The following is a 56,623-nucleotide window of genomic DNA, read 5'->3' on the forward strand; positions in this document are numbered from 1 at the left end:
GTGCGGACGATTCGATGCCGAGGCCGCGGAGCAGGGCGGTGAGTGCGGGCAGGGCGCCGAGTGGGGTGAGGCCGGGGGTGGCGCCGCGCAGGTTCAGGAACAGTTGTCCGTCGGGGAATTCTTCGCGCAGCGCGTTGGCGCAGGTCAGGGCGAGGGCGGATTTGCCTACGCCGGCCATGCCGCTCAGTACGGCCGTGGCGGGCCGGTCGGTGCGGGTCAGCAGGGCGGTGCGCAGGGTGTCGAGCTGGTCCTCGCGGCCGAGGAAGTGGGCGGGCGGGGAGGGGAGTTGGGCCGGTCTGGGGCGGGTGTTGGAGGTTTCGGCGGCGGGGGTCTGCGGGTCGGCGAGAATGCGCCGGTGCACTTCCTGGACGGCGGGGCCGGGTTCGATGCCGAGTTCGTCGACCAGGGTGCGGCGCAGTCGCTGGTACACGGCGAGGGCCTGGGCGCGGCGCCCGGTCAGGTCGAGGGCCTGCATGAGCTGGCCGTGGAAGGCCTCGCGCAGGGGGAGTTCGCCGACCAGGCCGGTGAGTTCGGCGATCAGGCCGTGCGGGCGGCCCTGGCGCAGTTCGGCGTCGAAGCGCCATTCCAGGGCCTGCAGCCGCTTCTCGCGCCACTGTTCGAGTTGGGCGGCGTGGTCGGCGGCCGGTTCGGGGACGTCGGCGAGCGGTTCGCCGCGCCAGAGTTCGAGAGCGGCGGCGGTTTCGGCCAGTACCTGCGGGAGGTCCCCGGCCTGGTGGGCGGCGTGGGCCCGGTGCACGGCCTGTTCGAAGCGGAGGGTGTCCAGCTCGTCGTCGGCGACGTCAAGCCGGTAGCCGCCGGGGACGGCCCGCAGGCGCTGGCCGGGTTCGTCGCGGAGTGCGCGGCGCAGCCGGGCGACCAGGTTGCGCAGTGAGGCTTCGGCGGTGGCGGGGGCGTGGGCGCCCCACAGAGTGTCGATCAGGCGGTCGAGCGAGACCGGCCGGTTGGCGTGCAGCAGCAGGACGGCGAGCAGGGCGCGGGCCTTCGGGCCGCGGACCGGGCAGTCCTGCCCGCCGTCCTGCGCCAGCAGACTGCCGAGCAATCCGAACCGCACCCGTGTGCTCCCCGTGCCGCGTGCAGGTCTCCGCCGGCTCCCACCGGTGCACGTGAGGGAGATGTTAGCTGCCGGTTATCGGCCCACCGCAGGCTGTGCTCATCGGAACGCGACCGGGTCGAGGTACTCGGACCGACGACCGAGTCGTGGACCGTCCACCCGCCGGCGGCCGGCCCACGGGCCCGCCGTTTCCCCGGCTGTACCGAGCTGCTCCGGTACCGCAGGGGGTCGACGGAGGGGGGTAGCGCACGGCGGCGACGGGGGGATCGCCGTGCTGGGGGGCGCTGGAGTGGTACCCGCGGGGGGCGGGTACCACTCCGAAGCGCGTTGCCGGTGCTCAGCTTTGCCGGCGTTCAGCGTTGGTCGGCGCTCAGCTTTGCCGGCGTTCAGCGTTGGCCGGCGCTCAGCCTTGTCGGCGTTCAGGAGAGCAGCAGCGGCATGTCCCAGTCGTGCGGGGTGCCGCCGGACGCGTAGGAGTCCAGGGCGAGCGCGACGCCGGCGGCGCCGTCCAGGTAGCCGGAGACGTCGGACGCGAACGGCTTGGCGGTCATGCTGAAGCGCAGGCCGAACGGGGCGTCCGGGTCGAACGAGTCGATCAGCCGGGCGGCGATCAGGTCGCGCCGCTGCTCGATCCGCGGATCGGCGAAGTGTTCGTTCAGGCGGCCCAGTTGGTGCAGGGCGCCGGCCCAGCCGTGGCAGAGCGCGTGGTCGGTCATGCCCCAGTCGTCGAGCGGCCGGGTGAGCAGCCGCTCGACCGAGTCGCGGGCCGTCGCGGTCCAGTCGGGGCGGTCGAGGACCGCGCCGGCGACCTGCAGGGCGCGGGAGACGCCGGGCGCCCCGTAGCACCAGGACGGCCAGCTGGGGGGCTTCCGGTAGGCGTCGGGGCCGGCCAGGTACTCGGTGAGGTCCAGGAAGCCCGGCCAGTACGGGCCGTGTTCGTCGCGCACCGCCCAGCGGACCATCAGCTCGGCGGCGCTCTCCAGCGCCTCCTGGTGGCCGGGCAGCCGGATGCCGTCCCGCCAGGCCAGCGCGAGCAGCATCAGCGGGCCCGGGACGCCGTGCGACAGGCCGAGGTTGAGGTGGCCGTCGGGCAGTAGGTGTTCGGAGCCGATCCGCGGCGCGTCCAGTGCCCACCAGCGCGGGACGCGTACGCCGCGGTGCTCGGTCTCGCCGCGGGCCAGTTCGATCAGGTAGCCGAGGACGGTCTCCAGTTCCTCGCCGCAGGTCTCGGCGCGGGCCAGCAGGTACCGGCCGACGCCGGTCATGCCGCGCACCACCTCGTAGTGGCCGATGGTGGCGAGCGGCCCGTCCGGTACGGCGGGCATCGCGGTGTGCACCAACTGCCGCTGGTAGGCGTCGAGTCGGTGCAGGGCGGTGGTGTAGCCGCCGGTGGCCCGGTTGGCGATCAGTACGGCGAACGCCAGTGCCCCGGGGCCCTTGAAGATCCCGCTGGGGGTGGTCTTCCCGTCGGCGGCGGCCCGGGTGGCGACGGCGAGCCAGCCGTGCGCCCGCGCCGTCCGGTCGGTGCCGGGCCGGGCGCCGCCGCTGAACGCCAGCGACAGGCCCGGGCTGCCGCTGCCGAGCGTCAGTTCCGCCCACACGCCCTCCGCGACCCCGTCGTCGGCGGCCTCGGCGGGGATCCGGGTGGCGGCCATGGTGGCGGCGGGGTCGGCGAGCCTGTCGAGGATCCGGTCGGACATCACCCCGGCCGCTTCGCGCAGTTCGGCCCGGTGTGAGGGCGCGGCGGTGGGTTCGGTGACGGTCATGAGGAGCTCCGGGTGGCGAAGAGAACGGTGGCAGAGCAGAGGCGGCGTGCCGTCATGAGCGGCTCCGGGGACGTCCGGGCGAGGCAGGCCGAAGGCGCGTCGCCGGGCGGCGCAACGGGCCGGCGCCGCTTCTGGCCCCGCGCAACTCCGCCGGCTCCGTGTACAACGCCGCCGAATCCCGGTGGCTGGCGCCATGTCACTGCGCGCCGCCCGCGTGGGCCCGGCGGCCGAGCAGGGAGCGCGCCGCGCCGCGCAGGACGGCGTAGCCGCGGGCCTCGGCGGCCGGGTCGCTGCCGAACAGCCGGTTGTGACGCATGTGCAGCAGCGACATCAGGGCCTCGTCGCGGTCGGCCTCGGGCGCGGCCAGCAGCAGCCGGCCGAAGGCGCGCGGCGCGGGGGAGTCCGTCCAGAGGGTGGCCAGGGCGGGGACGCCGAGCAGTTCGGCGGCGTGCCGGGCGGCGTCGCCGGGGCGGATCAGCCGGTCGGTGAGGGCGCGGTGGCGCTGGTAGACCTGGTGGTCGGGGCCCTTGCTGAACAGGTGGTCGGCCCAGCCGCACCAGTCCCAGTCGCCGAGCGAGTCCAGCAGCACGGCGTGGCCGACGGCGGCCAGCACCTCGTCCGGCACAGCGGCCGCCCCGGCGCGGCGGGCCTGCAACTGGAGGACCGCGGACTGGCTGTCCGTCAGGAACAGTTCCTCGGCGGCCTGCTGGGCGTCCGGACCGAGGTAGCGGTCGGTCTCCGGCCGGTACACGTCGAGCGCCATGGTGCGCAACGCGCCGGTGCCGATCAGCTGCCGGACGCGCGCGCCGAGCGCGGGCAGCACCCGGGCGTTCAGGACGGCGGGGTCGCCGTGCAGGCGCAGCCGCAGGTGCGGTTCGGGGTCGCGGTAGCGGAGGAAGAACCAGCGGTCGATGTCGTCGCCGAGGTCGGTGAGCAGCGCGGGCAGGTGGTCGGCGAGCAGCGTCTCGTGCGCGGACGGGTCGGCGTACAGCTTGACGAACAGCCAGTCCTCGCCGGGCAGATGGACGGCGGTCGGGGCGATGCGCAGCGCCGACCTGGCGAGCGGTGGGCGGCCGTCGGCGGCGGGCTCCGGCGTGGGGGCGCGGAACAGCGGGACGACGATCTCGGTGCTGTGGCCGTGGTTCCAGCCGAGGCCGGCGCCGTCCGCGGTGAGGTCCTGGTAGAGCTGGAACCGCGGTTCGGGGGCGGTGAGTTCGGCGCGCAGCAGGTCGGTGTCCCAGGTTTCGCGCAGGTCGATCGGGAACATCCGGTCGTTGCTGGCGATCTGCAGCCGGTCGGGCACCCGGAAGCGTTCGCGCCACTCGCGCAGGCCCTCCGCCCAGGCGGCCGGCCCGGCGGTGCGGGCGGCGTCGCGCAGGCGGCGGCCGGGCAGCCAGCGGCGCGGGGTGGTGAGGACCCGGCCGTAGCGGACGGCGGGCAGGTAGGGCAGCGTGTCCAGGCCCGCCCAGTCCCAGCCGGACCACACCCGGGGGCGGGCGGCGGCCAGCTCGGACAGGAAGCGGGCGACCGGCGGGGCCTGCGCGTCCAGGGCGAGCATGTGCGGGAAGACCGGGACGATCTGGCGGCCGGTCTCCGGGTGCAGCAGGCGCAGCCCGTCCTCGCCGGCGGCGACCAGCAGGGTGCGCCAGTCCAGGCAGTGCGGGTCGCCGCGGTCGGCGGGCACCCCGATCGGCAGGCGGTGCGGCAGCAGCTGCGGCACCTGGACGATGTTCAGCGAGCGCGGGTCGCGCGGGGCCAGCTCGACCTGGACGGGCAGTGCAGCGTTCTCGGTGGACTCGTCCGGCCCGGCGGCGAGCGCGGCGAGGCCGTCGGTCAGGCCGGCCAGGTCGGCGAACCGGCCGGCGGTGGCGCCGGCCGTCCAGGAGCCGATGTGCGGGCTGCCGAGCAGCAGGAACTCGCCGCGGTCGAGGGCGGCGGTGGAGTCGGCGAGCAGCTGGAAGCAGAGTTCCAGGGTGCGCGGCGGGCGGCTGCTGCCCGGGGTGTGGCCGGCGGCGTCGGCGAGCCGGGCGATGTCGGCGTCGTCCAGTTCCAGGTCGCGGCCGGACATGACGGCCTGCTGGACGAGCTCGGCGACGGCGTTGCGACGGGAGCGGTCGGCGTCGTCGCCGGGCCCGGAGCGCGCGTGCGTGGGCAGTGCGCCGCCGTACTCGGCGGGCAGGCCGAGGCCGCGGTGCGGGTCGGCGAGGTCTCCCAGCGGGACGGCGCTCGCGGTGCCGTAGCGCTCGACGAACCGCTCCCGGTAGTCGCGCAGGTGCTCGAGCGTGGTCCACTCGGGCGTGATCGCCCAGATCGCGGCGGCGTACCGGCGCACCTCCTCGCCGATCGCCTCGGGCAGCACCAGGTCGGCGGGCATCCGCAGGTCGACCTGGACGGGCGGCCGCTCCCCGGCCCGGTCGGCCGGGTCGAGCGCCCGGACCTCGTCCAGCAGGGCCCGCCAGGACTCCAGCCCCTCGCCGGGCCGGTCGCGTTCGTGGGCGGCCGCGGCGGCGCGGACGGCGCGCAGCCCCTCGGCCGCGCCCGGCACCACGCCGTCGACGGCGGACTCGATCCGGGTCAGCAGCGCGTCGTCGATCCGGTGCGGGGTCAGCGAGGTGAGCAGGAAACCGTGCTGGACGAGGCCGGCCAGCAGCGCGTCGATCCGCTCGGCGGGCAGCTGCGGGAAGCGCCCGGCCAGGTCGTCCAGCAGCGCCGCGTACCCGACCGGCCGGGCCGCCAGCTCGCGCACCCGGGCCACCAGCGCGTTGTCGCGCACCGAGAGCTCGCGCTCGCCGGTGTGCCGCAGCAGGCGGCCGTCGCGCAGCACGGACAGATCGTCCAGCACCACCTCGACCCGGCGGCGGACCGCCGGCACGGCCAGCCAGGCCAGCACCCGGCGGTGCAGCCAGCCGCCGTCCAGGCGCACCCGGACCTGGCCGGCCCCGGCGGGCGAGGACTTCGCGGCGGCCCCGAAGCTCGCCCGGCCGACACCCGCGAACAGGCCGAACGGCGTGGGCCGGCCGCCCGAACGGCGGGCGTAGCGGGTCAGTGTGCGGGCGGCGCTGACGGTCCGCTTCCGGCCGAGCGCGGCCGCGCCGTCGGGCTCGCCGAGACGCTGCAGGCTGAGCGCGAGGCTGCCGCTGGCGACCTCGACGGCCTGCCGCAGCAGCGGGTTCGCGGCCAGCCGGCGCACCCCCGGGACAGGGTCGTCCGGGTCGATCCGGGCCTCGGCACCGGTCCGGGGCGTGCTGGCCATCCGCACCAGCACCGGCTCGCGGATCTCGAACAGGTCCTGCTCAGGTCGCACGTTCGTGGTGTCCCTCACGGTCGGAAACGGCGGGCAACTGCGGCTGCGGGAGACTGCGGAGAACGAAGAACGCGGGGCGGGCCGCAGCCCGCCCCGCGCACGTGGTCTACCGACGTGACGTCAGCAGCACTTCGGGCAGCGGGTGCCGATGGCGTAGCTGCTCGGAGAGGTGAAGGTGCCCTGGCCGAACGCCTGGGTCTCGTCCGAGACCTCCGCGATGCGAAGGTCGAGGTCGAGGTCGCTGTCCTGCTGCACGAGGATCTCGTTACGCATGTTCCCCTCCAGAGGGCTCGTCGGTTCGGCCGCAACGGTGTCCCGGCCGGAGCGCCGGCTGCGAACGGGGGTTCGCTTTCGGCGCCGAGGTCAACTTTTCCCGGCTTCCCACCATGTGGTGAGTGCTCTCCTGGCCAACCTGCCGGCGCCTGCCCGCCGGGCGGCCGCCGACTGCCCCGACGGCCCCTGCCACCTGCGGTTCCTCGGTGATCGCCAGGTCGGCCGGGCCCGACCGGGTGGGTGCGCACCCTGTCCAGTTCCGACTTGTCCGCGAGCGGTCAGGTTTCAGTAGTGAAAACGATGAACACTCCTGCTCCCGGGTGGTGGGAAGGGGAGTGGTGTGGCCGGTGCGACAGGAGTCCACGACCGGTTCAACGGAGGTTCACCGTTTTGACTCAAACTTTGCCGGCCGACGGCTGGCAACCGATCAGTCGGCCGCCCCGCCGGCCGCCCGCGACGAGTCCGACCGCCCGTGCGAAGCGTCCGCCGCCACCCGGTGCACGAACGTCGCGGTGAGGAACGACACCACCACGCAGACGATCACCAACGGCAGCGAATCCGCCGCCTGATCACCCAGCAGCGCCGCCGCCAGCACCGTGCTCGTCACCGGCAACCGGGTCACCGCCGCAGTGCTCGCCGCCAACCCCGCCGCCAGGCCCGCCGCCACCCCCAGCCCCGGCAACCCGCCCACCGCCACCCCGAGCGCCGCACCCAGCAGCACCGCCGGAAAGATCGGCCCACCCCGCAGCGACCCCAGCGCCACCCCCCAGCCCAACCCCTTGAACACCACCAGCGCCAGCAACGCCCCCACCGACCACGCCTGCGGATCCGCCGCCAACTGCCCCAGCGTCGCCTGCCCCGACAGCGCCGCCTCCTCCGGCGACCGGCCCGTCGTCACCGCGTACCCCGTCACACACAGACCCACCAGCACCGCACAGATCACCGTCCGCACCGCCGTGCGCTGCGCCGTGAACGCCGCGAACCGCTGGCCCAGCGTCTGCCCCGCGACCATCAGCACCGCGATCACCATCGCCAGCGGCACCCCCCACAGGAAGTCCGCCGCATCCGGCAGCGCCGCCTTCGGTACCTCCGGCAGCCGCAACGCCCCGATCGTCAGCCCCGTCCAGTGCCCGAATCCGGTGAACACCAGCGCGCCCACCCCCGACGACAGCAGACACGGCAACAGCAGCAAGGTCAGCTGCGGCCCGCCCAGACCCGCCGCCTCGATCATCAGCACCGCCGCCACCAGCGGACTTCCGAAGATCGTCGAGATCGCCGCGGTTGATCCGGCCGCACCCAGCATCGGCACCAGCAACGGACTGGCCTCCGGCCGCGCCCGGCCCACCGCCAGCAGCGCCAGGCCACTGCCCAGCGCCATCAACGGCGCCTCCGGACCCAGCACCGCGCCCAGCGGCAGCGCCGCCAGCGCCGCCAGCACCACCGAGGGCACCTCCACCGGCAGCGTCGGCGGCCCGCCCAGCCCGTGCACCGGCACGTGCCCGCCCCGCCCCGGCATCCGGGTCACGATCGGTGCCAGCAACAGACCCGCCAACGCCAACGCCGGCAACGGCCACCACCACGGCGCCCGCCCGTACCCCAAGGCCTCCGGCGCCGACTCCCACACCCAGTGCTGCAACTCGTGCTCCAGGCTCACGAACCCGAAGGCCGCCAGCGAGACCGGCACACCCACCAGCGCGGACACCAGCAGCAACCGCAGGTAACCGGGACTGTGGAGCAACTCACGAATCCCGGGCGCCGCCTGCTCTGCCATCTGCGCTCCCCTGCTCACCCGCTCGCCCGCACACACCTCCTCCGACCGTCCTGCCGCCCGCCACCCCCGGCCATCCGGGCGCGCCGAACGGGCGAGCGGCGCTCGCGCGGGCCCACCGCACCGGTCGTACCGTGGACAAAAGGGGGCCCAGCCACCCGGGGGGACCGACCCGACCCGGGGGGACCGACCCGAGGAGAACCCGATGCCCGGCTCCATGACCATCGGCCACACCGACGCACTCGTGATGCTCAGCCACACCGACGCCGAACGGCTCGCCGGCGTCCTCTCCGGCCTCTCCCGCCTCGCCGCGACCGGCCAGCTCCCCGCCGCCGCGACCGCCGCCCTCTCCGGCGGCGACCCCCCGGACCGCGCCGAGCTCGCCACCTGGTGCCACCACCTGTCGGACTACCTCCGCGACCACCTCTGAGCGACAGCAGGCGGGCGCGAGAACAGGGGCGCTGGGGGTACCCCCAGCGAAGCGAGGGGGCGGAACTGCGCGAAGCGGAAGGCACTCGCCGGAAAGATCGCGACGCAGGACAACGACTTGCACGTGCTCGCGACCTCACGGACCGGTGTGCGCTTGTCGCGCAGTTCCCCGCACCCGCCCTCCCCCGAAGCCGCTAGGTTGAAGGCATGGAGCTGTCGTGGGTGACCGTGGCCACGCCGCTGCCCAGTGGCCCGATGAAGTTCGGCGTGACGGCGGACGGGGTGGCGGCGGCGACGTACGCGGGGGAGACGTTCGCGGGACGGCCGGTGGGCGTGCCGGAGTGCGGGGACGCGCGCAAGCGGTCGCTGGTGGAGGCCCGGGTCGGCGAGTACTTCGCCGGGCGGCGAACGGAGTTGGAGCTGCCGATCGACTGGCGCTTCACGACCGGACCCCAACTGGCGGTGCTGCGCTGCCTGTTGACCGAGGTGCCGTACGGCCGCACCACCACCTACGGCGAACTCGCCACCCGCAGCGGAGTGTTCGACGACCTGCCCGAGCCGGGGCTGCCGGCCCGGACGGTCGGGCAGATGATGGGGGCCAATCCGCTGCCGTTGCTGGTGCCGTGCCATCGGGTGGTGGCGGCCGACGGGCTGGGCGGGTTCGGTGGCGCCTGGCACGGGGTGGAGGTCAAGCGCTGGCTGCTCACCCTGGAAGGCGTACTGCCGCCGACCCTGGACTGGTCCGGGCCGACGGACTGACCGCAAGGGGGGAGCTACAGCAGCGCCCCGTCCAGCCGCTCCAGCGCGGGGGCCGCGGCCTGGCGCGGCAGGACTGCCTGGACGCCGGACACCAAGGTGTATTCGCCGAGCGCGAGTTCGTCCACCTCGGGCAGCAACGGCCGTGCGCCGAGCGCCAGGTCAAGAGCAGCGACAGGCAAGTTGAGCCCGCAGAGCCGGAGTTGGTGCAGTCCGCCGGACGGCCGGGTGTTGATGTCGAGCACGACGGGACGGCCGTCCGCCTCGTGCCGGAACTGGACGTTGGAGAGGTGCCCGACGCCGAACTGCTCGACCAGCCGGCGGGCGGGTTCCAGGTAGCGGGGGTCGACGGTGAAGCTGCGGCGGCGGCCCTGCTTGGTGCGGCCGACGGCGGCGAGCAGTCGCCCGTCCTGGTCGGCGAGGCAGTCCACCGACACCTCGGGGCCGTTCAGGTAGGGCATCACCAGCAGGTCGGCGGGCGCGGTGGAGGACCTCAACGCGCCCATTACCTGGTCGAGTTGGACCCGCGCGTCGACGTACCCGGCGAGCCGGCGGAGGCTGAACGGTTCGCGGGTGAGGATCCGGAAGCCCTCGCCGCCGGCGCCGCTCGCGGGCTTCAGGCAGGCGGGGGCGCCGGTGGCCTCGATCTCCTCGACAGCGACCAGCAGTTGGGCCGCGGTGTCGGCGTGCCGCCACAGCGGGGTGGGCAGGCCGGCGGCGTCGAGGGCGCGGTAGCCCTCCGCCTTGCTGGTGAACAGCGCGATCGCGGGCGCGGGCGGGCAGATCAGCGCGGTGCCGAGTACCTCGAATTCGCGGCGGCGCAGCGATATCGCCAACTGGTGCAGGCGGGGCAGGAATACGTCGATCCGGTGGCGGGCGCAGAATTCCAGCGCGAATTCCACGTAACTCTCGGCGGAGAGCCGGTCCGGTTCCAGAAACCCGAGGTCGGCGGCGGCGAGCACCGGCGAGTCCGGGTCGACGTGGGTGGCCAGGACGTGCACCGGGCGCGGCGCGGACCGCAGCAGCTCGATGAAGAAGACGTTCTCGGCGTAGGTGCGGTTCAGCCAGACGCGGACGGGCGCGGTCACGGAAGTCTCCCCGGAGGAGGGCGTGCCAATGGGAGGTCATCACCGACCGGTTCGCCTGCGCTGTGGCGGCGGTCACCATGCGGTGTGGGGGCCACCTTAGCGCTGTTCCGGAGCGATTCGAACAACGGGCCGGTGAGCTGTGCGGACGCTTCGAAATCCGCTGTCCGGCAGGGCCTTTCGGGGCGTGCGGGAAGGCGTCGGGGGGCTCGCGCGGATCGAACGATGATCGATCCAGTGCGCTGGTCGCACCATTCGCCTCGCACACCTGATTCACTCGCACGAGTGATTGCCGCGCTACCTGGCCGGGCGTCAGCATGGTTGCCGAAAACCGCCGTCGACGCGATCACGAGGCCCTCGGACATGACGACCGAAACCACCGCCGGAACCGCCCAGTCGAGGCCGCAGAGCAGCCTCTCGGTGGCGGCGGCCAAGAACCTCGCGTCGACCACCAAGTCGGCCCCGCAGATGCAGGAGATCAGCAACCGCTGGCTGCTGCGCGCGCTGCCCTGGGTGGAGGTCTCCGGCGGCACCTACCGGGTGAACCGGCGGCTGTCGTACGCGGTGGGCCGGGGCCGGGTCGGCTTCGCGCAGACCGGCCGACAGGTCTCCGTCGTGCCGCCCACGCTCCGCGAGGTGCCGGTGCTGCGCGGCTTCGAGGACGACGAGCTGCTCGTCGAGCTGGCCGGCCGGTTCGTCCAACGGGACTTCGCGGCAGGCGAGTTGCTGATCGAGCAGGGCCGCGAGATCGACGAGGTCTACCTGGTCGCGCACGGCAAGGTCGACAAGATCGGCACCGGCCGGTACGGCGACGCCACCGTGCTCGGCACCTTCGCCGACGGCGACCACATCGGCGACGAGGCACTCACCGTCGCCGACCGCCGCTGGCCCTACAGCGTCAAGGCGACCACCGCCGGAACGGTGATGGTGCTGTCCTGGCCGGCCTTCCAGGAGCTCGCGGACCGCTCCGAGGCGCTGCGTGACCAGATCCTCGCCTTCGTCGCGGACTCCCAGCTGCCGCAGAACCGCAAGGGCGAGGCGGAGATCGGCATGTCGGCCGGCCACGAGGGCGAGTACGGCCTGCCCACCGCCTTCGTCGACTACGAACTCACGCCCCGCGAGTACGAGTTGAGCGTCGCCCAGACGGTCCTGCGGGTGCACAGCCGGGTCGCCGACCTCTACAACAAGCCGATGGACCAGACCGAGCACCAGCTGCGGCTGACCATCGAGGCGCTGCGCGAACGCCAGGAGCACGAGCTGGTCAACAACCCGGAGTTCGGCCTGCTGGCCAACGCCGAGTACAGCCAGCGGATCCAGACCCACTCCGGCCCGCCCACCCCCGACGACATGGACGAACTGCTCTGCCGTCGCCGCAGCACCAAGTTCTACCTCGCCCACCCGAAGGCCATCGCCGCCTTCGGCCGGGAGTGCAACCGCCGCGGCCTGTACCCGGAGACCGTGCAGGTGGACGGCAAGACGGTCCCCACCTGGCGCGGCGTCCCGATCTACACCTGCAACAAGATCCCGGTGGTGAACGGCTCCACCTCGATCCTGGCGATGCGCGTCGGCGCCGACAACCAGGGCGTGGTCGGCCTGCACCCCGGCAAGCTGCCCGACGAGGTCGAGCCCGGGCTGAACGTCCGCTTCATGGGGATCGACGAGAAGGCGGTCATCTCCTACCTGGTCAGCGCCTACTACTCCGCCGCGATCCTCGTCCCGGACGCCATCGGCGTGCTGGAGAACGTGGACGTCGCCAACTGGCACGACTGACCGGCACGACCGACCGCGCGGCGGGCCCGCCGTCCCGGGCCCGCCCGCCGACCGCGCCGGCACTCGGCCGACGCGGAGATCCGCCGCGCCCCGCACCCGGGGCGGGCCCAGGGGGAGGACTCACCATGGCCATCACCGTGTCCGAACGCGGACAGCACAGCGAGAACACCACCCCCGTCGAGGGCGCCCGCGACACCGCCGAGGCGCTCGCCCTGCTCGGCCGGGCCCGCACCGTGGTCGACCCGGCGCTGCGCGCCGCCGTGGACACCCTCCCGGACTCGATGCGGCAGATCGCCGGCTACCACTTCGGCTGGCTGGAGTCCGACGGCACCCCGAGCGCGGCCGGCGCCGGCAAGGCGATCCGCCCCGCCCTGGTGCTCGCCGCGACCCAGGCCGTCGGCGGCCGCCCGCAGGACGCCGTCCGGGCCGCCGCCGCCGTCGAACTCGTCCACAACTTCACCCTGCTGCACGACGACGTCCTCGACCGCGACCACACCCGCCGCCACCGCCCCACCGCCTGGCGGGTGTTCGGCACCACTGGCGCGATCCTGGCCGGCGACGCCATGCACTCCCTCGCCCTCCGGGTACTCGCCGAGGACCCCCACCCCGCCGCCGCGGCCGCCGTTCGTCGCCTCGCCGACTGCGTGGTCGAACTCTGCGCCGGCCAGCAGGCCGACTGCTCCTTCGAACAGCGCTCCGACGTCACCCTCGCCGAGTGCCTCGCCATGGCGGAGAGCAAGACCGGCGCCCTCCTCGGCTGCGCGTGCGCCCTCGGCGCGCTGTACGCCGGCGCGGACGCCGCCACCGCCGACGCGATGGACGCCTTCGGCCGCGAGATCGGCCTCGCCTTCCAGCTGATCGACGACCTGATCGGCATCTGGGGCGACCCCGCGGTCACCGGCAAGCCGGTCGGCGCGGACCTCGCCGCCCGCAAGAAGTCCCTCCCGGTCGTCCACGCGCTCTCCTCCACCACCCCCGCCGGCGCGGAACTCGCCACGCTCTACGCCTCCGGCCGCCCCCTCAGCCCCGCAGACCTCGCCGCCGCCGCCACCGCGGTCGACCGCGCCGGCGGCCGCGCCTGGGCCCAGGGCGAGAGCTGCGAACGCATGGCCACCGCCATCAGCCACCTCGCGGTGGCAGTCCCGGACCCGACCCGCACCGACGAACTGCTCGCCCTGGCGGAGCTGGTCACCCGCCGCAGCTACTGATTGGGGAAGCACAAACAGGGGCGCGGGGAACTGCCCCGCGCCCCCGGTTTCGCCCCGCCTGCCGTCACCCCCCGAGCAGCGCCTCTTCCTTCTCCGGCTCGATCCCCAACGGAGTGTCCAGCTGCCGGTAGCTGACCTCCGCACGCCCACCCGACTCCAGCCACTCCCACGTGTCCCGGACGGTCTCCGCGAGCGGCCGGATCCGCAGCCCGGCCGCCAGCGCGGGCGCACTGTCCGCGTGCCAGGTCCCGTGCCACCCCTCCACGACCGGTGCCCAGAGCGGGAGTTCGACCCAGGGCGCGACCTCGGCGGCGAGCAGCGTCGCGTCGGGGGTCCAGACGAACTCCGCGTCGGACCCGGTCGCGGAGCGACACGCCTCCAGGAACTCGCCCATCGTCGCCGACCGGATCGGCGAGGTGGTGACGAACCGCCCGGTCGCGCGCTGTTCGGCGAGGTCGAGGCCGAACGCGGCGAAGTCCCGGGCGTCGATCAGACTGAGCGGGTTCTCGGGGGCGCCGGGTGCGAGCACGCGGCCGCCGCGGGCGATCCGGTCGAGCCACCAGGGGAGGCGGCCGATCGGTTCGTGGGGGCCGATCAGCAGGCCGCAGTTGAGGATCGTCGCGGGGCCGAAGTTGTCGAGCAGGGCGCGTTCGCAGCCGGCCTTGAGGGCGTTGGCGAACGGCTGGTCCGGCCCGACGTCGCCGGCGCATTCGAGGGTGGGGGAGTCGGCGTCGACCGGGAGGGCGGGCCAGTCGGCGAAGGCGTGGACGGAGGAGACGAAGCCGTAGTGGCCGGCCCGGTCGCGGAGCAGCCGGGCGGTGGTGGCGACGTCGTGCGGCTGCTGTCCGGAGGTGTCGATCACGGCGTCCCACTGCCGGCCGTCGACGAGCCGGTGCAGGTCGTCGAGCGAGGTGCGGTCGCCGTGGACGGCCTCCACGCCGGGCAGGTCGGTGCGGCTGACACCGCGGTTGAAGGTGGTGACGCGGTGGCCGCGGGCGAGTGCCTCGGCGGCGTAGGCGCGCCCGAGGAACTTGGAGCCGCCGAGCAGAAGGATGTCCATGGCCTCAGGGTGTCCGTTCCGGCGGCCGGTCATCCGCACTCTTAGCTACGGGCAGAGCGGGAACGTCCGCCGACGGGGGAGGTCCCCTGACGGCCGGTCGGAGGGTCGGGGCGCCGGACGGGCCGTGGGCGGCATAGCATCCCCGGTGTACCGGTATGTCTGAATGATCCCTTTCGTGGGGAGATGGGTGGACGGCATGGGCGGCCCGGCCAGGGTGGATCCGGCGGCGGTCCGGCGGACGGCGGCGCAGGCGTGGATCCGGGGCTACCCGATGCTGGCGAACTACGGGACGCTGCACCCGCAGGCGATCGACGACGCGGACCCCCGGTACATCGGGGGTTTCGGGGTGTTCCGGCACTTCTCGCGCCCGTTCACCCCCGCCGACACGGACGTGGTGACGCCGAACAACGACACGCCGTACTCGTGGGCATGGCTCGACCTGCGGGCCGAACCCTGGGTGCTGGAGGTGCCCGCCACCGACCGGTACCACGTGCTGCCGGTGCACGATCTGGACACCGCGTACGCGGGCTTCGTCGGCACCCGGACCACCGGCAACGGCGGCGGCCGCTACCTGATCGCCGGCCCCGGCCACCGGGCCGATCCGCCGGCCGGCTTCGACGGCGTGGTGCGGACGGACACCAACCTGGCGGGCATCGTCGGCCGGACGTACCTGGCCGGGCCGGCCGACGAGCCGGAGCTGCGACGGGTGCAGGCCGGGTACCGGCTGATGCCGCTCAGCGAGCACCTGGGCACCCCGCGGCCGGTGGCGTCCGAGCCGGTGTGGCCGGTGTGGCGCGGCGAAGAGGTGCTCGGAACGCTGGAGTTCTTCACCTTCCTGGACTTCCTGCTGGGCTTCGTCCCGGTGCTGCCCGCCGACGCCGAACTGCGCGAGCAGCTGGCCGAACTCGGCGTGGGATCAGGGGACTTCGAGCCCGCCGCGCTGTCCGCCGAGGCCCGGGCGGCGATGCTGGAGGGAGTGGCGGACGGCCGCGGGCAACTGGCCGGGGCGGCGCGGGGCGCGGCCGACGGCACCGCGCTGTTCGGCACCCGGGAGCAGCTCGGCACCCGGTACCTGGACCGTGCGTGCGGCGCGCTTACCGGCCTGTACGGGCTGCCCACCGATGAGGCCTGGTATGGGGGTTGGGAGTCCGAGGCGGGCGGCCGGCTGCCGGCCGTGCTGCGCTTCGGGCCCGGGCAGCTCCCGCCGGCCCGGTACTTCTGGTCGGCGACCATGTACCGCTTCCCGGAACGGCAGTTGGCGCCCAACGAGATCGACCGGTACTCGATCGGCGACCGCACCCCCGGCCTGGTGTACGGCCCCGACGGCTCGCTGACGCTCTACCTCCAGCACGAACGCCCCACCGACCCCGCCGAGTTGGCGAACTGGCTACCCGCCCCGGCCGGCCCGTACCAGGTCGTGGTGCGCGCGTACGGGCCGGAACCCGCGCTGCTGAACGGCAGCTGGCAGCTGCCGACGCCCACCCCCCGCTGAACCCGCCGAGCAGAAAAGGACGTTCGCCATGGTTGACGCCACGCCCGAGATGCTGGCCGCCGAGGCCTTCGTGTACGGCTACCCGCTGGTCGCCGACCTGACCATGGTGGACACCATCCACCGGCGGGGCATGGGTTCGATCCCCCCGACCGCCTGGAACACCTTCGGGCACGGCACCGAACTGGCCACCCCCGACTCGCACTTCGTGTCGGTCAACAACGACACGGTGTACTCGGTGGCCCCGCTCGACCTGTCCGGCGGCCCGCTGCTGCTGCACGTCCCGGACTCCGCCGGGGCCTACTACGTGCTCCAGTTCATCGACGCCTGGACCAACAACTTCGCCTACCTGGGCCGCCGTTCGTCCGGCACCGCCGAGCAGACCTGGCTGATCGCCCCGCCGCACTGGCGCGGCACCCCGCCCGAAGGCGTACCGGTGATCACCGCACCGACCACCGTCGCGGCCGTCGCGGCGCGCCACGCCTGCGCCGGACCCGAGGATCTGCCCCGAGTGCGGGCGCTGCAGCGGGAGTTGACGCTCACCCCGCTCGAAACGGGCGCGGAACTTGCCGGGCTGCCCGAGCCGACCGCCGGCATCCCCGAGGAACTGGGGTTCCTGGAACGGCTGCGGGTGTGGGCGGCGGCGTTCCCGCCCGCCCCCGCCGACGTCGAGTTCCAGCACCGCTTCGCCCCGATCGGAATTCTCGACCGGGGCCGCTCCCCGTACCTCGACGGCCCCGCCGAGTGGGCGCAGGCGCTCGCCAAGGGCCTGGCCGCAGGCCGCGAACGAGTGGAGGCGGCGAGCACCGGCACCGTCGAACCCACCGGCGAATGGACCGTCAACCTCCACCTGTTCGACTACAACCTCGACCACCTCGGCCCCGGCACCCGTGACGAACCACAGTGGAAGGTCGCCGACCGCCGCGCCACCTACCTCACCCGCGCCGTCGCCGCCCGCACCGCCCTGTGGGGCAACCACGCCTACGAAGCCGCCTACGCCACCACCTACCACGACTCCGACGGCCACCCACTGGACGGCGCCCGCTCCTACACCCTGCGCTTCGAACAGCCGCCGCCGGTAAGCGCGTTCTGGTCGGTCACCATGTACGACACCCCCGAATACCTGCTGGTCCCCAACGACATCGACCGCTTCTCCATCGGCGACCGCACCCCCGGCCTGGTCCACGCCCCCGACGGCTCACTCACCCTCTACCTCCAGCACCGCCAGCCCACCGACCCCGACGAGTTCGCCAACTGGCTGCCCACCCCGTCCTCCGGCTTCCGCCCGATGGTGCGGATGTACCAGCCACAGGACGCCATCCTCGACGGCACCTACCGCCTCCCGCCGATCCACCCACGCTGACAACCAGGGGCGCGAGCGGGTGCGAAAACAGGGGCGCTGGGGGTACCCCCAGCGAAGCGAGGGGGCGGAACTGCGCGAAGGGGAACGCATTCGTGGGCAAGATCGCGGCGCAGGACAGTGACTTGCACGTGATTGCGACCTGGCGGACAGGGCTTGCGCTTGTCGCGCAGTCCCCCGCGCCCGCCCGCGCCGTCAGGACGGCGACGCGCTGGGTGTTGCCGACGGACTCGGGCTCTCCGTGGGAGACGGCGTGGCGTCGGGCGAAGGCGTCGGCGTCGGCGTCGGCACCCCACGATGCTCGGTGCCGCCGCCTTCCAGGGTGACCACGGCAGTGGACGGCGGCAACGCCAGTCGCGCCGTCCACCGGGTCTGCGGGGCGCGCGTCTCGTCCACCGTCACGGTGACGGTGATCCGCTGGCCCGGCGCGAGGGTGCCGTCGTCCCGGCTGAGCCGCAGCCAGTCGACGTCCAGCACGGCATGCCAGGTCAGCGCGGTGTCGCCGGAGTTGGTCAGCGTGAGCACCGTGCGGCTGCCGTACGCGCGGGCCTCGACGGTCAGCTGCTCCCGGGTGGCGTCCGGCGTGGGCGCAGGTGTCGGCGTCGGGCCGGACAGCCGGGACGCGCCGTGCGCGGGCATCGTCACCGCCGGACTTGGAGCCGTAGGCAGGGACGTTTCTGCGGCCACCGCGCCGGCCAACTGCAGGGAACTCATCGCGGGCGGCAGCACCACGGCCGGCTGCGCCTCCTGAACCGGCGCGTCCACCCGCACCGAGGACACCGCCGCCGCCCGTCCCTCCCGGTCGCCGCCCTGGTGCGCGCTCCACAGCGCCACCACCGGCGCGGCCAGCACCGCCGCCAGCACACCCGTGGTCACCACCCGCTGGCGCACCGCCGAGCCGCGCGACGGCACCACCACCCGGTGGCGGGGGAAGCCGCGCCGGTCGAACTGCGGCTCGCCGCCGGCCAGCCCCCGCACGGCCCGCCGACCGGCCGCCGCGCCGGACAGGAACGCGGTGCCGCCCGTCGCCGGAGCGGGGCGCAGGCGGGCCGGCGCCGTCAGCAGCGGCAGGCCGGGCAGCCCGGCCAGGCCCTGCCCGAGCTGCCCGGCCACCCGCTCGGCGGTGCCGCGGCAGGTCGGGCACTCCTCCAGGTGCAGCACCAGCTCCCGGCGCAGCGCCGCGCCGAGCACCCAGCCCGGCCCGGACTCCGCACCGACCCCGCCGACCCCGCCGAGCTGCGCCAGTTGCGGGCAGGAGCCCACGCCGAGCACCAGCAGTGCCGTCCTGGTCCTGCCGGTCTCGGCGCCCGCGGCGTCCAGCAGCGCGGCCGCGGCCTCGGGGGTGAGTCCGAGCACCGCCGCGACCTCCCCGGCGTCCAGCCGGTGCCGGACCGCCAGTTCCAGTGCCTCGCGCTGCTCCGGGTCGGTGCCGGCCGCCTCCGGCCAGGCCAGCGAGGCGAGTTCGCGGCGCCGCTCGCGGAGGACGTCGGGTGCGGGCGCCGCCTCCGCGGCGGGGGTGCTGGTGCCGCTCAGCCGGGTCAGGCAGCGGTTCCGGGCCAGCGCGTACAGCCAGGCGCGCAGCAGCGCCGGTTCGGTGAGCCGGTCGCCGTGGCGGCGGGCCAGGTCGCGGACCTCCAGCACGGCTGCGGTGGCGGCGTCGTGGTCGCAGAGTACGGACAGGCAGTAGGTGAACAGCCCGTCGACGCAGGCGCCGTACGCCCGCAGGGCCGGGGACGGGTCGACGGGGTGGAGCTGGCCGGTGGTCACGTCATCGACCGTAGGCAGGCCAAACCCTCCGCCCGGTGGGTTTGGACCGCTTGTCCTTCTTTCGGGTAACACCACCGCTCCCGTGTTCGCCCGGTTGACGCCGGCCGTTGACACCCCACGTTGACACCCCGGCGGGTTGACGCCCGGCCCGCCGTCCACCCGCCTTCCGACCGCCGTCCACCCGCCGTCCGATCGCCGTCCTCCGCCGCCCGCCGGGCACTGTCGGTGCGAGGCGCTACCGTGGCGCGCATGGCTGCCCGTACCAAGACCTCCGCCAAGCCGCGCCCGGCGTACCGCTGCACCGAGTGCGGCCACCAGCTGCCCAAGTGGGTCGGCCGCTGCCCCGAGTGCAACGCGTGGGGGACGGTCGAGGAGTACGGCGCGGTGCCGATCCGCACCACGGCGGCGGGGCCGGTCTCCGCGCCCGCCAAGCCGATCGCGCAGGTCGACGGCCAGGTGGCTACCGCCCGCTCCACCGGCGTCCCGGAGCTGGACCGGGTGCTCGGCGGCGGCCTGGTGCCGGGCGCGGTGGTGCTGCTCGCGGGCGAGCCGGGCGTCGGCAAGTCCACCCTGCTGCTGGACGTCGCGGCGAAGGCCGCCACCGACCGGCACCGCACCCTGTACGTCACCGGCGAGGAGTCCGCCGGGCAGGTCCGGCTGCGCGCCGACCGGATCAACGCGCTCTCCGAGCACCTGTACCTGGCCGCCGAGCAGGATCTCGGCGCGGTGCTGGGCCACATCGAGGCGGTCAACCCGGGCCTGCTGATCCTGGACTCGGTGCAGACCATCGCCTCCGCCGAACTCGACGGCGCTCCAGGCGGTCCCGCGCAGGTCCGAGAGGTGGCGGGCGCGCTGATCCGGGAGTCCAAGCAGCGCGGCATGGCGACGCTGCTGGTCGGCCACGTCACCAAGGACGGCCAGATCGCCGGCCCCCGCCTGCTGGAGCACCTGGTGGACGTGGTGCTGTCCTTCGAGGGCGACCGGCACGCCCGGCTGCGGCTGATCCGCGGTGTGAAGAACCGCTACGGGGCGACCGACGAGGTCGGCTGCTTCGAGCTGCACGACGAGGGCATCGTCGGCCTCGCCGACCCGTCCGGCCTGTTCCTGACCCGCCGTGACAAGCCGGTGGCCGGCACTTGCCTGACCGTCACCCTGGAGGGCAAGCGCCCGCTGGTGGCGGAGGTGCAGGCGCTGATGGTCGACTCGCAGATCCCGTCGCCGCGGCGCACCACCTCGGGCCTGGAGTCGCCGCGGATCGCGATGATCCTGGCGGTGGTGGAGCGGCACGGCGGTGTGAAGCTCGGCAAGCAGGACATCTACACCGCCACCGTCGGCGGCGTGAAGCTCACCGAGCCGTCGGCGGACCTGGCGATCGCCCTCGCGGTGGCGTCCTCCTCGACCGACACGCCGCTGCCGAACAACCTGGTGGCGATCGGCGAGGTCGGCCTGGCCGGCGAGGTGCGCCGGGTGACGGGCGTTCAGCGTCGGCTCGCCGAGGCGCACCGGCTCGGGTTCACGCACGCCCTGGTGCCGCCGGACCCGGGCAAGGTGCCGCCGGGCATGAAGGTGGTGGAGGTCTCCGACATCGGCGAGGCACTGCGCGCGATCCCCGGCCGCCGCTCCCGTTCGAAGCCCCGTCAGGATGCCGCGCCGCAGGGCGTTCCGGCCGGCCGGGCCCCCGCCCGGGAGCGCGCCGCCGCACCGGTTCCGGCGTACGCGGACGAGATGATGGCGGGCTGGGAGCCGCTCGACTCGGACGAACTGGCCTGACCCTCGTCCCGCCGCTGCCGCACGCAGTTAGACTGCACCTGCTAATTGCCGTCAAGTGCAGTAATAACAGACAGACCGTCGGGCATCGTGGCCACACGGTCCGGGTCGGCCCAAGGAGTCACGTGGCAGCCATCGACCGGGCGGACAAGTCCCCCCGCGAGGAGGCCCTGCTGCGGGCTTCCCTGAGTGCGGTCGCGCCGGGCACGGCGCTGCGGGACGGCTTGGAGCGGGTGCTCCGGGCCAACACCGGAGGCCTGATCGTCCTCGGCTTCGACAAGAGCGTCGACGCGCTGTGCACCGGCGGTTTCGTGCTGGACGTCGAGTTCACCGCCACCCGGCTGCGCGAACTGTGCAAGCTGGACGGCGCGGTGATCCTCGACAAGGACATCACCAAGATCCTGCGGGCCGGCGTGCACCTGATGCCGGACGCCAACATCCCCACCGACGAGACCGGCACCCGCCACCGCACCGCCGAGCGGGTCAACCGGCAGACCGGCTTCCCGGTGGTCGCGGTCTCGCACTCGATGCGGCTGATCGCGATGTACGTGAACGGCACCCGCCGGGTGCTGGAGGACTCCACCACCGTGCTGTCCCGCGCCAACCAGGCGCTGGCCACCCTGGAGCGCTACAAGCTGCGCCTCGACGAGGTGGCCGGCACGCTGTCCGCGCTGGAGATCGAGGACCTGGTCACCGTCCGGGACGTCTCCGCCGTGGTGCAGCGCCTGGAGATGGTCCGGCTGATCGCCGGCGAGATCGCCGGCTACGTGCTGGAGCTCGGCACCGACGGCCGCCTGCTGTCGCTCCAGCTGGACGAGCTGATCGCCGGCGTCGAGCCGGAGCGCGAACTCGTGGTCCGCGACTACTTCCCGGACCGCGCCGCCAAGAAGGGCCGCACCGTCGCCGAGGTGCTGGACGACCTGGAGGCGCTCACCCACGCCGAGCTGCTGGACCTGCAGACCGTCGCCAAGGCGCTCGGCTACACCGGCACCCCCGAGTCGCTGGACTCCGCGGTCTCCCCGCGCGGCTACCGGCTGCTCGCCAAGGTGCCGCGGCTGCCGAACACCGTCATCGAGCGGCTGGTCGACCACTTCGGCGGCCTGCAGAAGCTGCTGGCCGCGTCCATCGACGACCTGCAGACCGTGGAGGGCGTCGGCGAGACCCGGGCCCGCTCGGTGCGCGAGGGGCTGTCCCGGCTCGCCGAGTCCTCCATCCTGGAACGCTACGTCTGAGCGGCCGTCAGCCCTCGTCGGGCGGCTGCACCGCGTACATCAGCGCGAACAGGGTCACCTCGACGGCGTCCGGCCCGGTGGACTCCGGCTCCGAGAACAGCTCGTCCAGTACCTCGTCCAGCCGGCCGCGCAGCTTCCGCAGCCGCTCCGGGGTGAGCCGGGTCGTGGTGTGCGCGAACTTGCTCGGCAGCTGGTTGCCCTGCGCCGCCGGGGTCAGGTCGATCCGGCCGGCCAGGAAGTTGCGCCGGAAGTCGGTCCGCACCAGGTCCATCGCTGCCAGCATCGCGTCCAGCGCGGCCGGCGGCTGGTCGCCCTCCGCGTAGACCTGCGGCGACAGCCGCAGTGACTGCTGGGCGCAGCGGTAGCGGCTCTCCACGATCCCGGACACCAGCCGGGTCTCCGCGACGAACACCAGCCCGGTCTGCTCCAGCTGCTTGACGTGCCGGTACAGCTTGGTCGGCGCCTCTTCGAGCTCGGCCGCGATCTCCTTCACCGACATCGGCTCCGGATCCCGCTTCATCAGCGCGCCGAGCACCGCCAGCCGGAGCGGATCGGCCAGTGCCTTCAGCGTCGCGACGTCCGTGACCTCGCGTTCCTTCATCTGATCAACCACGTTCACATTCAGCCACAGCGTTCATCCCTTGTGCAATCATTCGCGCCCGTGCAACCATTCACGCAAGCGTGAATGGTTGCACGATGCGTGAACGGGGTGGAGAGATGACGGTGGCCGAGAGCCCGACGAAGACCGTGTCCGAGGCGGTGCCGCTGCGCCGCAACCGGCGGTTCCAGACGCTGTGGGCCGGATCCGCGGCCGCGATGCTCGGCACCTGCGTCGCCGACACCGCGTACCCGCTGCTGCTGCTCGCCATGACCGGATCGCCCACCCTCGCCGGGGCGTTCGGCGCCGTCCAGTTCGGCGCGTCCGTGGTGTTCGGCCTGCACGGCGGCGCGGTCGCCGACCGGCACGACAAGCGGCGGGTGCTGATCGTCGCCGACACCGTCCGCCTGCTCACCGCGCTCAGCGTCGCCGTCGCCCTGTTCGCCCACCGGCTGACCGTCCCGCACACCCTGCTGGCCGCCGCCGCCATTGGCGCCACCATGGCCTACGGCGGCCCCGCCCGGATGCTCGCGCTGCGCGCCGTCGTTCCGCCCGAGCAGCTGCGCCAGGCGCTGTCCCAGGACGAACTGCGGGTCAACGGCGCGGCGCTGGCCGGACCGCCGCTGGCGGGCTTCCTGCTCGGCCTCGGCCGGGCCGTCCCGTTCCTCGCCACCGTGCTGGCCTCCGCGGCCGCGCTCGGCGCGTCGATGGCCGTCCGGTTCGACACCGAGCCGGCCGACGGGCAGGCGGCGGACGGGGCGAAGGAGAAGGGCGCGGTCTTCGCCGGGCTGCGGTACCTGTTCGGCGACCCGACGCTGCGCGCCACCGTGCTGGTCACCGTCGCACTCAACCTGGCCGGCTCCGCGATGCTGCTGGCCGTCATGGTGCTGCTGCGCGACCACGGCACCTCCGAGGCCGGTACCGGCCTCGCCCTCACCGGCGAAGCCGTCGGCGGCCTGCTCGGCGCCCCGCTGGTCACCCGCCTGCACCGCACCCTCGCCCCCGGCACGCTGCTGCTCGCCGTCGCCTGGATCGCCGCGCTGCTGTTCCTCGTCCCCGCCTTCGCCGCCGGCCCGGTGGTGGTGTTCGCCGCGCTCGCCGCGATGTCGGTGGGCGTGCCCGCCCTGCGGGTCATGCTCGACGTGCTGGTCTTCCAGCAGGTCCCCGAGGCGATGCGCGGCCGCGCGGTGGCCGCCACCATGACCCTGCTGATGGCCGGCCTGCCCGTCGGCACCATGACGGCGGGCCTGCTGCTCGACCACCTCCCCGCCACCACCGTCCTGCCGCTGCTGGCCGCCCTGCTGGCCGCCGGCCTGCTCCCGCTCACCCTCGGCCGCTCGCTGCGCGGCACGAGCTGGCCGAAGGCCTAGCCGGCACCGGCCCCGGGCGTTCACGACGCCCGGGGCCCTTGGCCGTTCAGTACCCGGCGGTGAAGCGGCGCTGCACGTGACGGGGCAGTTCGGCCTCGTCGACCAGGGCGATGGCGGCGTCCTCGGCGGAGATCCGGCTGCGGCCCTCCGCGTCCAGAACGGGCTGGTCGCCGCCGAGGCGGAAGCGGCCGGTGCGCTCGCCGGGGCCGATCTGCTCGGCGGGGCTGAAGTACGTCCACAGCCGGTTGGAGGTGCGCAGCACGTCGAGCGCGTCCCGGTGGCCGCGGACCGCGGCGGCGTACTCGCGCGGCAGGCCGAGTTCGTCGAGGGCGGCGTGCAGGAGCTCGTCGTGGTCGGCGCGCACCACGCCCGGTGCGAGTTCCAGGCTGCCGGCCCCGCCGATCACGATCAGCCGGAGCCGGGGGCGGCCGTCCAGGGCGGTGAGCAGCGACCGGGCGGCCTGCGCGTAGACGCCCGGGTCGGCGATCGAGCGCCGGACGGTGTCGGTGAAGTCGAGCGCCGCGTTACCGGGCTGGAAGCCGCTGATCAGCACGTCCAGGCCTGGCGGCAGGGCGGCGGTGACGCTCGCCGGGTCCAGGACGTCGATGCTCGCCCAGTCGAGGTTCTCCCGCCGGTCGGTGATCGCGGACGCGTCCCGGCTGAACGCCGTGACCCGGTGGCCGCGGCCGAGGGCCTCGGTGACGATCCGGCTGCCGATGGTGCCGGTGGCTCCGATGACGCCGATGTGCATGGTTCTCCCCTGATGTCATGCGTGCGGTCGGAGGCGGGCAGCCACGTTCGCTGCACGCCGTGCAGTGACTATACGGCGTGAAGTTTTCGCACGGCAATCAGGACGGTGACGCTGTAGATTCGACCCGTGGCAGCCACCTCCAGCACCGGACGACGCGAACGACTGCGCGCCGAGACCACCGCCGAGATCAAGCGCACCGCCCTGGAGCTGATGCGCTCCGGCGGCCCCGACGCGATCACCCTGCGGGCGATCGCCCGCGAAATGGGCATGACCGCCAACGCCATCTACGGCTACTTCGCGACCCGCGACGACCTGGTCACCGCCCTGATCGCCGACGTCTACACGGCGCTGGCCGATGCCGTGGACGCCGCCTGGGCCGACTCCGCGGCGGACACCCCGGCGGCCCGGATCCGGGCCTGGGCATGCGCGTTCCGGGCCTGGGCGCTCGCCAACCCCGAAGGCTTCCGGCTGATCTACGGCGACCCCGTCCCCGGCTACCGGGCCCCCGACGGCGGCGCCGCGCCGGACGCCGCCCGGCGGGTCTGCGTCGGCATCGCGGCACTCGCGGACGCCGCCGGTCCGGGCGCCGAACCGGCCGAGGAGGGTGCGGACTTCGACTGGGACGACTTCGACCCCGGCCTGCTCGCCAAGGTCCGCCCGGCCTTCCCCGCGCTGACCCCGGCCGGCGTCGCCCTGGCGCTGCGGATCTGGGGCCACCTGCACGGCCTGGTCGCACTGGAGGTCTACGGCCACCTGGGCGCGCAGACCGCCTCGCCCGAGAAGCTGTTCCGCCTCGAACTCGCCCAGCTGGTCAGGTCGCTGGGCCTGGCCGGCTGAGCGGTCAGCCCTCCAGGCGGACCGAGGTGCGGGCCGACAGCGGGCCGCCGGCCGGGCCGGTCAGGTCGGCCTGGACCAGGTAGTTGCCGGGCTGGGCCGGCGTCGGGTCGGCGCTGGCGCACTGCGGCTTGGAGCGGCTGCGGTCCCAGCCGAAGGTCTCGGTGACGCCGCTGTTCCCGGCGATCTGCGCCCAGGCGTCGACCTTCTCCGGGATGCAGTCGGCGGACGACCAGATCCGCTCGTTGGTGCTCGAGGTGATGGTGAGCGCCGAGTTCTCGTGCGAGAGGTTGACCCGGCAGCCGGAGCCCGAGGAGTTGCGGATGGTCAGCGCGAGACGCGGCTTGTCCTTGGCGGCGAACGGGTTCTGCGCGGGTGCCAGCTCCAGCGACAGCTGCGAGGTGGCGCAGACCGGGAGGGCCATCACCTCGGGCGTGTTGACGGCCGGCGAGGGGCCGGGCGAGGCGGCGTGCCCGCCGCTGCCGCCGTTCGAACCGTTGCCGCCGCCGCTGCCGTTGCCCGAGCCGCCACTGCCGCCGTTGCCCGAACCGCCGCTGCTGCCGCCCGTCACGTTCAGCTCGCCGGCCGCGCCGCCGCCCGAACCGCCGCCGTTGCCGCCGGGGCGGGTGGTGATGGCGGGCCCGCTGGGCGAGGCGCCGGGGGTGATGGACTGCGCGGGCGCGGGCTGCGGATTGGTGGTCTCGGCGGCCTTCTGCTGCTTTCCGCCGTCCCCGCCGGTGCCGAACGCGAGCCAGCCGACCAGCAGCAGAACGACGGCGAGGGCAACGAGGACCGCGACGCGGCGCCGCCAGTAGATCGAGGCGGGCAGCGGTCCGACGGGCTGGCGCAGAGAAGGCACGGGCAAACTCTACGAGACCTTGTGCGTCTGTTGACGCATCAACACCTCAGCGAGGGCACTTCTTTCACATGATCCGCCATTTGCTCCGGTAGAGGGACTCGACACGACGGTGCGCCGCCCTATAGTCGCCCTCATGGCCTCCCTGCACGACTCCGCTCCCGGCACCGCGACCCTCGACCCCGCGCAGCTGATCGCCGAGGCGCGCAGGGCGTTCTTCACCATGTTCGGCTTCCTCTGCCTGATCTGGGTCGTGCAGGTGGCGAACTGGCTCATGGACGAGCAGATCGCGCTCCAGCACGGCATCCGCTCGCACCAGCTGGACAGCCTGCCGAACCTGTTGACCGCACCGTTCCTGCACCTGAACTGGCAGCACCTGGAAGGCAATTCGGGCCCGCTGTTCGTATTCGGCTTCCTCGCCGCCTACCGCGGCGTGCGCAAGTTCCTCGCCCTGACGGCGCTGCTGGTGGTGACCAGCGGCATGGCGGTCTGGCTGTTCGAGCGGAACGACGTGGTGACGGTCGGCGCCAGCGGCGTGATCTTCGGGTACTTCGGTTACGTGGTGCTGCGCGGCCTGTTCGACCGCAACCTGATCGACTCGCTGATCGGCCTGGTGATGGGCGCGTCCTTCGCGTACCTGCTGACCACGGCGATCCCGGGCACCCCCGGGGTGTCCTGGCTGGGACACCTGGGCGGCCTGGTCGGCGGCCTGGCCGGCGCCTGGATATTCCGCACCCGCGACCCGAAGCCGACGGCGGCCCCGGCCGCAGACGTCGTTCCGGCCGCCGGGCCCGCCGCCGCCCCGGCCAGCTCGCGGGCCGACCTGCTGAAGGAGCTCGACGACCTGGGGCTTTAAGCCCGCGCGGCACCTCGTGGCAGGATCGAGGGGCCATGGTTGCCACTGCTTCGACTCTCGCCCCCGCCGCCGTACAGGCGCTGCACTCCACCGTCATCGGCTGGTACGAGGCCCACGCCCGCGACCTGCCCTGGCGGACTCCGGACGCCTCGCCCTGGGCGGTGATGGTCAGCGAGTTCATGCTCCAGCAGACGCCCGTGAAGCGGGTGCTGCCCGCGTACGCGGCCTGGCTGGAGCGCTGGCCCACCCCCGCCGATCTGGCCGCGGACGCGCCCGGCGAGGCGGTGCGGATGTGGGGCCGGCTCGGCTACCCGCGCCGCGCGCTGCGGCTGCACGCGGCGGCCACCGCGATCACCGAGCAGCACGGCGGCGTGGTGCCGGACGACCACGCGGCGCTGCTGGCCCTGCCCGGGGTGGGTGAGTACACGGCGGCCGCGGTCGCCTCGTTCGCGTTCCGGCAGCGCCACGCGGTGCTGGACACCAACGTGCGCCGGGTGTTCGCCCGCGCCGTCACCGGCGTCGAGTACCCGGCGAACGCCACCACCGCCGCCGAGCGCCGCACCGCGCACGAGCTGCTGCCGGCCACCGACGAGCGGGCCGCGACCTGGGCGGTCGCGGTGATGGAGCTGGGCGCCCTGGTGTGCACCGCGCGCGGCCCCGAGTGCGGGTCCTGCCCACTGCTGGCCGAGTGCGCCTGGCAGCGGGCCGGCCGCCCGCCGTACCAGGGCCCGGTCCGGCGCGGCCAGACCTACGAGGGCACCGACCGGCAGGTGCGCGGCAAGCTGCTGGCGGTGCTGCGGGACGCCCACGGCCTGGTCACCCAGGGCCAGCTGGACGTGGTGTGGCCGGACGCGATCCAGCGCGCCCGGGCCCTGGACGGCCTGGTCGCCGACGGCCTGGTGGAACCCGTCGGGCCCGGCACCTACCGACTGCCGCAGTAACGGACGAGAACGGCCCGGGACCAGTCGGTCCCGGGCCGTCGTCATGCCTGGACGGGCGTCACATCGCGCCTTCCAGCGCGGCGTCGGCCTTCGCCTCGGCGGCGTCCGCGCCACCGCGCAGCTTGACCTCGCGGAGGAACAGCGAGGCGATGACGGCGACCAGGCTGATCACCGCGCCCCACAGGAAGACGGTGTGCATGCCGTTGGAGATGCCGTGCTGGTAGGCGTCCAGCACGTTGGCCGGGAGCTTGCTCAGGGTGGCCGGGTTCATCGCCGACATGCCCTCGCCGCCACCACCCTGCTGCATGTGCTGCAGGACCTCCGGCGGGAGCTTCTTGATGGCGTCGTTGACCTGGTTGATGTACAGGGTGCCGAACAGGGCCACACCGAAGGAGCCGCCGATGGTGCGGAACAGGGTGGCGGAGGACGAGGCGACGCCCATGTCCTTCATCTCCACGCTGTTCTGCGCGACCAGCATGGTGACCTGCATCAGGAAGCCCATGCCGGCGCCGAGCACCACCATGTAGCAGGACGAGGCGAAGCTGGAGGTGTCCACGGACAGCGTGGACAGCAGCAGCGAGCCGCCACCCATCACCACGGTGCCGATGATCGGGTAGATCCGGTACTTGCCGGTCTTGGTGATGGCCTGGCCGACCACCAGCGAGATCACCAGCATGCCGAACATCATCGGCATCAGCAGCAGGCCGGAGTTGGTCGCCGAGGCGCCCTGGACGATCTGCTGGTAGGTGGGCAGGAAGGTGACCGCGCCGAACATCGCGAAACCGACGATGAAGCCGATGATCGAGACCATGGTGAAGTTGCGGTTGCGGAACAGCGCCAGCGGGATGATCGGCTCGGCGACCCGCTGCTCGACGTAGCAGAAGCCGATGATCGAGGCGACGGACAGCGCGCCCAGGCCGAGGATCTGCTTGGAGCTCCAGGCGTACTCGTGGCCGCCCCAGGTGGTGATCAGCACCATCGAGACGATGCCGATGGTGAGCAGCGCCGCGCCGAGGTAGTCGATCTTGGCGTTGGAGCGGACCTTGGGCAGCTTCAGCACCACGACGATGAAGACCAGCGCGATCGCGCCCAGCGGCAGGTTGACGTAGAACGTCCAGCGCCAGTTCAGGTGGTCGGTGATGAAGCCGCCGATCAGCGGGCCACCGATGGTGGCCAGCGCCATGACGGCGGCGAACATGCCCTGGTACTTGCCGCGGTCGCGGGGGAGCACCAGCGCGCCCATGATCGACATCACGCCGACCATCAGACCGCCGGCGCCCAGGCCCTGGACGGCGCGGAAGGCGATCAGCTGGGTCATGGTCTGCGACATGCCGGACAGCGCCGAGCCGAGCAGGAAGATCGCGATCGAGACCAGGAACGAACCCTTGCGGCCGTACAGATCGCCGACCTTGCCCCAGATCGGGGTGGAGGCGGCGGTCGCCAGGGTGTAGGCCGTGACCACCCAGGACATGTGCTCCGCGCCGTTCAGCTCACCGACGATGGTGGGCATCGCGGTGCCGACGATCAGGTTGTCGAGCATGGCGAGCAGCATGGTGATCACCAGGCCGATCATCACCAGGCGCACCTCACGGTGCGGCCGCTGCTCGAATCCGTCGTCCTTGCCGAGGGCGACGGCAGGCTCCTCCGGAGCCGCCTCGGACTGCTGCGTTGTCATGGTGCGTCTCTCCCGGGGCGCAGTGCCGCGGTGCTGTCCGCGACGGTACTTACTTGACGACCGGCTAGTTAATTGCCGTTCGGCACGGTAAGTTGTTCCCTAGCCGGTCGTCAAGCCAGTTTCGATGCATCCCCCCTGGGCAGGGAGAATGCGAACAAGAAACGGACTTTGACACCCGTCCGCACCGCTTCATGAGGCAGGCCGCCAGCGATGACCACACCCCAGAGCCCCCGCAGCGACACCAGAGCGCGGATCATCGACGTGGCGCTGGAGCTGTTCGCCGAGCACGGCTACGAGAAGACCTCGCTGCGCGAGATCGCCGACCGCCTCGGCGTCACCAAGGCCGCCCTGTACTACCACTTCAAGACGAAGGACGACATCGTCCGCGGCATCGTCGAGAAGATGGCCGCCCCGCTGGACGACGCCATCGCGTTCGGCGAGGACAAGGACTGGTCGCCCGAGCTGCGCGACGAACTGATCCGCCGGTTCGCCGCCGGCATGGGCGAGCGGGCGCCGCTGCTGCGCTTCTTCCACGAGAACCAGCCCGCGCTGCGGGAGTCCGAGGCCGGGCTGGCGTTCAAGGAGCGGATGATCAAGATGATCACCCTGCTGCACGGGCCGGAGCCGAGCTTCCGCGACAAGCTGCGCGCCACCGTCGCGCTGACCGCCATGCACTCGGCGATGTTCCTGCTCAGGACCGACCTGTGCGAGCGCGGCCAGGAGCCGGCCGAGCCGACCACCAGCCTGGAGGAGGCGACGGAGGCGGCCCTGGAGGTCGCCCTGGAGGTCGCCGCACACATCGAGCCGCCCGCGCACTGACGCGGACGGCTCGAGGGGCCCCGGCGACGGGGCGGGGGTGCGGCGGATCAGAAGTTGTTCGCGCCGTGGCCCTTCAGGTAACCGATCGGGTCGGTCACCTTCGCGTACTGGTTGACGGTACGGATCTCGAAGTGCAGGTGCGGGCCGGTCGAGTTGCCGGTGTTGCCGGACTTGCCGATCTGGTCACCGGCATTCACGTGCTGCCCGGCCTTCACCTCGAGCTGCGACAGGTGCGCGTACTGGGCGAAGCGGCCGTCGGACAGCTTCAGCACGACCTGGTTGCCGTATGCGCCGGCCCAGCCGGACGACACCACGGTCGAGTTGCCGACCGCCACCAGCGGGGTGCCCACGGACACCGCGAAGTCGGTGCCGGTGTGGTAGCCGGCCGCGTACGACGGGTTGGTCTTGTGGTACGGGTTGCTGATCGGCGCGCCCGGGGCCGGGGAGGACCAGTCGACCTTGGCCGGCGCGGGGGCCGGGGCGGGCTCGGGCGCGGGGGCCGGGGCGGGCTCCGGCGCGGGAGCGGGCTCCGGCGCGGGCTGCTCGGCCGGGGCGGCGGGCTGCTCGGCCTGCGGCGCCTGGTCCTGGTGCCCGTCGGCGGGGTGCTCGTCCGCGGCGTGCTCGTCGGCGGGGTGCTCGTTCGCGGCGTGCTCGTCGGCGGGGTGCTCGCCGGTCGGGATCGCGAGGTGTTCCAGGTTGTTGGCCACCACGGCCAGCGGGCTGGCGTCGTCCTGGTGGGCCACCGGCGCGGACAGATCGAGGGCGCCGCCCTCCAGGTGGGTGTCCGCCGCGAACGGAGAGCTGGCGAGGGTGTCCGGCACGGTCTGCGCGGAGGCGTGTCCGGCGGGGATCAGCATGGCGCCGAAGGCGACCACGGCGATGCCGGCGGCGGCCTTGGCGGGGGTCCGGCGGGCCGGGGCCGCAGCGGCGGTGGAGTCGGAAGCGGTGACGGCGTGGACGTGGCGGGTGCTGATCGCCTGGAGAATCCGGCGGCCGGTGGCGGGGAAAGAACGCATCGGGAGTCGGTACCTCACGGACGGGGCCAGAGCGGGGCCGAGCCGGTGTGGCTCGCCGAACTGGTGGAACGACTCCAGGTGTAAACGAGCCCCGGGGGCAGGCCCAAAGGTGTGACGTACGACGATGGGTAGTGGGTGAAGCTCACGAAATAGCGACCTCGGGTGTCGGACAAACAGGCAGATACGCCCGTAAACCTCCTACTGTCGGTCGTAGGTCGTCGAAGCCCTGTGAGCATCGCCACCGGCAAGCGGCCGGTTTGATCCCGAACCGCCCCGGGTAGAACCGGCTTTCGAACCAGCTGCACCATCCGATCCACCCAGCCGTCGGAGATGATCAGCTGATGAACGACACCCCGGTGCAGGATCGCCGCTTCGCCGCCCGCCGCCAGGCCCACCGCCTGCTGTCCGGCGGCCGCCCGCAGACCGTCCGCGAATCGCTCGCCGAACTCGCCGCACTGGCCGACGGCCCCTACCCGCTGGACGAGCCCACCGACCTGTACGGCGACGGCATCGTCCGCACCCTGGAGCGCCGCACCGCAGACCTGCTCGGCAAGCCCGACGCCGCCTACTTCCCCACCGGCACGATGGCCCAGCAGGCCGCCCTGAAGACCTGGGCCGACACCCACGGACCGGTGGTCGCGATGCACCCGCTCGCCCACCCCGAAGTGCACGAACGCCGGGCCCACCAGGTGCTCAGCGGCCTGCGCTCCGTCCCGCAGGCCACCGGCCCGCGCCAGCCCACCGCTGCGGGCCTGGCCGCCCTGGACGAGCCGTTCGACGTACTGATGCTGGAACTCCCGCTGCGCGACGCTGGCTTCCTGCTGCCCAGCTGGGAGGAGCTGTCCGCGCTCTACGACTTCGCCGCCGACCGCGGCCTGCCCGTCCACCTGGACGGCGCCCGGCTGTGGGAGTCCGCCCCACACCTGGGCCGGAGCCTGCCGGAGATCTGCGCCCGCGCCGGGTCGGTGTACGTCTCCTGCTACAAGTCGCTGGGCGGACACAGCGGCGCCCTGGTCGCCGGCGAGGAGGAGTTCGTCCGCCGGATCAAGGTCTGGCGGCACCGCTACGGCGGCAAGCTGTGGCAGCAGTGGCCCGCGGTGCTGTCCGCCCTGGCCGGCCTGGACCGCGAGCTGCCCCGACTGCCCGACTACGTGGCGCACGCCAAGGTGGTCGCCGCCGCGCTTGCCGAGATCCCCGGCGCCCGGATCAACCCGGAGCCGCCGCACACCCACCAGTTCCAGCTCTGGCTGCCGCACCCGGCCGAACAGCTGATCGAGGCCGGCCACCGGCAGGCCGAGGAGCAGGGCGTGTCGCTGTTCGGCGGCTGGTTCGAGCCCGGCCCGCAGCCCGGCGCGGCGATGACCGAGGTGACGGTGGCCGCCGCCGCCCTGGAGTGGAGCGCCAAGGAAATCACCGAGGCGATGACGGATTTCCTCGCCCTGCTCCGATAACGCCCTCCGACAACGCCCTCCGACAACGCCCTCCGACAACGACGAAGAGCCCCGGCGGTCCGAAAACCGCCGGGGCTCTTCGTTCAGTCCTGCTGTTCAGCCGTCCTCAGGCAAGCGTCACTTGGAGCGCTTGACCTGGATCAGGGCCTCCAGCTCGTTGTGCGACTGCCACAGCACCTCGATCTGGGTACCGGTGTTCGGCACCTGGACGGAGCTGTACTTGTTGCTCTCGTCCCAGTACTTGTTGGTGCGGTCGTTGAAGACCGTCACGCCGCGCTCGCTGGGGATCTTGGTGAGCGCGTCGGCCCGGTGCAGCTGCAGACCGGTGGTGCGGTCGAAGCGGAAGGTGGAGTCGTAGCCCTGGAAGCGCGGGCGCATCAGGGTGCCGTCGTTCCACTTCAGCGGGGCCGGGTGGGCGTCGATCGGGAGGATCAGGCCCTGGCCGGGGTGGTTGGCGACGTTGTTGTCGGACTGCGAGGAGTCCCACAGCCAGATCAGGATGCCGTTCTGGTTGGCGTAGTGCTCGACCCAGTCCGGGCGGGCGGCCGAACCGAAGTTGTACGGGCCGGTCTTCAGCGTGCTGTCGAAGGACACGTACTGACGGTTCTCGACCAGGTAGTGCTGGTCGTAGTCCTTGTTGAACTTGCCGGAGATCCGGGAGAAGCCCGACGCGGTCCAGCCGTTGTCACCGTTCTCGGCACCGTCGGTGAAGACCGTCGCACCGTTCGCGGTGATCGCGATCTCGTCCAGGGCCAGGCCCTTCATGTGGACGCCCGGGTCGGTGGTGTTGTGGAAGCGCAGCTTGATCGCCTTGCCGGCGTACGCGTCCAGCGAGAACGCCAGGTCGCCCCAGCCGGCCGAGTTGCCGGTGATGGAGTTCTCCGGCAGCGCCTTGCCGTTGAAGGTGCCGGCCAGCGAGGACCAGTTCTTGCCGCCGTCGGTGGAGACCTCGGCGTACGCGAAGTCGTAGTCCTGCTCCAGGTCGTACCAGGCCTTCGCGGTGAGCGAGGCCGAGGTCTTCCCGGTGAGGTCGACATCACGGGTCAGGGTGACGTTCAGGTTGTCGGCGCTGCCGCTCCACCACTCGTTGCCACCCGCGAACGGGGTGTTGATCTCGGTGGTGACGGTCTTCGCCGGCAGGTCGACGACCAGACCCTGCTTGCGCTTGTTGTTGTACTCGGCCGGGCCGAGCAGGCTGACAGCGTTCTTGCCGGCCTTGGCGGTGTCGTAGTCCAGCCAGCCGAGCTTCAGCTTCGACCAGATGTCCAGGTCGTTCGGCATGTCGCCGATCTCGTTGCGGCCCTCGCCCAGCCAGGAGCCCGAGGACATCAGGGACCAGAAGCCGACCGAGTTGTCGATGCCGGTGCCGGAGGTGTCGTACAGGTCCGGCAGGCCCAGGTCGTGGCCGTACTCGTGGGCGAACACGCCCAGGCCGCCGTTCTCCGGCTGCATGGTGTAGTCGCCGACCCACAGGCCGGTGTCGCCGATCGGGGTGCCGCCGAGCTTGTTGTTCGCCGGACCGGTCTTGCCGGCCTGGTTGGCGTACACGTACGAGCGGTGCGCCCACAGCGCGTCCGTGCCCTGGACGCCGCCGCCGGCCGACTGGTCCTCACCGGCGTGGACGATCTGGAAGTGGTCCAGGTAGCCGTCGGGCTCGTTGAAGTTGCCGTTGCCGTTGTAGTCGTAACGGTCCCACTGGTCGTACTGCGCCAGGTCGGCCTTGATGTCCGCGTCGGTGCGGCCCTTGGCCTTCTGGTCGGCGACCCAGGCGTTGATGCCGTCGCGGATCAGGTCCTGCGCGTTGGCGCAGATGTGCTGGCCGCAGTAGTCCGAGCCGTAGCGGGCCTCGTTCCACGGGACCCGCACCCAGTCGGTGACCAGGCCGTCGACCGAGTAGCGGCCCGAGGACTGCTTCTCGTAGTAGGTCTTCAGCGACGGCTTGTTCGCCGCGAAGTACAGGTCCTGGTAGTGGGCCTGGTTGTAATCCGCCTGCCAGGCAGTGGAGTTGTCCTTGGTGCGGTCCGGGGATTCGATCTTGTTGTGCGCCGGGCCGGGGGTACCGCCGTACTTCACCTTGCCGTCGGCGGTCTTGGTGGTGTTGTCCACCTGGTCGCCGAAGTCGACCAGAATGGTGAAGATCCGGTCGGTGCGCTCACGGGAGAGCTCGACGTACTTGTCGCGGCCGAGCTTCACCGCGCTGCTGTTGCCGTGCTTCTCGATCTTGGCGGTGCCGTTGATCAGCTGCTCTATCGCAGCCTTCTGCTCGCCCTCAACCTTGTCGATCAGCGGGCTCTGCAGTTCGCGCGGCACCGTGTCGTTCTGAATGGCGTCGGCCGGGTCCTTCAGGACCGGCGTCGCCGGCGCGGCGGTAGCCGTGCCCGGCAGCATGCCGACACCAAGCGCGGCGGTCACCGCGATGGCGGCGGAGGCCGCGGCGACCTTCTTGGTCATCTTCAACTGGGACGTCCTCCCCTTACCGGGTGCGGCGGATGGCCGATCCGGTGAACCAATGCAAGACAGGTGGACGACATTTGACCCAAGGTCGGGTAAAAAAGAAAGACCTTGACCTTGCCATGGCCACGCCGCTATGCTCCGGCAACTCAAATGATCTGACGATCCGTCAATCTACCTACGGCGCTGGCAGGAGGCGGGTCGGTCGCACTCGCACCGCGCCGGAACCCACCCGTTCGGCCTTCCAAACGTCCGCATTCACAGCGCACGGAAACCTAAACAGTTTTTCAACTGAAAACCCGAACGCAGAAAAGCCTCCGCCCCCGACCTGACCAGGTCGGGGGCGGAGGCTTGGAAGGCGCTTTGTGGCGCTATTACTTCGTCAGATCCGGACCGGTCGCCGAGACCGCCGCCGGAGTGTCCGCCACCGGGGACTTCTCCTCGCCGCGGAAGGTGAACTTGGCAGCCTTGCCCTCACCCTCCACGCCGACCACCACGATGTGGCCGGCCCGCAGCTCGCCGAACAGGATCTTCTCGGACAGGTGGTCCTCGATCTCCCGCTGGATCGTGCGACGCAGCGGACGGGCGCCCAGGATCGGGTCGTAACCGCGCTTCGCCAGCAGGCTCTTCGCCTCGGCGCTGAGCTCGATGGCCATGTCGCGGTCCTTCATCCGCTGGTCCACCTTCGCGATCATCAGGTCGACGATCTCGATGATGTTCGCCTCGGACAGCTGGTGGAACACCACGATGTCGTCGACACGGTTCAGGAACTCGGGACGGAAGTGCTGCTTGAGCTCCTCGCCGACCTTCGCCTTCATCCGCTCGTAGCCGGTCTGGACGTCACCCGTGGCCGCGAAGCCCAGGTTGAAGCCCTTGGAGATGTCCCGGGTGCCGAGGTTGGTGGTCATGATGATGACCGTGTTCTTGAAGTCCACGACCCGGCCCTGGGAGTCGGTCAGGCGACCGTCCTCCAGGATCTGCAGCAGCGAGTTGAAGATGTCCGGGTGGGCCTTCTCGACCTCGTCGAACAGCACGACCGAGAACGGCTTGCGGCGCACCTTCTCGGTGAGCTGGCCACCCTCTTCGTAACCCACGTATCCGGGCGGGGAGCCGAACAGCCGCGACACGGTGTGCTTCTCCGAGAACTCGGACATGTCGAGCGCGATCAGCGCGTCCTCGTCCCCGAACAGGAACTCCGCCAGGGTCTTGGACAGCTCGGTCTTACCGACACCCGAGGGGCCGGCGAAGATGAACGAACCGCCGGGGCGCTTCGGGTCCTTCAGGCCGGCACGGGTACGGCGGATCGCCTGGGAGAGCGCCTTGATGGCGTCCTCCTGGCCGATGACCCGCTTGTGCAGCTCGTCCTCCATGCGCAGCAGACGCGAGGACTCCTCCTCGGTCAGCTTGAAGACCGGGATGCCGGTGGCGGTGGCCAGGACCTCGGCGATGAGCTCCTCGTCCACCTCGGCCACGACATCCATGTCGCCGGCCTTCCACTCCTTCTCCCGCTTGGCCTTCGCCTGGAGCAGCTGCTTCTCGTTGTCACGAAGCGACGCGGCCTTCTCGAAGTCCTGCGCGTCGATCGCGGACTCCTTCTCCCGGCGAACCTCGGCGATCTTCTCGTCGAACTCGCGCAGGTCCGGCGGCGCGGTCATCCGGCGGATGCGCATCCGGGAACCGGCCTCGTCGATCAGGTCGATCGCCTTGTCCGGCAGGAAGCGGTCCGAGATGTACCGGTCGGCCAGGGTGGCGGCGGCGACCAGGGCGGCGTCGGTGATCGAGACGCGGTGGTGCGCCTCGTACCGGTCGCGCAGGCCCTTGAGGATCTCGATGGTGTGCGGGAGCGAGGGCTCGGCGACCTGGATCGGCTGGAAGCGGCGCTCCAGCGCGGCGTCCTTCTCCAGGTGCTTGCGGTACTCGTCCAGCGTGGTGGCACCGATGGTCTGCAGCTCACCGCGGGCCAGCATCGGCTTCAGGATGGAGGCGGCGTCGATCGCGCCCTCGGCGGCGCCCGCACCGACCAGGGTGTGCAGCTCGTCGATGAACAGGATGATGTCGCCGCGGGTGCGGATCTCCTTGAGCACCTTCTTCAGGCGCTCCTCGAAGTCACCGCGGTAGCGCGAGCCGGCCACCAGGGCGCCGAGGTCCAGCGTGTAGAGCTGCTTGTCCTTCAGCGTCTCCGGGACCTCGCCCTTGACGATCGCCTGGGCCAGGCCCTCGACGACGGCGGTCTTGCCGACGCCGGGCTCGCCGATCAGCACCGGGTTGTTCTTGGTGCGGCGGGACAGCACCTGCATGACCCGCTCGATCTCCTTCTCGCGCCCGATCACCGGGTCGAGCTTGGCCTCGCGGGCGGCCTGCGTCAGGTTGCGGCCGAACTGGTCGAGCACCAGGGAGGTGGACGGGGTGCCCTCGGCGGGGCCACCGGCGGTGGCGGACTCCTTGCCGCCGCTGGTGGAGTAGCCGGACAGCAGCTGGATCACCTGCTGGCGCACCCGGTTCAGGTCGGCGCCGAGCTTCACCAGGACCTGGGCGGCGACGCCCTCGCCCTCGCGGATCAGGCCGAGCAGGATGTGCTCGGTGCCGATGTAGTTGTGGCCGAGCTGAAGGGCCTCGCGGAGCGACAGCTCCAGCACCTTCTTCGCCCGGGGAGTGAAGGGGATGTGGCCGGACGGGGCCTGCTGGCCCTGGCCGATAATCTCCTCGACCTGCTGGCGGACCGCCTCGAGCGAGATGCCGAGGCTCTCCAGCGCCTTGGCGGCGACACCCTCGCCCTCGTGGATCAGGCCCAGGAGGATGTGCTCGGTGCCGATGTAGTTGTGGTTGAGCATCCGGGCTTCTTCCTGTGCCAGGACGACAACCCGCCGCGCGCGGTCGGTGAACCTCTCGAACATCGTTAATCGCTCCTCAGAGCGGTCGGTCAGTTCGGGGGCCGTCCCCGCCCTGTCCTTCCGCATGCTAGTCCCGCTCAGCGGCGCGGCTACGGAACTCCCACCGGAGCGGGAGAAACATGCTGCGCGACCAGCCGACACCTTTCCCAACCTGATGCTGGGAGACGGTGTTCCCAGCGGCGGGCCCGATGCACCGGATACCGCTACGCCAACGGCGAACACAGTCCGGTGGAACCGGTGGACCGGCCCCGCGCAGTGCTGCGGCCGGGCTCCTGCGACCCCGTCCACCTGCATTCATACCCGGTTGGGCGGCGGGTTTCGCGCGGTTTACGGGGGGTGCTTGTTCGCCTGGCGAGAAGTCGGCCGACCGGGCACCCGGAGTGACGACCGGTCAGGTCGGCCGCGCGTGACGTACTGCCACACCGGTGGCGGTCGTGACCGGGTCGCTCACTCCAGCGTTGCACAGGTCGTGACCAGTCCGCCGCCGGCCGCCGCCTGCACCTCGAAGGCACCTCGGACGGCCGTCCCCGGCCGGGCCGGAACGGACCTGGTGATCGCACCGCTGCGGCCCGCACTGGCCGCCCTCGGCCGCCTCGACCGGCTCGGCCGCACCACCGGACCGGTGCTGCGGCGCGGCGGCCGGGCCGCTTTCCTGCTCGCCCCCGGAGCCGCCGAGCCGGTGCCCGACCTGTTGGGCTGGCTCGGCTGGGGCCCCGAACTGCGGCTGCCGATCGACGCCGTCACGGCGCACCCGGGAGAGCCCCGGGTGCCCGAACCGCGGACCGCCGACTGGCTGCGGGTCGGCTCCGAGCGGCCCGCACTGGACCTGCGCTCGCCCGACCTGCTCTGCCTGCTGGACGCCCTGGCGGACGCCTGTGCGCGGGAGCGGCTGGGGTTGCCGCCCGCGCGGTGGTGAGCCGGACGCCTCAGGAGGCGTTGGCCTTCTCGTACGCCTCGCGCACGTTGCTCGGGACGCGGCCGCGGTCGTTGACCGGGTAGCCGTTCTCCTTCGCCCAGTTACGGATCTTGGCGGTGTCGGCCTGTCCGGTCGAGGCGGCGGAGCGACCGGCGCCCCGGGTGCTGCCGCCGCGACGCGGGGCGGTCAGCCGACCGCTCTGCTTGCGGCCCTTCTCGACGTACGGGGCAAGCAGACCGCGGAGCTTGTCCGCGTTGTCGCTCTTCAGGTCGATCTCGTAGGCCACGCCGTCCAGGGCGAACGTCACCGTCTCGTCCGCGGAGCCACCGTCGAGATCGTCTTCCAGAATGACCTGAACCCTCTGTGCCACGGGCTTCCCTTTCCGCGATAACGGTCCATTGCCTAGTGAAAGGAAAGCGCCTTTTCCCGGAAAACACAAACCCCTGTGCCGCTCGCCGTGCCCGCAGAGCCGGATCAGAGGTGCAGCAGCATGCGCGAGTTGCCCAGCGTGTTCGGCTTCACCCGCTCCAGGTCGAGGAACTCGGCGACACCTTCGTCGTACGAGCGCAGAAGTTCTTCATAGACTTCTGTGGCCACGACCGCCGGGTCTGCCGTACGATCGTCGTTTTCGCCGATCTCGACGAAGCCGTGTTTCGAGAAGAACGGCACCTCGAACGTCAGGCAGAAAATCCGACGGACGCCGAGCCAGCGCGCCGTCTCCAGCAGCTTGTCCAGTAGCTGGTGGCCGATGCCGAGGCCTTTGCAGATCGGATCGACCGCGAGGGTGCGCACCTCGGCCAGGTCCTCCCACATCACGTGCAGCGCGCCGCAGGCCACCACGCGGCCGTCCTCGTCGCGTTCGGCGACCCAGAACTCCTGGACGGATTCGAACAGCGTGACGGTCGGCTTGTCGAGCAGAATGCCGTTGCGGGCGTACGTGTCGATGAGCCGACGAACGGCGCGTACGTCGGTGGTCCGCGCACGGCGGATGGTGACCTCCATGCCTGGGAACGTTATCGTGCCTCGGGCGGGCGGGTCTCCTCGGTATCGGCCCCGGCCACTCGGAGAGCGTCCCGCAGCCACTCGCGCTGTTCCGGCGACATCATCCCGAAGAAGTGCACCAGAGCCGCGGCCGGATTGTCACTCGTCGCCCAGGCGTCGTTCATCAGCGCGGCGGTGTAAGCCTCGCGTGAGGACACTGGCTCATATCGGTATGCGCGCCCGGCGCGCTCCCGGCGCACCCAGCCCTTTCGATAGAGCTTGTCGAGCACCGTCATCACTGTTGTGTACGCGATTTCACGTTCCGAACGCAGATCCTGCAGAACCTCCCGAACGGTGACCGGGCGGTTCCACTGCCACACCCGGGTCATGATGTCGTTCTCGAGTTCTCCGAGTTGCCGCACCATAGTGCGGCCCAGGATAGGACCGAATCGGACAAAGGGCGGCAAATGGCAAACAGACCGGCGCGCCGCTCCCCGAAAGAGGGAACGGCGCGCCGGTCTGCGGTCGGACTATTCGGCGGAGGAACGCGACACCATCGCCTCGGCGGCGGCGTCCTCCTTGGCCTTCTGGGCGCCGCCCTGGCTGCGGATGATGGCCCGCACCAGGAAGGCGAAACCGATCGCCATGACCAGTGGCGGCACGATCGCGCTGACGTACTCCATGGTTTTACTCCTCGGTGTCCTCGTCGGCTTCGGCGGCCTTGTCACTCTTACCGGCCTTCTCCGGCTTCACCAGCGGGAACAGCACCGTCTCGCGGATGTTCTTGCCGGTCAGCAGCATGATCAGGCGGTCCACACCCAGGCCGAGGCCGCCGGTGGGCGGCATCGCGTACTCCAGGGCGCGCAGGAAGTCCTCGTCCAGCTGCATCGCCTCGACGTCGCCACCGGCCGCCAGCAGCGACTGCGCGGTCAGGCGGGCGCGCTGCTCGACCGGGTCGATCAGCTCGGAGTAGGCGGTGCCGATCTCGGTACCGAAGATCACCAGGTCCCACTTCTCCGCGACACCCTCGATCGAGCGGTGCTGGCGGGTCAGCGGGGACACCTCGGTCGGGTAGTCCTTGATGAAGGTCGGCTTGATCGCGTGGTGCTCCAGCAGGCGCTCGACCATCTCCAGGACGATCTGGCCGTGGCCCCACTCCTTCTCGTACGGGATGCCGGCTTCGTCGGCGAGCTTGCGCAGCTCGTCCACCGTGGTGGCCGGGGTGACCTCGGTGCCCAGGTGGGCGGAGATGCCCGGGTAGACCGAGACCTCCTGCCAGGGCTCGGCGAGGTCGATCTCGTGCTCGACGCCGTCCGGGCCGAGACCCTTGACCACGGTGGTGCCCAGCGCGTCCTGCGCGGCGTTCACGATGATCGCCCGGATCAGCTCGGCCTGGGTGTCGTAGTCGCCGTACGCCTCGTACGACTCCAGGGCGGTGAACTCCGGGTTGTGGGTGGCGTCCGCGCCCTCGTTGCGGAAGTTCCGGTTGATCTCGAAGACCTTCTCGGCGCCGCCGACCACCAGCCGCTTCAGGTACAGCTCGGTCGCGATCCGCAGGTACAGCTCGATGTCGTACGCGTTGATGTGCGTCCTGAACGGACGGGCGTTGGCGCCGCCGTGGATCGGCTGCAGCATCGGGGTCTCGACCTCGAGGTAGCCGCGGTCCTCGTAGGTGCGGCGGATCGAGCGGATCACCCGGGTGCGCAGGTGCAGCATCTCGCGCGCCTCGGGGTTCACGATCAGGTCCACGTAGCGCTGGCGGACCCGGGCCTCCGGGTCGGTCAGGCCCTTGTGCTTGTCCGGCAGCGGGCGCAGGCACTTGGCGGTGAGCTCCCATCGGTCCACCATCACGCTCAGCTCGCCGCGGCGGGAGGTGATCACCTCGCCCTCGACGCCGACCTGGTCGCCGAGGTCGATGTCGGCCTTCCAGGCGGCCAGCCGCTCCTCGCCCAGCTTGTCCAGGGACAGCATCACCTGGAGGTCGCCGGAGCCGTCGCGCAGGGTGGCGAAGCAGAGCTTGCCGCCGGTGCGGGCCAGGATGACCCGGCCGGTGATGCCCGCCCGCTCGCCGGTCGCGGTGTCCGGCGCCAGGTCCGGGTGCTTGTCGCGCAGCTCGGCGATGGTCGAGGTGCGGGGGAAACCGACCGGGTACGGGTCGATGCCGGCGGCCCGCAGCCGGTCCAGCTTCTCGCGCCGGACGCGCATCTGCTCGGGAAGGTCGTCGGTCGCGGGGAGAGTGCTCTGATCGCTCACCCCACCAGGGTAGCCAGGCTCACGGGCTGTTCCGCCACGGGATATCGCCCCACGCACCCGACAACGCCGGAACCCCGGACCGCCGACGGGCGGCCCGGGGCGTCCTGGCGTCCGGTCAGCTCTGGGTGGCGGTGGTGCCGAGCGCCAGCGACGTGGTGTTGTTGGCGTCCACGTCGTCGTACGGCAGCGGCTGGACGGCGTTCTCGTACAGGCCCTGCTCGGTGGTCACCCCGATGGTGACCGTCGGGCCGGCGGCCGGGTCGGCGACCGCGAGCGGCAGGTCGAAGGTCCGGTCCGCGCCGTTCAGCAGGAAGGTCGGCAGGTAACAGTGGACGAGGCCCGGGTTGATCTTCCCGCAATCGGCGGGCAGCTTGCCGGAGACACTGGGGCCACGCGAAAAGCCCCCTCCGGGGAGGGGGCTCGGGCGAGTTGACGGTGGATCAGCCGTCGGTGCCGGTGGCGAGTTCCGGGTGTTCGGTGTCGGTGGGGGGTTCGGGGGCGGGGCGGGTGCGGCGGCCGAAGAGTTCGGCGGGGGTGGGCATCCGGCGCGGCCGGGGGCGATCGGCGGGGGGCTGCGGGTGCTGGTCGCTCATCGGGAACCGTCCTCCAACTGGGATGGCGGGCTGGGGTTCGGGCGCGGGGCTCGGTACGGCGGCGAGGTGCCGCTGTCCGGAGCCGAGGGAGAGGCGCTCGCGGACCTCCGCCTCGGCGAGTGCGTGGCAGCGTCCGGCGAGCCGGGAGCGGCGGGCGTGTTCGGGCGGGCCGCACGGCTGGCGGGACAGGGCGCGAAGGGCGGAGAGGTCTTCGGCGGTGGGCAGGTAGCCGTCGGTGACGGCTTCCTCCAGGCGTTCCAGGTAGCCGCCCGCGCTGCCGGGCAGGGCGGCGCGGTAGCGGCCCAGGTCGGCCAGCAGGAAGGTGCGCAGCCGGCCGCCTTCCTGGACCGCTTCGTCGATGGCCTCGGTGAGTCGAAGCGCTTCCTGGACGTCCTCGGCCCACAGTTCGCCGGTGGCGGTGGGCAGCGGGAGCCGGTCGGGCGCGGCCGGATAAAGGGCTTGGGCGAGGGCACGGCGCAGCACCCGGACTTCGTCGGCGCTGAAGGCCATACCGCCGCGCGATCCGTGAGGCGTTGGCATGGCTCGACAGTACGTGCCGTACGTCCGACTTATGGCGATTGAGGACGTGTTTGTCCCGATTGGCCTATGAGATGGTGCATCTGACGCCCGGTCGGCCGTCCAATAGCGGCCGGCCGGGCGTCAGGGGCCGTCAGGCGGTGGCGGGGCGGTTGCGTTCGAAGATCAGGCGGAGGCCGATCAGGGTCAGCCACGGCTCGTGCACGTCGATCGAGTCGGCCTCGCCGAGGACCAGCGGGGCCAGGCCGCCGGTGGCGATCACCTGGACGTCGTTCGGGTCCTTGGCCAGTTCCTTGGCCATCCGGTTGACCAGGCCGTCGACCTGTCCGGCGAAGCCGTACAGGATGCCCGACTGCATGCCCTCGACGGTGTTCTTGCCGATCACGTTGCGCGGGCGGGCCAGTTCGATCTTGCGGAGCATCGCGGTGCGGCCGCCCAGGGCGTCGACCGAGATCTCGATGCCCGGGGCGATCGCGCCGCCCACGTAGTCGCCGCGCGCGTTGATCGCGTCGAAGGTGGTGGCGGTGCCGAAGTCGACCACGATGCACGGCCCGCCGTAGAGGTGGTTGGCGGCCAGCGCGTTGACGATCCGGTCCGCGCCGACCTCCTTCGGGTTGTCCATCAGCACGTGCACGCCGGTCTTCACACCCGGCTCCACGATCACCGCCGGCACGTCCCCGTAGTACCGGCGGGTCACCTCGCGCAGTTCGTGCAGCACCGCCGGCACCGAGGAGCAGATCGCCAGGCCGGCCACCCGGTCGTCCGCCGAGACGATCGGGTGGGCGCCCATCAACCCCTGGAGCAGCACCGCCATTTCGTCGGCGGTGCGGCGCGGGTCGGTGGAGATCCGCCAGTGCTCGACGATCTCCTCGCCGTCGAACAGGCCGAGCGTGGTCTGGGTGTTGCCGACGTCGATGGTGAGGAGCATGGGGCGCTTTCTGCTTGGAAGGGTCAGGAACTGCGGAGGTCCAGGCCGATGTCCAGGATCGGCGAGGAGTGCGTCAGGGCGCCGACGGCCAGGAAGTCGACACCAGTCTCCGCGACCTCGCGCGCCGTGGCCAGGGTCAGGCCACCGGAAGCCTCCAGCTTCGCCCGGCCCGCGACCAGGGCGACCGCCTCGCGCAGCTGCTCGGTGCTGAAGTTGTCCAGCAGGATCAGGTCCGCGCCGGCCTCCAGCACGGGGGTGATCTGGTCGATGGTGTCCACCTCGACCTCGATCGGCAGCTCCGGGAACGCGGCCCGGACGGCGGTGAACGCCTCGGCGACGCCGCCGGCCGCGACCACGTGGTTGTCCTTCACCAGGGCCGCGTCCGAGAGCGCCATCCGGTGGTTGGCGCCGCCGCCCGCGCGGACCGCGAACTTCTCCAGCGCGCGCAGGCCCGGGGTGGTCTTGCGGGTGTCGCGGACGACCGCCTTGGTGCCCTCCAGGGCGTCCGCCCAGGCACGGGTCGCGGTGGCGATGCCGGACAGGTGGCAGAGCAGGTTCAGCGCCGAACGCTCGGCGGTGAGCAGGTCGCGGGTGCGGCTGCGCACCGAGAGCAGCACCTGGCCGGCCTCGACCGCCGCGCCGTCCTCGACGTGCCGCTCGACCTCGAACTCGTCCTCGCACACCAGCGAGACGACCGCCTCGGCGACCCGCAGGCCCGCGACGACGCCCGCCTGACGGGCCGTGAAGTCCGCGGTCGCGACGGCTTCGGCGGGGACGGTCGCCACCGAGGTGACGTCCTCGCCGCCGGCCAGGTCCTCGGACAGGGCCATCATCGCCACGTCCTCGACCTCGACCGGGTCCAGGCCGGCCTCCTCCAGCAGCTCGGCCAGCGCCGGGTCGAGCCCGGTCTCGTACACCTCGCCGTCACCGCACGCGCAGCCGTCACCACAGCCGCCTTCGGCGGATTCGGCGGAGAGGAGGGGGAGTTCGTCGTGGGACATGAAGAGGGCTCCAAAGGGGGATGCGGGCGCGAAGAGCGGGATGCGGAAGACGTCAGCTGCTGAGCGGGTGGGTCACGTGGCGGTGCCAGGTGGTGTCGTCGCGGTCGGGGAAGTCCTCGCGCCAGTGGCAGCCGCGGGTCTCCTCGCGGAGGGTGGCGGCGGCGGTGAGGGCGGTGGCGACCTGGTGGAGGTTGGTGGCTTCCCAGGTCTCGACGGACGGGGAGGCGGGGTGGGCCGGTTCGGGCAGGGCCTCCAGGCCCTTCGCGGTGGCGGCCAGCGAGTCCGCGGAGCGGATCACGCCCGCGCCGGTGGACATCAGGTGCTGGATCGCGCCGCGGCTCTCCGCGGGCAGCAGCGGCACCGGCGCGGCGGCCTGGGCGGCGTCCGCGTCCACGGTGCGGGCGGGGAGCCGGCCGGCCTCGGCGAGCTCGGCGAGGTCGGCGGCGATCCGTTCGGCGAACACCAGGCCTTCGAGCAGCGAGTTGGAGGCGAGGCGGTTGGCCCCGTGCACGCCGGTGCAGGCGACCTCGCCGCAGGCGTACAGGCCGGGGACGGTGGTGCGGCCGTGCAGGTCGGTGCGGATGCCGCCGGAGGCGTAGTGCGCGGCGGGGGCGACCGGTATCGGCTCGGTGACCGGGTCGATGCCGTGGCTGCGGCAGGCGGCCAGGATGGTCGGGAAGCGGTTCTCCCACATCTCGGCGCCGAAGTGTCGCCCGTCCAGGTACATGTGCCGGGTGCCGTGCTCGTGCATCCGGCGGGTGATGGCCTTGGCGACGATGTCGCGCGGGGCGAGCTCGGCGAGTTCGTGCTGACCGGTCATGAAACGCACGCCGTCGGCGTCCACCAGGTACGCGCCCTCGCCGCGGACGGCCTCGGAGACCAGTGGCTGCTGGCCCTGCGCGTCCGCGCCGAGGAACAGCACGGTGGGGTGGAACTGGACGAACTCCAGGTCGGTGACCTCGGCGCCGGCCCGCAGGGCGAGCGCGACGCCGTCGCCGGTGGAGACCGCCGGGTTGGTGGTGGCCGAGAAGATCTGGCCCATGCCGCCGGACGCCAGCACCACGGCGCGGGCCAGGATCGCGCCGACGCCGTCCCGCTGGCCCTCGCCCATCACGTGCAGGGTGACGCCGGAGGCGTGGCCGCCGGCGTCGGTGAGCAGGTCCAGGACGAGGGCGTGCTCGATGAGTTCGAGGCCAGGGTCGGCCTCGACGGCGGCGACCAGGGCGCGCTCGATCTCGGCGCCGGTGGCGTCGCCGCCGGCGTGCGCGATCCGGCGCCGGTGGTGGCCGCCCTCGCGGGTGAGGACGATCTCGCCGTCCTCGTCCAGGTCGAACTCGGCACCCACCTCGATGAGCCGGCGCACCGCGTCCGGCCCCTCGGTGACCAGGGTGCGGACCGCCTCCTCGTCGCACAGCCCGGCGCCCGCGACCAGGGTGTCCTGGAGGTGCTGCTCCGGGGTGTCGCCCTCGCCCAGGGCGGCGGCGATGCCGCCCTGGGCCCAGCGGGTGGAGCCGTCGTCGAGCATCGCCTTGGTGACCACCATGGCCCGCAGACCGGCCTTGCGGACATTGAGCGCGACGGTGAGTCCGGCCACGCCGGAGCCGACCACGACCACGTCGGTGCTCGTGGTCCAGCCGGGGGCAGGGGCGGTCAGGCGGTGCGACATGGCTTCAGCTGCTCCTTCAGTGCGCGGCGGCGACGGCCACGCCGTCCGCCCCACCGTACGCGGCGTCGCCGCGCAGCAGTCCGCTGCCCTCGGGGGCGTCCGCGGGGTCGCCGCCCAGGCCGGTGACCCGGTTGTGCTCGTCCACGAACACCACCTTCGGCAGGTACGCCTTGGCCTCGGCGGTGTCCATCTGCCCGTAGGCGATCAGGATCACCAGGTCGCCGGGGTGGACCAGCCGGGCGGCCGCGCCGTTGATGCCGATGATGCCGGAGCCGCGCGGGCCCGCGATGGTGTAGGTCTCCAGCCGGGCGCCGTTGTTGATGTCGACGATGTGGACCAGCTCGCCGGGGAGCAGGTCCGCGGCGTCGAGCAGGTCCTCGTCGACCGTCACCGATCCCACGTAGTGCAGGTCGGCCTGGGTGACGGTGGCTCGGTGGATCTTGGACTTGAGCATGGTGCGGAGCATGTGGTCACGCCTCTCTGAGTGCATGCCTGGGCTACAGCCGTACTTATCGGACGATGATGCTCACGTTGTCGATCAGCCGGGTCGGACCGACCTTGGCCGCCAGCGCGAGCACCGCCTCGCCCCGGTAGTCGTCCGGCGCCTCGGTGAAGGACATCGGATCGATCAGGGCGAGGTAGTCGAGGGAGATGCCGTCCGCGCCGTCCAGCGCGGCGGCAGCCGCCTCACGGACGGCCTTGGCACCCTGGGCGCCGGCGTCGCGGCCGGCGAACAGGGCGCGGGAGAGGGCGAGCGCCTGGGTGCGCTCGTCGTCGGAGAGGAAGCGGTTGCGGGAGGACAGCGCCAGGCCGTCCTCCTCGCGGACGGTCGGGACGCCGACGATCTCCACGTCGAAGTCCAGGTCCGCGACCATCCGGCGGATGATCGCCAGCTGCTGGGCGTCCTTCTCGCCGAAGACCGCGAAGTCCGGGTCGGTGATGTGCAGCAGCTTGGCGACGACGGTCAGCATGCCGTCGAAGTGGCCGGGGCGGGACGCGCCCTCGAAGCCCGCGCCCATCGGGCCCGCCGAGAGGCGCACCAGCGGCTCGCCGTTCGGGTACACCTCGTCCACGGACGGGGCGAACACCACGTCCGCGCCCATCTCCTCGGCGAGCGCGACGTCCGCGTCCAGGGTGCGCGGGTAGCTGTCCAGGTCCTCGCCGGCGCCGAACTGCAGCGGGTTCACGAACACCGTGACGGCCACCCGGCCGTCCTTGCCGACCTGGCGGCGGGCCTCCCGGACCAGCGCCGCGTGGCCCTGGTGCAGGGCGCCCATGGTCATCACCACGGCGTTGTCCACCGGCTGCTCGTCCGGCCAGAACGCGGCCTCGAACTCCTCAACGGTGCGGGTCAGCACCGCCTTGCGGACCTTCGCCGCCTTCGGGGCCTTCGCCGGGCGCCTGTCGCGTGCCATCAGTGGTTCTCCTCGTTCAGTACGTCCAGCAGTGCTGCCGCCGGTTCCGGCTTCAGCGATCCGTTGGCGACCGCCCGTTGCGCGGTCGCCTTCGCCATCGCCCGGTACGCCTGGCCGATGTCCGGGGTCACCGTAGCGAGTCGGTCCAGGTGCTTGCGCACCGTTCCCACATCACCCCGGGCGACCGGGCCGGTCAGGGCCAGATCGCCGGAGCGCAGGGCGTTGTCCAGGGCCGCGCCGAGCAGCGGGCCGAGCATCTGGCCGGGCTCGGCGACACCCGCGGTGCGCAGCAGCTCCATCGCCTGCGCGACCAGCGTGACCAGGTGATTCGCGCCGTGCGCGAGAGCCGTGTGGTACAGCGGCCGGACGTCCTCCGGGATCCACGACGGCTCGCCGCCCATCTCCACCACCAGCGCCTCGGCGACCGGACGCAATTCCTCGGGCGCGGTCACACCGAACGGGCAGCCGGCCAGCCGGGCCACATCCACCGAGGTGCCGGTGAACGTCATCGCCGGGTGCAGCGCCAGCGGCAACGCGCCCTTGCGGGTCGCGGGCTCCAGCACGGCCACGCCGTGCGCGCCCGAAGTGTGGACGAGTATCTGGCCGGGACGGACGGCGTCGGTCGCGGCCAGACCGCTCACCAGATCCGGCAGGGCATCGTCCGGGACGGTCAGCAGCACCAGATCGGCCGCCGCCATCACCTGCGGCGGCGTCACCAGGCGGACACCGGGCAGCAGGGCCTCGGCGCGACGCCGCGAGGCGGCGGAGACGCCGGACGCGGCAACCACGCGATGGCCGGCCAGTTGCAGGGCCGCACCCAGGGCAGGACCGACCCGGCCGGCCCCGACCACACCGACAGCGAGCCGGGCCGGGCGGTTACCGGGGTCGGAGGGGTCTCCGAAGTCGTGCAGCACTCTTCCGTTCCAGTCCTCGGCGGGTACCAGACGTACCGCTCAATGGTACGGGCTGCGGGGGTGCACGTTACTGCGCCCACCCACCCGCCCGAGCACCCACCAAGGAAGGGGGAGGGGCGGGATCGGGGTGGGCGAGCGAGCACAGCGGAACGGAGACGGGCGGGGTGTGCGCTGCTGCGGCCGGCCGCGGCGCGGCGGCTGCGCCGTTGGCCAGGTGGGTGCTCGGGTGGGTGGGCGCAGCCGGGGTCAGGGGGTTTCGCCGGCGCGGACCAGGCCGTTCTCGTAGGCGAGGACGACGGCCTGGACGCGGTCGCGGAGGCTGAGTTTGGCGAGGATGCGGCCGACGTGGGTTTTGACGGTGGCTTCGGAGAGGACCAGCCGGCGGGCGATCTCGCCGTTGGAGAGGCCCTGGGCGACCAGCAGGAAGACCTCGCGTTCGCGTTCGGTGAGCGGGGCGAGGACTGCGGAGCCGGGCGTCGCGGTGGGAGTGGGCAGAACCTCGGCGAAGCGGTCGATCATGCGGCGGGTGGTGGTGGGTGCGACCACCGCGTCGCCGCCGTTGACGGCGCGGATCGCGGCGACCAGTTCGGCCGGCGGTACGTCCTTGAGCAGGAAGCCGGACGCGCCGGCCTTGAGCGCGGCGAAGGCGTATTCGTCGAGGTCGAAGGTGGTGAGGATGAGGACGCGGGGGGCGCCCTCGATCGGGGTGCCGCGGTCGTCGAGGCAGATGCGGCGGGTGGCCTGGACGCCGTCGAGGCGGGGCATCCGGACGTCCATCAGGATCACGTCGACGTCGGCGGTGCGCAGGACGTCGAGTGCCTGCTGGCCGTCACCGGCCTCGGCGGCGATCTCGATGTCGCCCTGCGATTGCAGGACCATCCGGAAGCCGGTTCGCAGCAGTTCCTGGTCGTCGACCAGCATTACGCGGATCGGCATCGGTCGGGTCTCCTTCACTTGGACACTTTGAGGGGGAGGACGGCTCGGATCCGGAAGCCGCCGCCGGGCCGGGGCCCGACGTCCAGGCTTCCGCTGACCATGCCGACCCGTTCGCGCATGCCGATCAGACCGTGGCCGAGGCCGTCGGTGCCACCGGTGGCGAGCTGTTCGCGGGTGCTGCCGCGGCCGTCGTCCTCGACCAGGACCTCCAGGTCGCCGTCCCGGAAGTCGACGGCGACGGTGGCGTGGGCGTCGGGGCCGCCGTGCTTGCGGACGTTGGTGAGGGCTTCCTGGACGATCCGGTAGACCGTGAGCTCCAGGCCGCGGGGCAGTTCGCGGACCTCGCCGGTGGCGGTGAACTCGACCGGCAGGCCGGCCGTGCGGACCTGTTCGAGCAGTTCGGGGAGTTCCTCGACGCCGGGCTGCGGCACGTACTCGCCGGTGGTGTCGGCGGTGCGCAGCACGCCGAGCAGGCGGCGCATTTCGGCGAGCGCCTGGCGGCCGGTGGAGGCGATGGTGCCGAGCGCTTCCTTGGTCTGCTGCGGGGAGGAGTCCATGACGTACGCGGCGCCGTCGGCCTGGACGATCATCACGGAGACGTTGTGCGCCACCACGTCGTGCAGTTCGCGGGCGATCCGGGCGCGTTCGGCGGCGACCGCGACCTGCGACTGGGCGTCCCGTTCGCGCTCCAGTCGGGAGGCCCGGTCCTCCAGCTCGATCAGGTAGGCGCGGCGGACCCGGGTCAGCCGGCCCCACGCCCAGCACAGTACGAACGGGGTGGTCATCAGCGCGGCCACCAGGACCCGCTTGGCGAAGGTGTCGTTCGGGGCATCGGGCGACGTCGGCATCAGCCGCCAGACGGTGAGCGGCCCGGCGGCCAGGCTGGCGACCAGTGCCAGCCAGGGCGTCCAGCGTCTGCCGAAGGCCGCGCCGGTGTAGGCGAACACCAGGTAGCCGATGCTGGCCGCGCCGGGTTCGATCACGAGGGCGATCTGGCCGATGCCGAGGACGACGGCCACTGCGGTGGTGATGTCGGGCCAGCGCCGCCGGACGACCATTAGTCCGGGCAGGATCACGGCGACCGCGACGGCCAGGAACCTCGCGGCGCCGGAGAGCCGATATCCGTCGGGCGTGGCCTGGTCCAGCGCGACGAGCACGCCCGGGAACAGCACCATCAGTGCCCAGGCGGAGTCGACCACCATGGGGTGTCGGCGGAGCCAGGCGTTGAGTCGATGCACAGGTCCAGCCTAGGGAGTCGGATGGCGTGTTCAGGTCCGTCGGGAGAGCGATCCGGTGCTACTCCCCAAGGTGGAGATCCCCTCCTCCCGGTAACGTCGCCCGCTATGACATGGATGCGGTGGCGGCCCGCGATCGAACACGCGCTGTACCGGCCCGACGGCGGCTTCTACCGCAGGCCGGAGGGCCCGGCCGGGCACTTCCGCACCTCCGTGCACGCCTCCGCCCGGTTCGCCGGCGCGGTGGCCCGCCTGTTGGCAGGGGTCGACGCCGCGCTCGGCTCGCCGGACCGGCTGGCCTTCGTGGACGTCGGCGCCGGCCGCGGCGAACTCACCGTCGCCGTCCGTGACGCACTGCCCGCCGAACTGCGCGCCCGGGTCGCGTTCCACGCCGTCGAACTCGCCGACCGCCCCGCCGGCCTGCCCGACGGGATCGGCTGGGGCCCCGAGCTGCCGTCCGGCGTCACCGGCCTGCTGTTCGCCAACGAGTGGCTCGACAACGTCCCCCTCGACCTCGCCGAACGCGACGAGGACGGGCAGCTGCGGTACCTCGAGGTCGCCCCCGACGGCTACGAACGGCTGGGTGAACCGCTCGATGCGGACGACGCGGCCTGGGCCGCACACTGGTGGCCCGGGGAACGGGTGGAGCTGGGCGGCCCCCGGGACGCCGCCTGGGCCGGGGCGGTCGGCGCCCTGGAACGCGGCCTCGCGGTGGCCGTCGACTACGCACACACCCGCGACACCCGCCCCCCGTTCGGCACCCTCACCGGCTTCCGGGACGGCCGGGAGACCGCACCCGTCCCCGACGGCAGCTGCGACCTGACCGCGCACGTCGCCCTCGATGCCGCCGCGGTCCCGGCTCATCCGGTGCTGCTGACCACCCAGCGCACCGCCCTGCGCGCGCTCGGCGTCAGCGGCGCCCGCCCGCCACTAGCCCTCGCCACCACCGACCCGGCCGGCTACCTGCGGGCCCTGGGCGGGGCCGGCGAGGCCGCCGAACTCACCGACCCGGCCGGGCTCGGAGCATTCCACTGGCTGGTCCAGGCCGTCCGCATGCCGGTACCGGACGACCTCGCGGGCCTGCCGGGATGGCAGACTCTCCCCTCATGAAGGAGTCGACGGGCATGACGGAGACCACGGTCGGCATCGGCCCGGGCGCGCAGACGCTCCCCGGGGAGCCCGGCAGCACCGACATGGTGCTCAACATCGGCCCCCAGCACCCGTCCACGCACGGCGTGCTGCGCCTGAAGCTGGTCCTCGACGGCGAGCGGATCATCTCCGCCGAACCCGTGATCGGCTACATGCACCGCGGCGCGGAGAAGCTCTTCGAGGCCCGTGACTACCGGCAGATCATCATGCTGGCCAACCGGCACGACTGGCTGTCCGCCTTCGCCAACGAACTCGGCGTGGTCCTCGCCGTCGAGCGGATGCTCGGCATGGAGGTCCCCGAGCGCGCCGTCTGGCTGCGGACGCTGCTGGCCGAGCTGAACCGGGTGCTCAACCACCTGATGTTCCTCGGCTCGTACCCCCTGGAACTGGGCGGCATCACACCGATCTTCCACTCCTTCAACGGCCGCGAAGAACTCCAGCACGTCCTGGAGGAAGCCTCCGGCGGACGCATGCACTACATGTTCAACCGGGTCGGCGGCCTCAAGGAGGACCTCCCGGCCGGCTGGCTCGGCCGGGTCCGCGCGGCCATCGGCGTCGTCCGCTCGCAGCTGCCGGTCTTCGAGAACCTGGTCCTCGGCAACGAGATCTTCCGCGGCCGGACGGCCGGCATCGGCGTCCTCTCCCGCGAACACGTGCACGCGTACGGCGTCACCGGGCCGATCGCCCGGGCCAGCGGCGTCGACTTCGACCTGCGACGCGACGAGCCGTACCTCGCGTACGGCGAACTGCAGGACGTACTGCGGGTGCCGGTGCGGGAGGAGGGGGACTGTCTGGCCCGGTTCGAGTGCCTGCTCGAACAGACCGAGAACTCGCTCGCGCTGGCGGACGCGTGCCTGGACCGGCTGGTGGAGATGCCGGCCGGGCCGATCAACCTGCGGCTGCCCAAGGTGCTCAAGGCGCCGGAGGGTGAGACGTACGCGTGGACGGAGAACCCGCTCGGGGTGAACGGGTACTACCTGGTGTCGCGCGGGGAGAAGACGCCCTGGCGGCTGAAGCTTCGGTCCGCGTCGTTCAACAACATTCAGGCGCTGACGGAATTGCTGCCGGGGACGCTGGTGGCGGACATGGTGGCGATTCTGGGGTCGATGTTCTTCGTGGTGGGGGACATCGACAAGTAGGGAAGGCGGACGGGAGGCTGCGGCGGGTCAAGGGCGGGGACCAGAAACTACGGGGCCTTTTCGCGCCCCGTTGATCCTCCGCAGACTTGGCCCCGCCGTTCCCCGGGCCCCTGAATGCACGCCCCCGGGCCCCTGAATGCGTACCCCCGGCCCCCTGGATGCACGCCCCCCTAGATGCCTGCGGGGTGCGGCGCCAGCTTGGGGTTGTGGGCTTCGCAGAGGGTGACGAGTGTCGCGTACGCCTCGGGGCCCATGAGTTCGATGAGTTCGGGGCGGTAGGAGACGTAGACGGGCTTGGCGGCGTTGTGGGCCTCGGGGGAGCTGGTGCACCACCAGTGGAGGTCGTGGCCGCCGGGGCCCCAGCCGCGGCGGTCGTATTCGCCGATGGAGACCTGGAGGTAGCGGGTGTCGTCGGGGCGGTCGATCCAGTCGTAGGTGCGGCGGATCGGGAGTTGCCAGCAGACGTCGGGCTTGGTTTCCAGGGGTTCGAGGCCCTCGCGGAGGGCGAGGACGTGCAGGGCGCAGCCGGCGCCGCCGGGGAAGCCGGGGCTGTTCAGGAAGAGGCAAGCGCCGTTGACGCGGCGGGTCTGGCGGTCGCCGTCCTCGTCCAGCATGGTGATGCCGCCGTCGCGGCGGATCCAGCCCTTGGCGTCGGTGCCTTCGGCGTGGTGTTCCCAGATGTCGGGGGTGAGGCGGGCGGCGTGTCCGGTGACGCGCTGTTCGTCGTCCTCGTCGGAGTAGTGGGCGCCGAGGGTGCAGCAGCCGTCGGAGGCGCCGCGGCCGGGCTGGATGCCGTGGCAGCCCTTGCCGAAGATGCAGCCCCAGTTGGAGGTGAGCCAGGTGAGGTCGCAGCGGAACACCTGGTCCTCGTCGGCGGGGTCGGTGAACTCGACCCAGGCGCGCGGGAAGTCGAGGGCGACTTCGCGGACGGTGGGCATCGCCAGGTCGACGACCGGGGCCTTGGCCGCGCCGCCGGCCTTGCCTGCCTTGCCGGACTTCTTGGACTTCTTGTTCTCAGCTGGTGCCACCCGGCAAGGGTATGGCCTGGCGGGGCGAGGGCGGAGGGGCATCGCGGCTTTTGGTCTGGTTTGCCGGGATTGGGGGGTTTTCCGGGGCTGCCCGTGGGCGGCGTAGGTGAAACGGCTGTGAAAAGGGCCGCAGCCCGGGCGGCGGCGGCCGTGCGCGGCCCTAGGATGGCCCAGCCGGGGGTAGGTCGGGCGCATGAGCGCCCTTGCACGGGGGAGTGCACATGGGCGACAAGGTCGTCATCCGGTCGTGGGAACTCCACGGCGAGGCAAAGGAGTTCGAGACAGTCTCGAACGAGTTCGGCAGTGCGGCGAAGCAGTTGGAGAGCGGGCTGGCGGCGCTGGGTGCGCCGTGGGGCGGTGACGCTCCGGGCAAGCCGTTCGGTACCGCGTACGGCGAGGCCCGGGAGGGCGTGCTGGCCGGGCTGCAGGGTCTGTCGGAGCGGCTGGGCCGGATCGGCCGGGGGCTGCACAGCATGGCGGACAACATGGAGCGCACCGACAGCGAGGTCAGCGCGGACTTCAACGCGCCGTCGTCGAACCACCCGACCGCAACCGGCCGGGCCTGAACCGCAGTCAGAGCACGCGGCGGGCGGCTGTGCACGCCGAACCGCACCACCCGAAGGGGGAGCACGTGTCCAGGAACCTGCCGGAGGAACTCGCCCCCGCGCTGGCACGGACCGGCCACGCGTGGCCACAGGCGGACGAGGACGGGCTGCGCCGGGCGGCCGGCCTGTGGCGGGAGTTCGGTTCGGAGGCGGACGCCCTGGTGCGGCGCGGCAACACGGCCGCGCAGCGGGTGTCCGGGGAGAACGAGGGCCCCGCGGTGGACGCGTTCACCACGCACTGGCAGCAGTTCAGCGGCGGCGGCCGCGGCCAGCTGGACGACGCCTCGGCGGCGGCGGGCCTGGTGGCCGGCGCGCTGGACAAGGCGGCCGGCGTGGTCGACCACAGCAAGGCCGAGATCATCGCGGTGCTGCAGGAGCTGACCGAGAAGATCCGGGCGGCGGACGCGGCCGAGGCGAAGGCCAAGGCGCAGATCGCCCAGGCCGGCAAGGACATCGTCTCCGGCGGCCTGATCTCCGGGCTGGTGTCCGGCGCGGCCGGCCTGGTGAAGGAGGGCGTCGCCGAGGCCGAGGAACTGGCCGCCGTCGAGCACGCCAAGCTGAAGATCGGACAGCTGCTGGAGCAGCTCGAGCGGGACATGGCGGAGGCGGCGAAGTCGCTCGCCAAGGAGCCCCCACTGATAGCCCTGGAGCGGATCGCCCAGGCCGACGGCCGCGGCCTGCACGGCGAGAAGCGCGAGAGCTCGATGGCCGC

49 protein-coding genes (2 of these 49 running past the window's edge) are annotated in these 56,623 nt (G+C 72.3%); 19 read left to right on the plus strand and 30 right to left on the minus strand.

Annotated elements, in window-relative coordinates:
- From ACFYS8_RS23945 to ACFYS8_RS23965, 5 genes are all read right to left on the minus strand, one after another.
- Nucleotides 1-1,072, minus strand: partial view of a BTAD domain-containing putative transcriptional regulator gene (locus ACFYS8_RS23945; RefSeq protein WP_387644001.1) — the beginning only. It extends 1,832 nt beyond the left edge of the window; the window shows 1,072 of its 2,904 coding nt (coding positions 1-1,072); it begins with the start codon at nt 1,070-1,072; its stop codon lies beyond the left edge, outside the window.
- Nucleotides 1,073-1,491: 419 nt separating this feature from the next.
- Entirely contained in the window at nt 1,492-2,838 is a 1,347-nt protein-coding gene (locus ACFYS8_RS23950) for a lanthionine synthetase C family protein (protein ID WP_387644004.1), read from the minus strand.
- A 196-nt stretch (nt 2,839-3,034) separates the two neighbouring features.
- On the minus strand, nt 3,035-6,091 hold the full coding sequence (locus ACFYS8_RS23955; RefSeq protein WP_387644965.1) for a lantibiotic dehydratase: 3,057 nt from the start codon (nt 6,089-6,091) through the stop codon (nt 3,035-3,037).
- A 171-nt stretch (nt 6,092-6,262) separates the two neighbouring features.
- Nucleotides 6,263-6,415, minus strand: a complete 153-nt coding sequence (gene lanA / locus ACFYS8_RS23960; protein ID WP_387644007.1) for an SCO0268 family class II lanthipeptide — start codon at nt 6,413-6,415, stop codon at nt 6,263-6,265.
- 427 nt (nt 6,416-6,842) lie between these two features.
- On the minus strand, nt 6,843-8,186 hold the full coding sequence (locus tag ACFYS8_RS23965) for a chloride channel protein (protein WP_387644009.1): 1,344 nt from the start codon (nt 8,184-8,186) through the stop codon (nt 6,843-6,845).
- A 202-nt stretch (nt 8,187-8,388) separates the two neighbouring features.
- Between ACFYS8_RS23965 and ACFYS8_RS23970 the strand changes: the two genes are divergently transcribed.
- Nucleotides 8,389-8,613 (plus strand): hypothetical protein, encoded by a 225-nt coding sequence (locus ACFYS8_RS23970; RefSeq protein WP_387644012.1) that lies wholly within the window; start codon nt 8,389-8,391, stop codon nt 8,611-8,613.
- A 206-nt stretch (nt 8,614-8,819) separates the two neighbouring features.
- The gene (locus ACFYS8_RS23975) at nt 8,820-9,371 is read left to right on the plus strand and encodes a methylated-DNA--[protein]-cysteine S-methyltransferase (RefSeq protein WP_387644015.1); all 552 of its coding nucleotides are present in this window, start codon (nt 8,820-8,822) and stop codon (nt 9,369-9,371) included.
- A 14-nt stretch (nt 9,372-9,385) separates the two neighbouring features.
- Here ACFYS8_RS23975 and ACFYS8_RS23980 read toward each other — a convergent pair whose 3' ends face one another.
- On the minus strand, nt 9,386-10,456 hold the full coding sequence (locus ACFYS8_RS23980) for an ATP-grasp domain-containing protein (protein ID WP_387644017.1): 1,071 nt from the start codon (nt 10,454-10,456) through the stop codon (nt 9,386-9,388).
- A 360-nt stretch (nt 10,457-10,816) separates the two neighbouring features.
- On the opposite strand from ACFYS8_RS23980, the gene ACFYS8_RS23985 reads away from it, so the two are divergent.
- Nucleotides 10,817-12,223: a family 2B encapsulin nanocompartment shell protein gene (locus ACFYS8_RS23985; RefSeq protein ID WP_387644020.1), complete on the plus strand. Its 1,407-nt coding sequence runs from the start codon at nt 10,817-10,819 to the stop codon at nt 12,221-12,223.
- Nucleotides 12,224-12,348: 125 nt separating this feature from the next.
- On the plus strand, nt 12,349-13,431 hold the full coding sequence (locus tag ACFYS8_RS23990; protein ID WP_387644023.1) for a family 2 encapsulin nanocompartment cargo protein polyprenyl transferase: 1,083 nt from the start codon (nt 12,349-12,351) through the stop codon (nt 13,429-13,431).
- A gap of 64 nt (nt 13,432-13,495) precedes the next feature.
- Here ACFYS8_RS23990 and ACFYS8_RS23995 read toward each other — a convergent pair whose 3' ends face one another.
- A complete protein-coding gene (locus tag ACFYS8_RS23995) occupies nt 13,496-14,491 on the minus strand; it encodes an NAD-dependent epimerase/dehydratase family protein (protein ID WP_387644026.1) in 996 nt (331 codons plus the stop codon).
- 175 nt (nt 14,492-14,666) lie between these two features.
- Between ACFYS8_RS23995 and ACFYS8_RS24000 the strand changes: the two genes are divergently transcribed.
- Both ACFYS8_RS24000 and ACFYS8_RS24005 read left to right on the plus strand, forming a co-directional pair.
- A complete protein-coding gene (locus tag ACFYS8_RS24000; protein WP_387644028.1) occupies nt 14,667-15,983 on the plus strand; it encodes a DUF1254 domain-containing protein in 1,317 nt (438 codons plus the stop codon).
- A 28-nt stretch (nt 15,984-16,011) separates the two neighbouring features.
- On the plus strand, nt 16,012-17,343 hold the full coding sequence (locus tag ACFYS8_RS24005; RefSeq protein WP_387644031.1) for a DUF1254 domain-containing protein: 1,332 nt from the start codon (nt 16,012-16,014) through the stop codon (nt 17,341-17,343).
- A gap of 192 nt (nt 17,344-17,535) precedes the next feature.
- Here ACFYS8_RS24005 and ACFYS8_RS24010 read toward each other — a convergent pair whose 3' ends face one another.
- Complete coding sequence (locus ACFYS8_RS24010; protein WP_387644034.1) at nt 17,536-19,107, minus strand: hypothetical protein; 1,572 nt, start codon at nt 19,105-19,107, stop codon at nt 17,536-17,538.
- A 249-nt stretch (nt 19,108-19,356) separates the two neighbouring features.
- Between ACFYS8_RS24010 and radA the strand changes: the two genes are divergently transcribed.
- Nucleotides 19,357-20,877 (plus strand): DNA repair protein RadA, encoded by a 1,521-nt coding sequence (radA, locus tag ACFYS8_RS24015; RefSeq protein WP_387644037.1) that lies wholly within the window; start codon nt 19,357-19,359, stop codon nt 20,875-20,877.
- A gap of 122 nt (nt 20,878-20,999) precedes the next feature.
- The gene (gene disA / locus ACFYS8_RS24020; protein ID WP_380484244.1) at nt 21,000-22,106 is read left to right on the plus strand and encodes a DNA integrity scanning diadenylate cyclase DisA; all 1,107 of its coding nucleotides are present in this window, start codon (nt 21,000-21,002) and stop codon (nt 22,104-22,106) included.
- A 7-nt stretch (nt 22,107-22,113) separates the two neighbouring features.
- On the opposite strand, the gene ACFYS8_RS24025 is transcribed toward disA, so the two are convergent.
- Nucleotides 22,114-22,719, minus strand: a complete 606-nt coding sequence (locus tag ACFYS8_RS24025; RefSeq protein WP_387644040.1) for a helix-turn-helix domain-containing protein — start codon at nt 22,717-22,719, stop codon at nt 22,114-22,116.
- 83 nt (nt 22,720-22,802) lie between these two features.
- On the opposite strand from ACFYS8_RS24025, the gene ACFYS8_RS24030 reads away from it, so the two are divergent.
- Entirely contained in the window at nt 22,803-24,074 is a 1,272-nt protein-coding gene (locus tag ACFYS8_RS24030) for an MFS transporter (protein WP_387644043.1), read from the plus strand.
- 46 nt (nt 24,075-24,120) lie between these two features.
- Here the strand turns inward: ACFYS8_RS24030 and ACFYS8_RS24035 are convergent, their stop codons facing one another.
- Nucleotides 24,121-24,825 (minus strand): NAD(P)-dependent oxidoreductase, encoded by a 705-nt coding sequence (locus tag ACFYS8_RS24035; protein WP_387644045.1) that lies wholly within the window; start codon nt 24,823-24,825, stop codon nt 24,121-24,123.
- Between the two features lie 126 nt (nt 24,826-24,951).
- Between ACFYS8_RS24035 and ACFYS8_RS24040 the strand changes: the two genes are divergently transcribed.
- The gene (locus ACFYS8_RS24040; RefSeq protein ID WP_387644047.1) at nt 24,952-25,662 is read left to right on the plus strand and encodes a TetR/AcrR family transcriptional regulator; all 711 of its coding nucleotides are present in this window, start codon (nt 24,952-24,954) and stop codon (nt 25,660-25,662) included.
- 4 nt (nt 25,663-25,666) lie between these two features.
- Here the strand turns inward: ACFYS8_RS24040 and ACFYS8_RS24045 are convergent, their stop codons facing one another.
- Nucleotides 25,667-26,518, minus strand: a complete 852-nt coding sequence (locus ACFYS8_RS24045; protein WP_387644049.1) for a hypothetical protein — start codon at nt 26,516-26,518, stop codon at nt 25,667-25,669.
- Between the two features lie 133 nt (nt 26,519-26,651).
- Between ACFYS8_RS24045 and ACFYS8_RS24050 the strand changes: the two genes are divergently transcribed.
- Together ACFYS8_RS24050 and ACFYS8_RS24055 are read left to right on the plus strand one after the other, a co-directional pair.
- A complete protein-coding gene (locus tag ACFYS8_RS24050) occupies nt 26,652-27,371 on the plus strand; it encodes a rhomboid family intramembrane serine protease (protein WP_387644052.1) in 720 nt (239 codons plus the stop codon).
- Between the two features lie 35 nt (nt 27,372-27,406).
- On the plus strand, nt 27,407-28,312 hold the full coding sequence (locus tag ACFYS8_RS24055) for an A/G-specific adenine glycosylase (RefSeq protein WP_387644054.1): 906 nt from the start codon (nt 27,407-27,409) through the stop codon (nt 28,310-28,312).
- A gap of 58 nt (nt 28,313-28,370) precedes the next feature.
- Here ACFYS8_RS24055 and ACFYS8_RS24060 read toward each other — a convergent pair whose 3' ends face one another.
- Entirely contained in the window at nt 28,371-29,987 is a 1,617-nt protein-coding gene (locus ACFYS8_RS24060; RefSeq protein WP_387644057.1) for an MDR family MFS transporter, read from the minus strand.
- A gap of 210 nt (nt 29,988-30,197) precedes the next feature.
- Here ACFYS8_RS24060 and ACFYS8_RS24065 point away from each other — a divergent pair, with 210 nt between their 5' ends.
- Entirely contained in the window at nt 30,198-30,806 is a 609-nt protein-coding gene (locus ACFYS8_RS24065; RefSeq protein ID WP_387644060.1) for a TetR/AcrR family transcriptional regulator, read from the plus strand.
- Nucleotides 30,807-30,853: 47 nt separating this feature from the next.
- Here the strand turns inward: ACFYS8_RS24065 and ACFYS8_RS24070 are convergent, their stop codons facing one another.
- The gene (locus ACFYS8_RS24070; protein WP_387644062.1) at nt 30,854-31,822 is read right to left on the minus strand and encodes a M23 family metallopeptidase; all 969 of its coding nucleotides are present in this window, start codon (nt 31,820-31,822) and stop codon (nt 30,854-30,856) included.
- Nucleotides 31,823-32,163: 341 nt separating this feature from the next.
- On the opposite strand from ACFYS8_RS24070, the gene ACFYS8_RS24075 reads away from it, so the two are divergent.
- Entirely contained in the window at nt 32,164-33,273 is a 1,110-nt protein-coding gene (locus ACFYS8_RS24075) for a threonine aldolase family protein (RefSeq protein WP_387644065.1), read from the plus strand.
- Nucleotides 33,274-33,390: 117 nt separating this feature from the next.
- Here the strand turns inward: ACFYS8_RS24075 and ACFYS8_RS24080 are convergent, their stop codons facing one another.
- The gene (locus ACFYS8_RS24080; RefSeq protein WP_387644967.1) at nt 33,391-35,724 is read right to left on the minus strand and encodes an immune inhibitor A domain-containing protein; all 2,334 of its coding nucleotides are present in this window, start codon (nt 35,722-35,724) and stop codon (nt 33,391-33,393) included.
- Nucleotides 35,725-36,098: 374 nt separating this feature from the next.
- Entirely contained in the window at nt 36,099-38,618 is a 2,520-nt protein-coding gene (locus ACFYS8_RS24085) for an ATP-dependent Clp protease ATP-binding subunit (protein WP_387644068.1), read from the minus strand.
- 466 nt (nt 38,619-39,084) lie between these two features.
- On the opposite strand from ACFYS8_RS24085, the gene ACFYS8_RS24090 reads away from it, so the two are divergent.
- On the plus strand, nt 39,085-39,531 hold the full coding sequence (locus tag ACFYS8_RS24090) for a hypothetical protein (protein ID WP_387644071.1): 447 nt from the start codon (nt 39,085-39,087) through the stop codon (nt 39,529-39,531).
- Nucleotides 39,532-39,541: 10 nt separating this feature from the next.
- On the opposite strand, the gene ACFYS8_RS24095 is transcribed toward ACFYS8_RS24090, so the two are convergent.
- From ACFYS8_RS24095 to ACFYS8_RS24160, 14 genes are all read right to left on the minus strand, one after another.
- Complete coding sequence (locus ACFYS8_RS24095; RefSeq protein ID WP_387644074.1) at nt 39,542-39,901, minus strand: Lsr2 family protein; 360 nt, start codon at nt 39,899-39,901, stop codon at nt 39,542-39,544.
- A 104-nt stretch (nt 39,902-40,005) separates the two neighbouring features.
- Complete coding sequence (locus ACFYS8_RS24100) at nt 40,006-40,533, minus strand: amino-acid N-acetyltransferase (protein WP_387644077.1); 528 nt, start codon at nt 40,531-40,533, stop codon at nt 40,006-40,008.
- An 11-nt stretch (nt 40,534-40,544) separates the two neighbouring features.
- Complete coding sequence (locus tag ACFYS8_RS24105; RefSeq protein ID WP_387644080.1) at nt 40,545-40,937, minus strand: BlaI/MecI/CopY family transcriptional regulator; 393 nt, start codon at nt 40,935-40,937, stop codon at nt 40,545-40,547.
- A gap of 105 nt (nt 40,938-41,042) precedes the next feature.
- Complete coding sequence (locus ACFYS8_RS24110) at nt 41,043-41,195, minus strand: hypothetical protein (protein WP_387644082.1); 153 nt, start codon at nt 41,193-41,195, stop codon at nt 41,043-41,045.
- A 4-nt stretch (nt 41,196-41,199) separates the two neighbouring features.
- Nucleotides 41,200-42,765 (minus strand): bifunctional lysylphosphatidylglycerol synthetase/lysine--tRNA ligase LysX, encoded by a 1,566-nt coding sequence (gene lysX / locus ACFYS8_RS24115; RefSeq protein ID WP_387644084.1) that lies wholly within the window; start codon nt 42,763-42,765, stop codon nt 41,200-41,202.
- Nucleotides 42,766-43,205: 440 nt separating this feature from the next.
- A complete protein-coding gene (locus ACFYS8_RS24120) occupies nt 43,206-43,898 on the minus strand; it encodes a hypothetical protein (protein ID WP_387644087.1) in 693 nt (230 codons plus the stop codon).
- 130 nt (nt 43,899-44,028) lie between these two features.
- Entirely contained in the window at nt 44,029-44,823 is a 795-nt protein-coding gene (locus tag ACFYS8_RS24125; RefSeq protein WP_035863765.1) for a type III pantothenate kinase, read from the minus strand.
- Between the two features lie 23 nt (nt 44,824-44,846).
- The gene (nadC, locus tag ACFYS8_RS24130; protein WP_387644090.1) at nt 44,847-45,824 is read right to left on the minus strand and encodes a carboxylating nicotinate-nucleotide diphosphorylase; all 978 of its coding nucleotides are present in this window, start codon (nt 45,822-45,824) and stop codon (nt 44,847-44,849) included.
- 52 nt (nt 45,825-45,876) lie between these two features.
- Nucleotides 45,877-47,490 (minus strand): L-aspartate oxidase, encoded by a 1,614-nt coding sequence (locus tag ACFYS8_RS24135; RefSeq protein WP_387644092.1) that lies wholly within the window; start codon nt 47,488-47,490, stop codon nt 45,877-45,879.
- A 16-nt stretch (nt 47,491-47,506) separates the two neighbouring features.
- On the minus strand, nt 47,507-47,956 hold the full coding sequence (panD, locus tag ACFYS8_RS24140) for an aspartate 1-decarboxylase (protein WP_387644095.1): 450 nt from the start codon (nt 47,954-47,956) through the stop codon (nt 47,507-47,509).
- Between the two features lie 43 nt (nt 47,957-47,999).
- Entirely contained in the window at nt 48,000-48,905 is a 906-nt protein-coding gene (panC, locus tag ACFYS8_RS24145) for a pantoate--beta-alanine ligase (protein WP_387644098.1), read from the minus strand.
- Nucleotides 48,905-49,819, minus strand: a complete 915-nt coding sequence (locus ACFYS8_RS24150) for a Rossmann-like and DUF2520 domain-containing protein (protein WP_387644101.1) — start codon at nt 49,817-49,819, stop codon at nt 48,905-48,907. The genes panC and ACFYS8_RS24150 overlap by 1 nt, the downstream gene beginning before the upstream one ends.
- A gap of 246 nt (nt 49,820-50,065) precedes the next feature.
- On the minus strand, nt 50,066-50,755 hold the full coding sequence (locus ACFYS8_RS24155; RefSeq protein WP_387644103.1) for a response regulator: 690 nt from the start codon (nt 50,753-50,755) through the stop codon (nt 50,066-50,068).
- A gap of 14 nt (nt 50,756-50,769) precedes the next feature.
- Nucleotides 50,770-51,993 carry a sensor histidine kinase gene (locus ACFYS8_RS24160; RefSeq protein WP_387644106.1) on the minus strand — a complete coding sequence of 408 codons (1,224 nt, stop codon included), beginning with the start codon at nt 51,991-51,993 and terminating at the stop codon, nt 50,770-50,772.
- 105 nt (nt 51,994-52,098) lie between these two features.
- Between ACFYS8_RS24160 and ACFYS8_RS24165 the strand changes: the two genes are divergently transcribed.
- Entirely contained in the window at nt 52,099-53,100 is a 1,002-nt protein-coding gene (locus ACFYS8_RS24165) for an SAM-dependent methyltransferase (RefSeq protein WP_387644108.1), read from the plus strand.
- 14 nt (nt 53,101-53,114) lie between these two features.
- Nucleotides 53,115-54,278 (plus strand): NADH-quinone oxidoreductase subunit D, encoded by a 1,164-nt coding sequence (locus ACFYS8_RS24170; RefSeq protein WP_387644110.1) that lies wholly within the window; start codon nt 53,115-53,117, stop codon nt 54,276-54,278.
- Between the two features lie 170 nt (nt 54,279-54,448).
- On the opposite strand, the gene ACFYS8_RS24175 is transcribed toward ACFYS8_RS24170, so the two are convergent.
- The gene (locus ACFYS8_RS24175; RefSeq protein WP_387644113.1) at nt 54,449-55,348 is read right to left on the minus strand and encodes a hypothetical protein; all 900 of its coding nucleotides are present in this window, start codon (nt 55,346-55,348) and stop codon (nt 54,449-54,451) included.
- A gap of 179 nt (nt 55,349-55,527) precedes the next feature.
- Between ACFYS8_RS24175 and ACFYS8_RS24180 the strand changes: the two genes are divergently transcribed.
- Both ACFYS8_RS24180 and ACFYS8_RS24185 read left to right on the plus strand, forming a co-directional pair.
- On the plus strand, nt 55,528-55,872 hold the full coding sequence (locus ACFYS8_RS24180) for a WXG100 family type VII secretion target (protein ID WP_387644115.1): 345 nt from the start codon (nt 55,528-55,530) through the stop codon (nt 55,870-55,872).
- Nucleotides 55,873-55,937: 65 nt separating this feature from the next.
- On the plus strand, nt 55,938-56,623 hold the beginning of the coding sequence (locus ACFYS8_RS24185) for a toxin glutamine deamidase domain-containing protein (RefSeq protein ID WP_387644118.1). Its footprint extends 2,575 nt past the window's final position; 686 of the gene's 3,261 nt are visible here — the first part of the coding sequence; its start codon is at nt 55,938-55,940; its stop codon lies beyond the right edge, outside the window.

Origin of the sequence: Kitasatospora sp. NPDC004615 (assembly GCF_042873545.1) — a bacterium.
Lineage (GTDB): Bacteria > Actinomycetota > Actinomycetes > Streptomycetales > Streptomycetaceae > Kitasatospora.

Bases quoted from the DNA above. Each gene is read 5' to 3' on its own strand.
- ACFYS8_RS23950 (WP_387644004.1), bottom strand. From the start codon at position 2,838: ATGACCGTCACCGAACCCACCGCCGCGCCCTCACACCGGGCCGAACTG.
- ACFYS8_RS23955 (WP_387644965.1), bottom strand. From the start codon at position 6,091: ATGGCCAGCACGCCCCGGACCGGTGCCGAGGCCCGGATCGACCCGGAC.
- lanA (WP_387644007.1), bottom strand. From the start codon at position 6,415: ATGCGTAACGAGATCCTCGTGCAGCAGGACAGCGACCTCGACCTCGAC.
- ACFYS8_RS23965 (WP_387644009.1), bottom strand. From the start codon at position 8,186: ATGGCAGAGCAGGCGGCGCCCGGGATTCGTGAGTTGCTCCACAGTCCC.
- ACFYS8_RS23970 (WP_387644012.1), top strand. From the start codon at position 8,389: ATGCCCGGCTCCATGACCATCGGCCACACCGACGCACTCGTGATGCTC.
- ACFYS8_RS23975 (WP_387644015.1), top strand. From the start codon at position 8,820: ATGGAGCTGTCGTGGGTGACCGTGGCCACGCCGCTGCCCAGTGGCCCG.
- ACFYS8_RS23985 (WP_387644020.1), top strand. From the start codon at position 10,817: ATGACGACCGAAACCACCGCCGGAACCGCCCAGTCGAGGCCGCAGAGC.
- ACFYS8_RS23990 (WP_387644023.1), top strand. From the start codon at position 12,349: ATGGCCATCACCGTGTCCGAACGCGGACAGCACAGCGAGAACACCACC.
- ACFYS8_RS23995 (WP_387644026.1), bottom strand. From the start codon at position 14,491: ATGGACATCCTTCTGCTCGGCGGCTCCAAGTTCCTCGGGCGCGCCTAC.
- ACFYS8_RS24005 (WP_387644031.1), top strand. From the start codon at position 16,012: ATGGTTGACGCCACGCCCGAGATGCTGGCCGCCGAGGCCTTCGTGTAC.
- radA (WP_387644037.1), top strand. From the start codon at position 19,357: ATGGCTGCCCGTACCAAGACCTCCGCCAAGCCGCGCCCGGCGTACCGC.
- ACFYS8_RS24030 (WP_387644043.1), top strand. From the start codon at position 22,803: ATGCGTGAACGGGGTGGAGAGATGACGGTGGCCGAGAGCCCGACGAAG.
- ACFYS8_RS24035 (WP_387644045.1), bottom strand. From the start codon at position 24,825: ATGCACATCGGCGTCATCGGAGCCACCGGCACCATCGGCAGCCGGATC.
- ACFYS8_RS24050 (WP_387644052.1), top strand. From the start codon at position 26,652: ATGGCCTCCCTGCACGACTCCGCTCCCGGCACCGCGACCCTCGACCCC.
- ACFYS8_RS24055 (WP_387644054.1), top strand. From the start codon at position 27,407: ATGGTTGCCACTGCTTCGACTCTCGCCCCCGCCGCCGTACAGGCGCTG.
- ACFYS8_RS24060 (WP_387644057.1), bottom strand. From the start codon at position 29,987: ATGACAACGCAGCAGTCCGAGGCGGCTCCGGAGGAGCCTGCCGTCGCC.
- ACFYS8_RS24065 (WP_387644060.1), top strand. From the start codon at position 30,198: ATGACCACACCCCAGAGCCCCCGCAGCGACACCAGAGCGCGGATCATC.
- ACFYS8_RS24070 (WP_387644062.1), bottom strand. From the start codon at position 31,822: ATGCGTTCTTTCCCCGCCACCGGCCGCCGGATTCTCCAGGCGATCAGC.
- ACFYS8_RS24075 (WP_387644065.1), top strand. From the start codon at position 32,164: ATGAACGACACCCCGGTGCAGGATCGCCGCTTCGCCGCCCGCCGCCAG.
- ACFYS8_RS24080 (WP_387644967.1), bottom strand. From the start codon at position 35,724: ATGACCAAGAAGGTCGCCGCGGCCTCCGCCGCCATCGCGGTGACCGCC.
- ACFYS8_RS24085 (WP_387644068.1), bottom strand. From the start codon at position 38,618: ATGTTCGAGAGGTTCACCGACCGCGCGCGGCGGGTTGTCGTCCTGGCA.
- ACFYS8_RS24100 (WP_387644077.1), bottom strand. From the start codon at position 40,533: ATGGAGGTCACCATCCGCCGTGCGCGGACCACCGACGTACGCGCCGTT.
- ACFYS8_RS24105 (WP_387644080.1), bottom strand. From the start codon at position 40,937: ATGGTGCGGCAACTCGGAGAACTCGAGAACGACATCATGACCCGGGTG.
- ACFYS8_RS24110 (WP_387644082.1), bottom strand. From the start codon at position 41,195: ATGGAGTACGTCAGCGCGATCGTGCCGCCACTGGTCATGGCGATCGGT.
- ACFYS8_RS24120 (WP_387644087.1), bottom strand. From the start codon at position 43,898: ATGCCAACGCCTCACGGATCGCGCGGCGGTATGGCCTTCAGCGCCGAC.
- ACFYS8_RS24125 (WP_035863765.1), bottom strand. From the start codon at position 44,823: ATGCTCCTCACCATCGACGTCGGCAACACCCAGACCACGCTCGGCCTG.
- nadC (WP_387644090.1), bottom strand. From the start codon at position 45,824: ATGTCCCACGACGAACTCCCCCTCCTCTCCGCCGAATCCGCCGAAGGC.
- ACFYS8_RS24135 (WP_387644092.1), bottom strand. From the start codon at position 47,490: ATGTCGCACCGCCTGACCGCCCCTGCCCCCGGCTGGACCACGAGCACC.
- panD (WP_387644095.1), bottom strand. From the start codon at position 47,956: ATGCTCCGCACCATGCTCAAGTCCAAGATCCACCGAGCCACCGTCACC.
- panC (WP_387644098.1), bottom strand. From the start codon at position 48,905: ATGGCACGCGACAGGCGCCCGGCGAAGGCCCCGAAGGCGGCGAAGGTC.
- ACFYS8_RS24155 (WP_387644103.1), bottom strand. From the start codon at position 50,755: ATGCCGATCCGCGTAATGCTGGTCGACGACCAGGAACTGCTGCGAACC.
- ACFYS8_RS24165 (WP_387644108.1), top strand. From the start codon at position 52,099: ATGACATGGATGCGGTGGCGGCCCGCGATCGAACACGCGCTGTACCGG.
- ACFYS8_RS24170 (WP_387644110.1), top strand. From the start codon at position 53,115: ATGACGGAGACCACGGTCGGCATCGGCCCGGGCGCGCAGACGCTCCCC.
- ACFYS8_RS24175 (WP_387644113.1), bottom strand. From the start codon at position 55,348: ATGCCCCTCCGCCCTCGCCCCGCCAGGCCATACCCTTGCCGGGTGGCA.
- ACFYS8_RS24180 (WP_387644115.1), top strand. From the start codon at position 55,528: ATGGGCGACAAGGTCGTCATCCGGTCGTGGGAACTCCACGGCGAGGCA.